This window comes from Mojavia sp. (assembly GCF_059505145.1).
Window position 1 is genome coordinate 228898 of the sequence record NZ_JCACKA010000135.1, and the last position, 57671, is coordinate 286568.

At 41.2% G+C, this 57671-nt stretch carries 41 protein-coding genes and 3 pseudogenes (2 of these 44 only partly in view); 25 read left to right on the forward strand and 19 right to left on the reverse strand.

The genetic code is table 11. From position 1 onward, the window contains the following. Nucleotides 1-1080 carry the 5' end (the start) of a valine--tRNA ligase gene (locus tag AC5JL8_RS36665; RefSeq protein WP_495884597.1) on the reverse strand. Its footprint begins 1929 nt before the window's first position, so only the first 1080 of its 3009 coding nucleotides appear in the window; the start codon lies at nucleotides 1078-1080; its stop codon lies off the left edge, out of view. A 117-nt stretch (nucleotides 1081-1197) separates the two neighbouring features. Between AC5JL8_RS36665 and AC5JL8_RS36670 the strand changes: the two genes are divergently transcribed. The 4 genes from AC5JL8_RS36670 to srmL all read left to right on the forward strand — a co-directional run bounded on the left by AC5JL8_RS36670 (nucleotide 1198) and on the right by srmL (nucleotide 5302). Next, nucleotides 1198-1587: a GxxExxY protein gene (locus AC5JL8_RS36670; RefSeq protein ID WP_495884598.1), complete on the forward strand. Its 390-nt coding sequence runs from the start codon at nucleotides 1198-1200 to the stop codon at nucleotides 1585-1587. A gap of 39 nt (nucleotides 1588-1626) precedes the next feature. Continuing rightward, nucleotides 1627-2892 carry an MFS transporter gene (locus tag AC5JL8_RS36675; RefSeq protein WP_495884599.1) on the forward strand — a complete coding sequence of 422 codons (1266 nt, stop codon included), beginning with the start codon at nucleotides 1627-1629 and terminating at the stop codon, nucleotides 2890-2892. A 52-nt stretch (nucleotides 2893-2944) separates the two neighbouring features. Next, nucleotides 2945-3916, forward strand: coding sequence for an N-acetylglucosamine kinase (locus AC5JL8_RS36680; protein WP_495884600.1), 972 nt, complete (start codon nucleotides 2945-2947; stop codon nucleotides 3914-3916). 372 nt (nucleotides 3917-4288) lie between these two features. Beyond that, nucleotides 4289-5302, forward strand: coding sequence for a PheS-related mystery ligase SrmL (gene srmL / locus AC5JL8_RS36685; RefSeq protein ID WP_495884601.1), 1014 nt, complete (start codon nucleotides 4289-4291; stop codon nucleotides 5300-5302). A gap of 53 nt (nucleotides 5303-5355) precedes the next feature. Here srmL and AC5JL8_RS36690 read toward each other — a convergent pair whose 3' ends face one another. Further along, a complete protein-coding gene (locus AC5JL8_RS36690; protein ID WP_495884602.1) occupies nucleotides 5356-6621 on the reverse strand; it encodes an FGGY-family carbohydrate kinase in 1266 nt (421 codons plus the stop codon). 196 nt (nucleotides 6622-6817) lie between these two features. On the opposite strand from AC5JL8_RS36690, the gene psaM reads away from it, so the two are divergent. After that, nucleotides 6818-6907, forward strand: a complete 90-nt coding sequence (psaM, locus tag AC5JL8_RS36695) for a photosystem I reaction center subunit XII (protein WP_495884661.1) — start codon at nucleotides 6818-6820, stop codon at nucleotides 6905-6907. A gap of 252 nt (nucleotides 6908-7159) precedes the next feature. Beyond that, nucleotides 7160-7573 carry a slr1601 family putative cell division protein gene (locus AC5JL8_RS36700; protein ID WP_495884603.1) on the forward strand — a complete coding sequence of 138 codons (414 nt, stop codon included), beginning with the start codon at nucleotides 7160-7162 and terminating at the stop codon, nucleotides 7571-7573. 215 nt (nucleotides 7574-7788) lie between these two features. Here AC5JL8_RS36700 and AC5JL8_RS36705 read toward each other — a convergent pair whose 3' ends face one another. Beyond that, nucleotides 7789-8505 (reverse strand): tetratricopeptide repeat protein, encoded by a 717-nt coding sequence (locus AC5JL8_RS36705; RefSeq protein ID WP_495884604.1) that lies wholly within the window; start codon nucleotides 8503-8505, stop codon nucleotides 7789-7791. Nucleotides 8506-9001: 496 nt separating this feature from the next. On the opposite strand from AC5JL8_RS36705, the gene AC5JL8_RS36710 reads away from it, so the two are divergent. Both AC5JL8_RS36710 and AC5JL8_RS36715 read left to right on the forward strand, forming a co-directional pair. Further along, the gene (locus tag AC5JL8_RS36710) at nucleotides 9002-9466 is read left to right on the forward strand and encodes a hypothetical protein (protein ID WP_495884605.1); all 465 of its coding nucleotides are present in this window, start codon (nucleotides 9002-9004) and stop codon (nucleotides 9464-9466) included. A 163-nt stretch (nucleotides 9467-9629) separates the two neighbouring features. Next, complete coding sequence (locus tag AC5JL8_RS36715) at nucleotides 9630-10859, forward strand: FAD-dependent oxidoreductase (RefSeq protein ID WP_495884606.1); 1230 nt, start codon at nucleotides 9630-9632, stop codon at nucleotides 10857-10859. A gap of 48 nt (nucleotides 10860-10907) precedes the next feature. Here AC5JL8_RS36715 and AC5JL8_RS36720 read toward each other — a convergent pair whose 3' ends face one another. The 6 genes from AC5JL8_RS36720 to ebsA form a co-directional block, all read right to left on the reverse strand. After that, complete coding sequence (locus tag AC5JL8_RS36720) at nucleotides 10908-11399, reverse strand: YajQ family cyclic di-GMP-binding protein (protein ID WP_495884607.1); 492 nt, start codon at nucleotides 11397-11399, stop codon at nucleotides 10908-10910. A gap of 86 nt (nucleotides 11400-11485) precedes the next feature. Further along, nucleotides 11486-11905 (reverse strand): MAPEG family protein, encoded by a 420-nt coding sequence (locus tag AC5JL8_RS36725; RefSeq protein WP_495884608.1) that lies wholly within the window; start codon nucleotides 11903-11905, stop codon nucleotides 11486-11488. Between the two features lie 122 nt (nucleotides 11906-12027). Next, nucleotides 12028-12531 (reverse strand): DNA recombination-mediator protein A, encoded by a 504-nt coding sequence (locus tag AC5JL8_RS36730; protein WP_495884609.1) that lies wholly within the window; start codon nucleotides 12529-12531, stop codon nucleotides 12028-12030. 129 nt (nucleotides 12532-12660) lie between these two features. Further along, nucleotides 12661-12801 (reverse strand): hypothetical protein, encoded by a 141-nt coding sequence (locus tag AC5JL8_RS36735; RefSeq protein ID WP_495884610.1) that lies wholly within the window; start codon nucleotides 12799-12801, stop codon nucleotides 12661-12663. Nucleotides 12802-12857: 56 nt separating this feature from the next. Beyond that, nucleotides 12858-13952, reverse strand: a complete 1095-nt coding sequence (locus tag AC5JL8_RS36740) for a phosphotransacetylase family protein (protein ID WP_495884611.1) — start codon at nucleotides 13950-13952, stop codon at nucleotides 12858-12860. A 208-nt stretch (nucleotides 13953-14160) separates the two neighbouring features. Further along, nucleotides 14161-14535 carry a type IV pilus biogenesis protein EbsA gene (ebsA, locus tag AC5JL8_RS36745; RefSeq protein WP_495884612.1) on the reverse strand — a complete coding sequence of 125 codons (375 nt, stop codon included), beginning with the start codon at nucleotides 14533-14535 and terminating at the stop codon, nucleotides 14161-14163. Nucleotides 14536-14892: 357 nt separating this feature from the next. Here ebsA and AC5JL8_RS36750 point away from each other — a divergent pair, with 357 nt between their 5' ends. Beyond that, nucleotides 14893-16302 (forward strand): glycosyltransferase family 2 protein, encoded by a 1410-nt coding sequence (locus AC5JL8_RS36750; RefSeq protein WP_495884613.1) that lies wholly within the window; start codon nucleotides 14893-14895, stop codon nucleotides 16300-16302. Nucleotides 16303-16355: 53 nt separating this feature from the next. Here AC5JL8_RS36750 and AC5JL8_RS36755 read toward each other — a convergent pair whose 3' ends face one another. Continuing rightward, the gene (locus AC5JL8_RS36755; protein WP_495884614.1) at nucleotides 16356-18326 is read right to left on the reverse strand and encodes a DNA polymerase III subunit gamma/tau; all 1971 of its coding nucleotides are present in this window, start codon (nucleotides 18324-18326) and stop codon (nucleotides 16356-16358) included. Between the two features lie 227 nt (nucleotides 18327-18553). On the opposite strand from AC5JL8_RS36755, the gene AC5JL8_RS36760 reads away from it, so the two are divergent. After that, entirely contained in the window at nucleotides 18554-19240 is a 687-nt protein-coding gene (locus AC5JL8_RS36760) for a hypothetical protein (RefSeq protein WP_495884662.1), read from the forward strand. A gap of 212 nt (nucleotides 19241-19452) precedes the next feature. Then, nucleotides 19453-23328 (forward strand): CHAT domain-containing protein, encoded by a 3876-nt coding sequence (locus AC5JL8_RS36765; protein WP_495884615.1) that lies wholly within the window; start codon nucleotides 19453-19455, stop codon nucleotides 23326-23328. 208 nt (nucleotides 23329-23536) lie between these two features. Here the strand turns inward: AC5JL8_RS36765 and AC5JL8_RS36770 are convergent, their stop codons facing one another. Next, complete coding sequence (locus AC5JL8_RS36770) at nucleotides 23537-26653, reverse strand: CHAT domain-containing protein (protein WP_495884616.1); 3117 nt, start codon at nucleotides 26651-26653, stop codon at nucleotides 23537-23539. A gap of 373 nt (nucleotides 26654-27026) precedes the next feature. Here AC5JL8_RS36770 and gatB point away from each other — a divergent pair, with 373 nt between their 5' ends. Further along, a complete protein-coding gene (gatB, locus tag AC5JL8_RS36775; protein ID WP_495884617.1) occupies nucleotides 27027-28502 on the forward strand; it encodes an Asp-tRNA(Asn)/Glu-tRNA(Gln) amidotransferase subunit GatB in 1476 nt (491 codons plus the stop codon). 856 nt (nucleotides 28503-29358) lie between these two features. Then, nucleotides 29359-30672 (forward strand): bifunctional ornithine acetyltransferase/N-acetylglutamate synthase, encoded by a 1314-nt coding sequence (gene argJ, locus AC5JL8_RS36780; protein WP_495884618.1) that lies wholly within the window; start codon nucleotides 29359-29361, stop codon nucleotides 30670-30672. 64 nt (nucleotides 30673-30736) lie between these two features. Here argJ and AC5JL8_RS36785 read toward each other — a convergent pair whose 3' ends face one another. Together AC5JL8_RS36785 and trmB are read right to left on the reverse strand one after the other, a co-directional pair. Next, nucleotides 30737-32596 carry a WD40 domain-containing protein gene (locus AC5JL8_RS36785; protein WP_495884619.1) on the reverse strand — a complete coding sequence of 620 codons (1860 nt, stop codon included), beginning with the start codon at nucleotides 32594-32596 and terminating at the stop codon, nucleotides 30737-30739. 275 nt (nucleotides 32597-32871) lie between these two features. Continuing rightward, complete coding sequence (gene trmB, locus AC5JL8_RS36790) at nucleotides 32872-33507, reverse strand: tRNA (guanosine(46)-N7)-methyltransferase TrmB (protein ID WP_495884663.1); 636 nt, start codon at nucleotides 33505-33507, stop codon at nucleotides 32872-32874. 552 nt (nucleotides 33508-34059) lie between these two features. Between trmB and AC5JL8_RS36795 the strand changes: the two genes are divergently transcribed. Further along, entirely contained in the window at nucleotides 34060-35175 is a 1116-nt protein-coding gene (locus AC5JL8_RS36795) for a metallophosphoesterase family protein (RefSeq protein WP_495884620.1), read from the forward strand. A gap of 34 nt (nucleotides 35176-35209) precedes the next feature. On the opposite strand, the gene AC5JL8_RS36800 is transcribed toward AC5JL8_RS36795, so the two are convergent. Next, complete coding sequence (locus AC5JL8_RS36800) at nucleotides 35210-36445, reverse strand: FIST signal transduction protein (protein WP_495884621.1); 1236 nt, start codon at nucleotides 36443-36445, stop codon at nucleotides 35210-35212. 384 nt (nucleotides 36446-36829) lie between these two features. On the opposite strand from AC5JL8_RS36800, the gene AC5JL8_RS36805 reads away from it, so the two are divergent. The 6 genes from AC5JL8_RS36805 to AC5JL8_RS36830 all read left to right on the forward strand — a co-directional run bounded on the left by AC5JL8_RS36805 (nucleotide 36830) and on the right by AC5JL8_RS36830 (nucleotide 42212). After that, nucleotides 36830-37051 carry a Calvin cycle protein CP12 gene (locus tag AC5JL8_RS36805; RefSeq protein ID WP_495884622.1) on the forward strand — a complete coding sequence of 74 codons (222 nt, stop codon included), beginning with the start codon at nucleotides 36830-36832 and terminating at the stop codon, nucleotides 37049-37051. A gap of 502 nt (nucleotides 37052-37553) precedes the next feature. Further along, the gene (locus AC5JL8_RS36810; protein ID WP_495884623.1) at nucleotides 37554-38150 is read left to right on the forward strand and encodes a DUF3177 family protein; all 597 of its coding nucleotides are present in this window, start codon (nucleotides 37554-37556) and stop codon (nucleotides 38148-38150) included. 94 nt (nucleotides 38151-38244) lie between these two features. After that, entirely contained in the window at nucleotides 38245-38541 is a 297-nt protein-coding gene (locus tag AC5JL8_RS36815; protein WP_495884664.1) for a DUF7734 family protein, read from the forward strand. A 43-nt stretch (nucleotides 38542-38584) separates the two neighbouring features. Further along, a complete protein-coding gene (gene cbiD, locus AC5JL8_RS36820) occupies nucleotides 38585-39697 on the forward strand; it encodes a cobalt-precorrin-5B (C(1))-methyltransferase CbiD (protein WP_495884665.1) in 1113 nt (370 codons plus the stop codon). A gap of 227 nt (nucleotides 39698-39924) precedes the next feature. After that, entirely contained in the window at nucleotides 39925-41547 is a 1623-nt protein-coding gene (guaA, locus tag AC5JL8_RS36825; RefSeq protein WP_495884624.1) for a glutamine-hydrolyzing GMP synthase, read from the forward strand. Between the two features lie 92 nt (nucleotides 41548-41639). Next, nucleotides 41640-42212, forward strand: a complete 573-nt coding sequence (locus tag AC5JL8_RS36830; protein ID WP_495884625.1) for a GNAT family N-acetyltransferase — start codon at nucleotides 41640-41642, stop codon at nucleotides 42210-42212. A 91-nt stretch (nucleotides 42213-42303) separates the two neighbouring features. Here AC5JL8_RS36830 and AC5JL8_RS36835 read toward each other — a convergent pair. Together AC5JL8_RS36835 and mrdA are read right to left on the reverse strand one after the other, a co-directional pair. Then, a pseudogene (locus AC5JL8_RS36835) lies at nucleotides 42304-42612 on the reverse strand (cation transporter dimerization domain-containing protein); the annotation flags it as partial. A 361-nt stretch (nucleotides 42613-42973) separates the two neighbouring features. Continuing rightward, a complete protein-coding gene (mrdA, locus tag AC5JL8_RS36840; RefSeq protein ID WP_495884626.1) occupies nucleotides 42974-44800 on the reverse strand; it encodes a penicillin-binding protein 2 in 1827 nt (608 codons plus the stop codon). Between the two features lie 417 nt (nucleotides 44801-45217). On the opposite strand from mrdA, the gene AC5JL8_RS36845 reads away from it, so the two are divergent. The 3 genes from AC5JL8_RS36845 (at nucleotide 45218) to AC5JL8_RS36855 (ending at nucleotide 48452) form a co-directional block, all read left to right on the forward strand. Beyond that, the gene (locus AC5JL8_RS36845; RefSeq protein WP_495884627.1) at nucleotides 45218-46345 is read left to right on the forward strand and encodes an ABC transporter ATP-binding protein; all 1128 of its coding nucleotides are present in this window, start codon (nucleotides 45218-45220) and stop codon (nucleotides 46343-46345) included. A gap of 60 nt (nucleotides 46346-46405) precedes the next feature. Beyond that, nucleotides 46406-47491: an ABC transporter substrate-binding protein gene (locus AC5JL8_RS36850; RefSeq protein WP_495884628.1), complete on the forward strand. Its 1086-nt coding sequence runs from the start codon at nucleotides 46406-46408 to the stop codon at nucleotides 47489-47491. A gap of 97 nt (nucleotides 47492-47588) precedes the next feature. Beyond that, nucleotides 47589-48452: an ABC transporter permease gene (locus tag AC5JL8_RS36855; protein ID WP_495884629.1), complete on the forward strand. Its 864-nt coding sequence runs from the start codon at nucleotides 47589-47591 to the stop codon at nucleotides 48450-48452. Nucleotides 48453-48625: 173 nt separating this feature from the next. Here AC5JL8_RS36855 and AC5JL8_RS36860 read toward each other — a convergent pair. Beyond that, nucleotides 48626-49357, reverse strand: a pseudogene (locus tag AC5JL8_RS36860) (response regulator); the annotation flags it as partial. A gap of 88 nt (nucleotides 49358-49445) precedes the next feature. Between AC5JL8_RS36860 and AC5JL8_RS36865 the strand changes: the two are divergent. Next, nucleotides 49446-50327: pseudogene (locus tag AC5JL8_RS36865) on the forward strand (IS4 family transposase); the annotation flags it as partial. A gap of 357 nt (nucleotides 50328-50684) precedes the next feature. Here AC5JL8_RS36865 and murQ read toward each other — a convergent pair. Both murQ and AC5JL8_RS36875 read right to left on the reverse strand, forming a co-directional pair. After that, entirely contained in the window at nucleotides 50685-51611 is a 927-nt protein-coding gene (murQ, locus tag AC5JL8_RS36870) for an N-acetylmuramic acid 6-phosphate etherase (RefSeq protein ID WP_495884666.1), read from the reverse strand. 121 nt (nucleotides 51612-51732) lie between these two features. Beyond that, nucleotides 51733-52161 (reverse strand): DUF3110 domain-containing protein, encoded by a 429-nt coding sequence (locus AC5JL8_RS36875; protein ID WP_495884667.1) that lies wholly within the window; start codon nucleotides 52159-52161, stop codon nucleotides 51733-51735. 279 nt (nucleotides 52162-52440) lie between these two features. On the opposite strand from AC5JL8_RS36875, the gene AC5JL8_RS36880 reads away from it, so the two are divergent. Further along, nucleotides 52441-57671, forward strand: the 5' portion of a protein-coding gene (locus AC5JL8_RS36880) for a translocation/assembly module TamB domain-containing protein (protein WP_495884630.1). It continues 490 nt past the right edge of the window; the window shows 5231 of its 5721 coding nt (coding positions 1-5231); its start codon is at nucleotides 52441-52443; its stop codon lies beyond the right edge, outside the window.

Here is a 57671-nt window from a genome sequence, read left to right on the forward strand (position 1 = left end):
AAGCAGAGGTTCAATGGGGACTTTGCCGCGATCGCTATAAGGAACGGTATGCTTATAATCTTCTATCTTCACCAAAAAGCCATCTGCTTCGAGGCGAGAAACGACATTTTTTCTCGCAACAAAGCGGTCTTGTCCTTGAAACTCCCCAGTATTGGCGTTGAGAGTACCGTCCTTATTGAGGATGTTGATAAACGGCAAATTGTGACGCTGACCCATTTCAAAGTCATTCGGGTCATGGGCTGGAGTTACCTTAACGCAGCCCGTCCCAAATGTTGGATCAACGAACTCATCACCAATGATTGGAATTTCTCGATTCAGAATTGGTAGAGTTAGTGTCTTCCCAATTAAGTGCTTATATCTGTCATCATCGGGATTAACCGCCACTCCAGTATCACCCAGCATGGTTTCTGGTCGAGTCGTCGCCACCTCCACATAACCAGAACCATCCGTAAGAGGATAGCGGAAGTGCCAGAGATTACCGTTTACCTCTTGATTTTCCACCTCTACATCAGACACCGCCGACTGGGTAGCTGGACACCAGTTAACTAAATACTCACCGCGATAAATTAAGCCTTCCTCATACATGCGAGTAAATGCTTCGACCACAGCTTTAGATAAACCCTCATCCAGGGTAAACCTTTCCCGCGACCAGTCTACCGAAACGCCTAAGCGTCGTAGTTGATTCACAATCGCCCCGCCAGATTCTGCCTTCCACTGCTTGGCGCGTTCTAAGAATTGATCACGCCCCAACTCATAGCGAGTTTTACCCTCAGTTTTGAGTTGCTTTTCCAGCATCGTATGGACAGCGATGCTAGCGTGGTCAGTTCCAGGTAGCCACAAAGTATTACGCCCCTGCATCCGGTGGTAGCGCACCAGAACATCAATCAACGCACTTTCAAAAGCGTGACCCATGTGCAAACTGCCGGTGACATTCGGCGGCGGGATTACAACACAGTAGGGTTCGCCACCTTTGTTGGGGTGGGCTTTGTAAACTTGGTTCTGTTCCCAGAATTTTTGCCACTTGGCTTCTGTGGAGAAGGGATCGTAAAGACTAGGGAGATTAAGTATGGTTGCGGTCATGCTGGGAAAACTAAGTTTGGAAGGACTCTAATAAATTTTGCCACAGGGTTGGAGAGGGTTTGATGGAAACGAACCGCAAAGAACGCAAAGTACACAAAGGAAGAGGAGGAAGGTAAGATGAGACAACTAAGCGATAGGGTAGAAAACTTAGCTTACGAAGTGATTGGGGCGGCTATTGAAGTGCATAGGGTATTAGGATCTGGGTTTTTGGAGGAGGTATATCACAAGGCGTTAAGAGAAGAATTTCTGATGCGGGGGATACCTTATAAGTTTGAGCATCCAGTAAAAGTACACTACAAAGGTCGTCCAGTAGGTGAAGGCAAATTAGATTTTTTGGTTGGAGACTCTCTAATTGTGGAGTTAAAAGCTGTTCAAAATTTAACTCCCATTCATGAGGCTCAAGTTATCTCCTACCTTAAAATGACTAACTACCCTTTAGGCCTTCTCATTAACTTTAACGTCCCCCTCCTCAAAGACGGCATAAAACGTATTATCCTCTCTTCTTAATCTTCCTTCGCGTACTTCGCGCCCTTCGCGGTTCGTATTATGAAACCTCAAACCTCCCCTTGGACATACATCCCCACCCTCTACTTCGCCGAAGGTGTCCCCAACGTCATCATCAGCACCGTTTCCGTAATTTTTTACAAAAAACTAGGCATAGATAACGACCAAATAACAGCTTGGACGAGTTTTCTCTATCTCCCTTGGGTCATCAAAATGTTTTGGGGGCCACTTGTGGATATTTACTCAACTAAAAGAACATGGATACTTGTAACTCAATTTGGCATGTTTTGTTGTTTGAGTTTAGTAGCCTTGTCTTTACAACTGCCTAATTTCTTTTTCTTATCTTTGGCAGCATTGACGGTTGGTGCATTTATTTCAGCTACTTACGATATTGCCACTGATGGCTTTTATATGTTGGCTTTAAATCCAGCACAACAAGCTTTTTTTGTTGGCATTCGCTCACTATTTTATCGGCTTGCTGTGTTATTTGGTAGCGGGTTATTAGTAGTTGTAGCTGGCCGGTTGGAAAATAGCCTCAATAATATCCCTTTAAGTTGGACTATATCTATAGGATTCTCTGCTGTAATATTTGCAATTCTTTTTATTTTCCATCGCTTCATTTTACCTGTACCTGAGTCAGATACCCCACGCCAAACACAGAAAGAAGCCAACAATATACCTTTTTGGGATGTTATCAATACATATTTTCGGCAAGAGAAAATAGTGGCAATTCTAGCGTTCATTTTACTCTACAGATTAGGTGAAGCAATGCTGCTTAAGATAGCTTCCTTATTCTTGCTAGACAAAATAGAACAAGGAGGCTTAGGTATATCAACTGAAGAATTTGGCTGGATATATGGAACTTTTGGTGTACTGTCTTTGATTTTTGGAGGTATTTTAGGAGGAGTATTAATTTCCAAATATGGATTAAAAAAATGCCTGTTGCCAATGGCTTTAGCCTTGAATTTACCTGACTTGTTTTATGTATATATGGCTTATGCTAAACCATCACTGATATTAGTTTATCCCCTAGTATCTTTAGAACAATTTGGCTATGGTCTTGGCTTTACAGCTTTTAGTGTTTATTTAATGTATATTTGCAAAGGCGAATATAAAACTTCTCACTATGCTATATCTACTGGACTCATGGCATTAGGTCTGATGTTGCCAGGAGCAATTAGTGGGTCAATTCAAAAAGCAGTAGGCTATCCATTATTTTTTGTCTTGGTTTGTTTACTTACCATTCCTGGAATGATTGCTATATTCTTCATTCCTTTAAAAGAAGAAGCCAATCGTTCTACAAATTAAAATAAATGGCTGAATATGTTACTCTCTAAAATAAATATTTTTTAATTGATCCATGAGTTATGTTTTGGGAATTGATGGCGGTGGTAGCAAAACTGTTTGTGTTTTAATGGATGAAACACGCCAAGTTATAAGCCGTGGTGAAGCAGGCGCATCCAACTATCAAAGTATAGGTATTGAAGCAGCTTACAAATCAATTCAATCTGCAATTCAGGCTACAACCGAGCAAGTCCCGAATCTCACAAAACCTATAGAAGTTTCTGCAATTTGCTTAGGTTTAGCAGGTGTCGGACGGGCAGAAGATATTGAAGTTGTAAAAGGTTTAGTAAAAGAATTACAAGATAATAAATCGCTACCTATAAGCTGGGCATTAACAACATCAAATATTGTAATTTGCAACGATGCTTTTATTGCTTTAGTTGGTGGAATTGGTCATGATGTAGGAATTGTAGTAGCAGCAGGTACAGGTTCAATAGTTTACGGGCGAAATCATCAGGGAATTACCAAGCGAGTTGGTGGTTGGGGATACATTTTAGGAGATGAAGGTAGTGCCTATAAAATTGCGATCGCTGGTATGCAAGCTGCATTAAAAGCTTATGACGGAAGTGGAATACCAACAAGTCTGTTAGAGATTTTTAAAGTTTATCTTGAATTGCCAAGTATAGATGGTTTAATTGAATTAATCTATCGCCGAAACTGGGGAGTTACAGAAATAGCTGCTTTAGCACAAATTGTAGACTTAGCAGCAGCTTTAGGCGATGAAGTAGCGAATAAAATTATTGATGATGCTGTGCAATATCTAGTGACAGCTACTTCTACAGTTATTGATGAAATTTTTAGCGATCGCCCAGTTTTAGAAGTAGTCACTACCGGAAGTGTGTGGCAAGGTAAATCCAAGATGCATGAGAGGTTTACAGCATCTCTGGGTAAGCAGTTTTCTGAAGTAAAAGTGATATCTCCCAAGCATGAACCTGCTTGTGGTGCTGGTTTTTTGGCCTTGCAGAAGTTAGCAGGAAAGAATCTTTAACGAACCGCAGAGGCACAGAGGAGCCAGTGCGTTGCGCGGGTTCCCAAGGCACTCCGTTGGGCGGCTTTGCCGACTTGTAGACGCGAAGCGGCTTCCCGCAGGGTAGGAAGTGCCGCCGCGTTGTAGCAACTGGCGTGACACAGAGAAGGAGGCTAAACCTTCTTAAACAAACTTCTCTCTTTTTCCTAGTCTTATCTTCGCGCTCTTTGCGTCCTTTGTGGTTCGTTCCTCAATCTTCCGCCATAAAACCACAGTCTATCTAAAACTCACCCAATTGAGTGATGCGGCCATTCGCCGTGCCATATTACATTCATATTACAAAAAATATCAAAAGAGGCAAAAAATGAACCACCTGGACTTCTTAAGCCGGACTTGACGAACCCGGCAAATGGTATTCACGCCATTAATCTCATCGTCTACAAAATAGCCGAAGTTCTGCAAGCATCCGGTTATCCTGAACCAACAATTTGGCGTTCCTCTCCCATCACCACGATCGCCAACAACTACGATAAGCTTTATATCCCCAGTGAAAGTTTATCGCGTTCCTCCAAATACACCCGTTACCTCAGCGACGGTAGGCTACTAAGAACTCATACTACTGTCATCATGCCAGAGTTACTTCCTCACCTACAGGGGGAACAACTCATTCTCCACCCCGGTATTTGTTACCGTCGTGATGTGGTGGATAAGCGCCATGTCGGGGAACCACACCAAATGGATGTGTGGTTGATTAGCCAACGTCAAAAATTGGGTAGAGAAGCTTTAATTAAATTAATTGCTGTTATTCTCAACGCAATTCTTCCAGGCGTTTCCTATCGCCTAAATGAAACCTCACACCCATATACCTGCAACGGTTTAGAAATTGAAGTGTTAGTTGATGGTAATTGGATTGAGGTAGGAGAATGTGGGGAAATTCATCCTGGTTTACTACAACCTGGCTATACAGGATTAGCATCAGGTTGGGGATTAGATCGTCTGGCGATGTTAGTAAAGGGGATAGATGATATTCGCTTGCTACGAAGCACCCATCCCCAAATAGCTGCCCAGATGATGAACCTGGAAACCTATAATCAGGTATCTAATCAACCCAGTATCAGCCGAGATATGTCGATTGTCACCGGGATAGATACGGATTTAGAGGATATTTGCGAACAGATAGTAGAGGCGTTGGTTAATGATGCTGAACTATTAGAGTCTGTGGCAATATTAAGCGAAACTTTCTACCAGGAACTTTCAGAAAAAGCGATTCAACGTCTGGGTATCCAACCCCATCAGAAAAACTTGCTGGTGCGGATGACTCTCAGGAGTCTACACGCGTCTATTACTAATCAAAAAGCCAATATTCTGCGGGATTTGGTTTATCAAAAAATTCACCAAGGTGAATAAGAGGAAGGGGGACAAAGGGAGTAACTAATACTTATTAACTCATAGCTCAGAACTCAGCACTCAGCACTCCCTATCCCCCGCATTGCTAAAAGCGCTGTCCCATAAGCTGCTTCCGTATGTTTTGAGGAGACTACAGGCACTTTTAAATACCGCCTACGAATAATAGTCCAAGTATTATTCCCTGCACCACCGCCAGCAGTGTAAATATGGGTTAACCGATCAGCCCCTAGTTGCTGTAACAATTCGTACCCTCGTGCCTCTATGCGGGTAATACTTTCTAACAACCCATGCAGAAACTCCACTTGATTATCTGGACGTGGTTCCAATCGTGGGGGTAGATTGGGATCATTAATTGGAAAGCGATCGCCTGCTTTTAACAATGGATAATAATTCAACTGGCTGGCTACGGCAGGATCAATTTCACGGCTAAGGCTTGCTAAATCAGCGTCTGTGAAGAATTGTCGTAGAACTGCACCCCCCGTATTAGAAGCACCCCCAGTCAACCACAAATCGCCTAGACGATGGCTATAAATTCCGTAGCGTGAATCTTCAACACGGTTACGACTTAGTAGCTTAAGTACCAATGTTGAACCCAAAGATGTCACGGCTTCACCAGGTAATTTTGCACCACTGGCGAGAAAAGCGGCAATGCTATCAGTCGTGCCAGCACAAACTAGACAATCAGGACGAAAACTGAAACGAGTCGTAATTTCCGGGCGTAATTCTGCAATTGGAGTACCTGGAGCTAAAACTTCAGGTAACGGAATTGGAATTTCCAGCTTTCCTAACCATTCTGGGTATTTTAACTGTTCAACGTCATAACCCAGCTTTAAGGCGTTGTGGTAGTCGCTAATACCTAAGCGTCCATGCAAAAGAAATGCTAGCCAGTCTGCTTGGTGTAGGAAATATCGCGCTTTGGTAAAACTTGGTAACTGCAACATCCATAGAATTTTAGCTAGGCTAGATGTAGCACTTAATACTGTATGATTTGGCGGTGCAACGCTCCTCAACTGTTCTAGCATTACCGATCCCCGCCCATCGTTATACAACAAAGGTTCATCTACAGGATTACCAGCGGCGTCTACCAGCAAGATAGTGGAAGAAGTCCCGTTAATGGCGATCGCTCTAATTCCTCGCCGTAAGCCCTCAGGAATCGATTCTAGAAGCGTAAATAAAGCCGTTTGCCAGACACTTAACAAATCAGAGTTAGCTGAAACTTTCCAAGGATACCTCGCCTCTGCCTGGATGCAAGCTTCATCGTTGATTACTATAGCTCTCGCGCCAGAAGTACCGAAGTCGATCCCTAGAAACAAATCCATAGATTTATATATTTTTCTAAAAAAGAATATCTAATAGCTACTGATTAATTTCTGCTTTTGTTGCATCTTGTAACAATATATTCCACAAATTTGGCAAAACAAGGAAAAGTAGTAAACGAACTGTTCAAAATGCATTGAGTTTAGGAGGTTTCCAACCATGCCTATATCAAATACCCTGTACCTGGCTGTGACATCCATATCAGATACCCAAGTCTACATCGCTCTGGTTGTAGCGCTGATTCCAGGAATTCTGGCTTGGCGGTTATCTACCGAACTTTACAAATAAAGTCACAGTGTGACACAGTTATTAGACTGATAATCCTGGCATTACGGGGTGCAAGTTCTAGATACTTGCGGCTTTATGCCGTCAATTATCTACGAAAGCTACTTACGTATGCCAGGTTTATTTTTTGGCTTTGAACACACGTGTAGCAATTTCCTAAAAATGAAGTAATATGGCAGCTAAATCAAGCTGTAATCTGTGGAAGTAGGCTTTTTACGCTGTTCTCCTTCAATTTACGAGGTCGTTTTTATTATCATGAACGCGTTTCAACCGTCCAGTCCCCCGCAAGAACCCATACAAAAACCTCGGGTCGCTCCTCGTCCAAAGCGACATCTTCGCCAGAGGTCTCATAAAGTAATGGCTCTGGAAGTGTCAGTCAAGACAGTAGTGAATCTTGCGATCGCAGCGGCAGCAGTTTCTGCCTTGATGCAACTTTTACCTCATCACAGGTTACAGCAAGAAAAATTGCGAGAAATTCGTACTGAAGTCAAGCAGATGGAAGGACGTGTCAATCTTTTGCAGGCGCAATTTAGCCGCAACTTCGATCCCCATCAAGCTAAAAGCATTATGCAACAACAAGGATACCGATTTGATCCTAACCAACGTCAAATCGTGCTGATGAATCAGGATAAAACAGAAGAAGTTGCTCAACCAGAGTCATCACCTTAAGGAAAATAGCGTACTTAAAATTATTAAAGTTATTTACTTTGTAGCTTTGTATCAACGCTTTTTTAGGTAAATTAGCTAACTGTTTATAGTTAATAGCTAATTGTTAAAGAACTGCTTAGTTATCATCTATTAGCCATTAGTGATTAAGGGTTGCTAGGCTCTACGGAAAAATTCAAATAATAACTTTGAATTTTTAATTACCTCAACAACTTAATCTACTCAGGATGCTGAGGAGATAGCAGCTCGTTTAACCAATTTTCTAGTTGTAAACGCAAGCGGCAACCAGGAACATACCTTTTGCCGCTGGGTAGTAGAGTAAGGGCACGACGATAATCAGCGATCGCGCAATTCCAATCCCCCCACAAATGATAGGTTCTGCCTCTCTCTGCCCAAATGTGCCCTTCTAGTTGCCCGAAAAGTAGTGCGACCTCAAAATTCTCTATTGCCTCTTCGTATTGCCCCAAATCGCGCAGGGTAATACCTCGGTTAATCCAGGCCCGAACATGGCTAGGTTTCAAATCAATCGCTCGATCATAATCGGCGATCGCTGCTACTAATTCTCCACAAGCAGCGTAGTAATTCGCCCGGTTATTATAAGCACTAGCCAAACTAGGATTAATCTGCAATGCTGTGTTATAATCAACAATTGCTTTTTGTGTTTCACCACTTTGAAAATAAATCAGCCCTCGGTTGTTGTAATCAACGGCATTTTGAGGATGGCGGTGAATCAGTTGATTTAACAGTGCGATCGCCTCAGCGTAATCTCCTTTTTGAGCCAACTTCAAAGCACAAGAGCGTAAATAACTATCCTCTAAGGCTAATTTCTCACGACCGTTAGCTCGATGCTCTTGATTACCTAACGTATCATTTATAACTAATTTATAAACGTTATTTTGCTGATCTCCAGAAGCCAAAGACGAGATATTACTCATATTATCCTGCACAATACAATTAACTTTTTGAAAGCAAAATATAAATTGTGTTCTGCGGCTAGTTTTGCTAATAGCTCAGTTGTGAGAGTGTCAAGGGATACTCAAAATTCAAAACCCACCGCGGCAAGTGAAAAACTTCGCCCCACACCAATAATTAATCCCCAAACCTGATAATAGATACCTCATCCCCAAGTTAAATTCCAGAAAAAGCAAATATCAATCTTAATGACTAGTCAAGTCGTGAGAGCGACAACTTGGTAGAATGCCAACAAGCCGTTCATTAGAGACTAAAAAGAGAACACAGGAACACGGCAATGCCAAGAATGCAAAAGCAACCTCCTAGCGTTGCTGTGTTTCCCCCTAGTTTTTAGTGCAACGTGGCAACAACTATTTAGGTGAAAAAGCTTGAAAAGCATGTGGAATCAGCAATATCTCTTCAGCTTTCACCATTCCCTAATCTTTTGCTCTGATTTTTAAGGTTTGAAAAAATTTTCTTATGACAACTGCAATTTCTTATCCTAATGCTCCAGATTTAAATGCTGATGATTACATTGTTGTCGGCTTGGCAACCTGCTTTGTCAAGGAAGATGGAGAAGTTCATCAAATCGAAGTTATTGAACCTATACCCTCTGCTGCTTTGGAAGCGCTGTTGAAGGGTATTCCAACCTCCTATAAACTGGCTTGCGCGACAACTTTAGGAACTGTGTTAGACAATGATACGCCGTTGTTGCCAGCAGGCTTTCCAGAGTCGGCTCAAATTGGAGATGAATTTGTGCCACGAGTATTTGCTGCTGCTCGTACCTACAAGCGTCGTGAAAGTGCTAAATCTCTAATTCCCTTGGGTACAAGTTATACAGACTTCAAGTATTCTACTGAACGCAAGCGAGTGCTTAACGCCACCAGAGTAGTTACCAAAGAAGACAACGTTAAACAGCATTCCCACACTCATAAAGTTCTCTGAACTTAGTCATCTGAAAGAATTCTCTGATTAGCTACTATTTACCGCGTAGCTTTAAGAGAATTCAAAAATTTATTCTAAAGGAAATGTCAATTTTCAAAAGTAATGCCAAGCCGTATTAATCGGTTTTATCATATTATTTCATAATATTTTATATATAAACTTTATGAAGAGTTTTGATGTAGTAGTTGTAGGAGCAGGCCCTGCTGGGGGACACTGTGCGAGATTACTAGCTAAAGCTGGCCGCAAAGTTTTGTTAGTAGAACGATATGAAAATTTTTCTGTAAATAGCTTCTCCAGTGCAGGGACTCCTATAGAAACATTGGCAAAGTTTGATTTACCTAATGAAGTAATAGGTAGCTTTTGGAAAGGAATTAAAATTGTAACTACAAATCTTAATGAAACTTGGAAGTCTTCAAAACTTCTTGGTGTAGTTTTAGATTTTTCTAAATTAAAAGAATATTTAGCAAATCAAGTTATAGCCCATGGCGGCGAAGTTTGGATGGGATGTTTTTATCTTAAAAAAGTAGAAGAAGACCAAACTATCATAGTTTTAAAATCAAAAAAAGAAGGAGAGATTAGAGTTACAGCCAAGGTCTTAGTCGATGCAACTGGACCATCCAGGGCTGTAATGTATAACAAAAAAGAGGAGCAGCCATTCTTCTACAGCGGTACAGGAATTGAATACCTGATAGAAGTAGAAGAGGAAGATTATGAAAAACAATGTGACCAGCTAACTTTTTTCCTCGGTCATAAATGGATGCCCAAAGGATATTCTTGGGTATTTCCTATGGAAAAATTTAAATTAAAAGTAGGGGCTGGATCGCTAAATTCTCAACATGAATTAATTCCAAACCCAGAACCTATTAAATATTATATTGAACTAATCATAAAAGAATATATTAAACCTAAAAGCTACAAAATACTTGAGATTCATGGGGGAACCTTAAAGTATAGTAAAGGGCTTAAAGACAATTATTATAAAAATAATATCATAGCTATTGGAGATGCTGTATCAACAGTAAATTTTTTGGGTGGTGAGGGGATTCGACATGGTATGCATAGTGCCGAAATTGCTTTTAAATATATAAATCAATATTTAGATGGGGAATTAGTAGACTTCAAAAATTATCAACAAGAAATGTATAAAGTTTTTTATAAAAAGTGGATAATTTCCGAAAAGCTAGGAATGAAGAAGTATCTGCTTGATAGTGATAGTTTAGTAGACAGATCAATCACTTACCTTAAATTTCTAAATATTGATGAAATTGTAGATTTACTTTTTAACTATAAATTTGAAAGTTTTTCTAAAATATTCTTAATTAGGCTGGCAGTTAAAAGCCTATCATTTTTACGAAAAAGTTTGAGTTTAAGTTTTTTTTCATCTAAATATTAGCAATATCATCACTAGTAAGGCAGGGCATAGCCCTACCTCTACATGGTTTTAACGATAATTTGTGAATTGCAAAGCTACAGGAAAATCTTCTTGCTTCAGACGCTGGATGACAGTTTGTAACTCATCTTTAGATTTGGCAGTCACCCGCACTGCATCACCTTGAATTGAGGCTTGTACTTTTTTAAATTCGTCTCGAATCAGTTTAGAAATTTGTTTGGCAACTTCTTGATTAATACCTTTTTTGAGTTTGATTTCCTGACGTACACGGTTACCGCTGGCTGATTCAACTTTGCCAAAATCAAATATTTTTTGGGAAAGATTACGTTTAGCGGCTTTTTCTCGGAGAATGTTATGAACAGAATCTAAAGTAAACTCACTGTCGGTACTAACATCAATGCTTTGTTCACCTAACTCGACAGTTGTAGCAGTATCTTTGAGGTCGTAACGGCCTTTGATTTCTCGCACAACTTGATCGACAGTGTTGACCAATTCTTGTCTGTCAAATTCGCTCACGATGTCAAAGGAATAATTAGAAGCCATAGCACATTTTGGATTTGAGATGTTAGATGTGAATAGCGATGAGAGCTAGTATTCTTTCACTTTGAAATTTGAATTGCTTACTCCCTCTAGCTATTAACTTGGATGATACTTAAGGCCATGAGAGTGCCAGAGCTAAGGGAGCTAATGGCAAACATCAGCGATCGCAAAGGGGGTATATTCAATATATAAAAAATCGAGTATAGCAACCGAGCTACAACGAAGGCGATTGCTGCCACTGCTGCTGTTGAAGAATTAACGCCTGTAACGTATGCCATCAATGCTGCCGCAGTAAACACTATAAACGTTTCAAAAGAATTCTGGTGTGCCCAGCTAGCTCTTTGAGCGTATGGCGGTAATTTATCAAACATGGCGCGAGGAGCGGACATATCGTAACCGACACGAACACGCGCATAACCTACCAGCAAAAACGGTAGATAAATTAGTACCGCAGCGGCAGCAATACTATATAAAAAAACAGCAGAAACAGGCGGTTGTAGTAGCGTCATCAACCTAATAGATAATTGTCCGTGAATTTTATTTGGTAATGATTAATTAGAAAAACTGATTACTCATTACCATACGGAGTTGCCCATTGCCATAATTACACTTACACGAACTCAGGCTCTCTTTAGTCAAAGTAGAAAAGCGTTACCACTTTTCTTTGTTCTTCTGCATCTCTACAAGTTTGTAGGAGAGTGCGACTATCGTGAAACGCAAAGCAGATCAGTTGCTGGCAGCGGGAAACTATCTCCTTATTGCAAATGTAACTCGCTTCAGCGAGGGAGAGATTATCGTTACTGGGATTTTCTACTAGATGCATTACCTGTTCTAGTTGCTGACGCGATTCATGGGGCTGGCGTTCTAAGCTTTGGGGTAGAATCACCGTCAACAAATTGGGGTCGGCCCGCATTGCTCCCCGGATGGCAGCGGAATTGCTACCTGTCGCGCCAGAGGTGATGACTCGATTGCCTGATAAAACTAAGGCATAGGTCATCATTTCAATCAGATTCTGATGCGTAATTGGGACATGACGCGAACCCAGCAAGGCAATTCGTTTAGAACCTGTTTGCTGGATTGTCGCCAGTTCTTGCGCTAATGTATCGAGGTTGATGAGGTCTGTTGACTGGCTCAAAGATGGACGTAATCAGATTAAACAACCCAGCTATTTTACCAAACAGAGTGTAAGTGCGAAGCCTACTTGAGTTAGACATTGTTACATTTTCTCAAATGTTTGGCTCAGTAGTTGGATGGCTCGGTGTGATCAAGCCATCCAATGCGTTTCGTAACTAATAGCATTCAGGAGAGTTAGATACTGAAACTTGGCTGGTTCTGTTAGTTTTTGTGGATTCTGGAAGTACCGCTTAGATGGTGATAGCGAACCAACTGTACCCTCAGCATTCATAAAACCCTCTAACTGATAACTGAGCATTTATGCTCTGAATTTTTTAGTAGATAAGGCTACGGTAGCGCTGCTGCCGGACTTAACCCTAATTTAGATAGCAAGCGCTCAAGGTCAAAATGCTCGCTCATCAGCTGACGAATGCACTGTACCTTAATCGGTTCGTGAACGCGGACTTGTCCGAAAGTACGATCAACAATTTCTACAGTCGTGAGAGTATCTAAATCAACAGACAAAATGGGGATTTCTAGTTCTTCAGCGCGACTGAGGATGAATGGTGGAGGTGGTAGCTGTCCAGTGAGGATCAGGCATTGGGTAGAAGTTTCCAAAGCAGCTTGCTGAATTTCCACGCGATCGCCTCCTGTCACAACTGCCATATTTCGGCGTTTACGAAAATATTTGACAGCGGCGTTCACATTCATCGCGCCAATTGCTAAACTTTCCACCATCAAATCTAAGCGATCGCTGCGGCAAAGAACTTCAGCATTTAACTGCTTTACTAGTTCGCCAACGCTGACACTGCGTAACAAATCACTTTTTGGTAGCATTGCCAGCACAGGAATGCCCTGCTGTTCTAAAAACGGCCGCAAGACATCTGCTACAGTTTCTAATTGTTCGGTAGGGATATCATTGATTACAGCACCAATCAAGCGATCGCCTACACGTTCTTTAGCAGATAACAGTGCCTCAACCGAAAGCAGCGATTTATAACGTGCTACCAACAATACAGTAGCATCTAATACTTCAGCCACTTGCAGCAAAGATAAGTCAAACAACTTACCTTCTTCCAAATCACCAGCCCCTTCTAGCAACACCAAATCTCCTTGAGGCATTTGCAAATATTGCTGCAATAAAGACTGTTGATAATTGGTTTTATCTTCGCCGCATAAGCGTTTTTGCACACTTACTTCATCCAAAGCCAGCATTGTGGGTACAATACGGCTTTCTGGTAGATTCAGGCTGTGAGTAATCAACTGGACATCTTCTTCAACCACGCTGCCGCCAGATACATTCAAACACGTACCTAGGGGTTTGCCATAGTTAATATCCAACCCTTTTTGCTGTAGCTGATAAGATAAACCTAGGACTGTAGCAGATTTACCGCTATAAGTCTCAGTTGATCCAATCAGCAAACATTTTGCGGATTTTGGCACACATGCACTCCTAATTTCAAAAGGAAGTAGAACCTAGCTTGGTGTTTCCTAATTTTAGGTCGAACTTCGCGATCGCTGTTGCTACAAACCTGACTTCCAGGAGTTATTGCCCAACTATCGAGGGAGTGTAGGGCTGATAATAGGGGCTTTTTCGGGCGATAGGATTACCAATATCCATAATTATTAGTTTTTGGCGCTTAAGGTGGCTTTATTCATCTACACGCAGCAGCTTGCGATAAAAAGCTTGCGAAAAATCGGTTACGCGATGGCGCTTATAGTTGTCCATCAATTCAATTAAATAACTAATAAACTCGAAACTTGCCATCATCAGTTCATAACTTAGTTCAGCATCGCCATCAAACTGTATTCGACAACGCGTTAAGTCTGAAGGTAGGCTGGCAACATTCCAGGTGGCGACAAAGGGAATATTGTCGCTGGCTTCTATTTTGCGCTGTCCTTCCAAAACACCTTTTTGATAGAGACTGATAGCATAGGGTAAAAAATTGCGCTTGCTGCCTTGAATGTAGGGTAAGTAAACACTTGCTTGTTGCTGGCTGGCTGGCTGGAGTTGCTCAATAGACATCGTTGAATATTCCTCAAGTTAGTCGACAACTGGAGATGTCAGTGGGTGTCAATAGTAAGTATTCCCAAAAAGTTTCTGTTTACACATACTAAGGAGATGAAGCGATGGGGAAATTTGGATTTGACTGCATTCCACTAGCACCATGTGATGAAGACTAAACCCCGGTAATCGGATGAGCAATAAAAGCTACTGTGAAGAAATATAAGAATGTCAGTTACAATAGGGTCGCATTGGCTTTTATTGAAGCTGGGGGCAATAACACTTAAACATCCCCTTTAATCAAGGGTGAATGTTGTTACCTGATTTCCAGCTTCTTTATGGGCGTAGACAAATACTGGTTTTTGAAACAAGTAACCTATGCCAGCGAATTTCTGGCCCGAAAACGATTCTAGCAACGAGCTTGATCCGCTCAACTCTCTGTTGTCTGACCTCTCAGCAACCGAGGAGTCAGAGGTAGAGGCAGAACCTTTGTTTCTACCATTCCGGTTTCAAGGACGCAGACGCAAAGCAGCTCTAGTTTTGACTGTTGTCTGGAGTAGCACGATCGCCCTGCATTTAATTTCCTGGGGGTATATATTTGTACTGGGATTGACTACTATCTTAGGTATTCATGCCTTAGAGGTGGTATTTGCCAGACCTCGCCGTCATCTAAAACAAGTAGAGGGAGATTTCCCTTCTGTATCTGTGTTAGTGGCAGCGAAAAATGAGGAAGCAGTAATTGGCAGATTAGTCAAAAGTCTTTGCAGTCTGGAATATCCAGATGGAAAGTACGAAGTCTGGATAATTGACGATCACAGCAGTGATAGCACACCGCAGTTACTAACAGAACTGGCAAAGCAATACAAGCAACTCAAAATTCTCAGGCGATCAGCACAAGCTACTGGTGGTAAGTCGGGGGCATTGAATCAGGTGCTACCGCTGACTCAAGGCGAAATTGTAGCAGTGTTTGATGCCGATGCCCAAGTATCATCAGATCTGTTGCTACAGGTAGTACCTTTATTTCAAAGAGAACAGGTAGGGGCGGTGCAGGTGCGAAAATCAATCGCCAACGCCAAGGAAAATTTTTGGACTAAGGGTCAAATGGCAGAAATGGCCGTTGATACCTATTTTCAGCAACAGCGGACTGCCCTTGGCGGTATAGGCGAATTGCGAGGCAACGGCCAATTTGTCCGGCGCACAGCCTTGGAAAGCTGCGGCGGATGGAATGAAGAAACTATCACTGATGATTTGGATCTGACGCTGCGTTTACATTTAGATAACTGGGATATTGAATGTGTGTTTTATCCAGCGGTAGAAGAAGAGGGCGTGACAAATGCGATCGCACTCTGGCATCAGCGTAACCGTTGGGCAGAAGGCGGATATCAGCGCTATTTAGATTATTGGGATTTAATCCTCAAAAACCGTATGGGGACGAGGAAAAGCTGGGATCTGCTAGTCTTTATGATCATTATGTATATCTTACCGACAGCAGCGATACCAGATTTATTAATGGCGATCGCCCGGCATCGTCCGCCAATGTTAGCTCCAATCACTAGCTTGTCAGTTACTATGTCAGTGCTAGGGATGTTTAGGGGTCTAACGCGGATTAGTAAAGAGCCAAAATCCCAGGTTTCTACATATTTTCTCCTGCTGCTTCAGACGCTACGCGGAACTTTATATATGTTCCACTGGCTTGTGGTGATCAGCAGTACCACTGCCCGAATGTCAGTACAACCAAAACGCCTAAAATGGGTGAAAACCGTCCATACAGGCGCTGAGAAAGTCTAAAGTAAAAAGGATGAAGGAGAAATTTTTCATCCTTCATTTTTTTCTATCTCTAATTAATCATCATCATCATCTGATTCATATACCGACTCAGGCAAAGTAACATTTTCGGACAAGTCTATTGCATTATCCAAGAAGCGGATGATTTGACCGTCGAAAAATTTTGCCAGACATTGGGCTGCGTCTGCAACTTCATCAGTTTGGGAATCAGGTACGGGTGTTTGGGGTTGTTGCGGCGGAGGCAAAGTCTGTACCATCCCCGTATTTGTCGCCACTGGCTCGATTTTACCTGGTGCTGGTGTTGGTTGTGGCGCTGGAGACGGAATTTGCCTCTCATACTTGGATGTAGCTGGCTGCTGAACGCGAGCAGAGTCTTGCGGCGAAGGGTTTCTTCTAGCTGAGGTAGGAGTTGCAGAGGTTACTTGTTCCAGATTTACCTGAACTTCACGCTGAAAAGTCTGTTGGAAAGCTGCCTTCATCATCGGCAGATCAGATTTAAGTTTTTCATACCATTTTGCACCTCTAACAGCAACACGCGCTACTGCCCCGTTAAACTCTATTAGCTGGCACATTTGCCCTAGTAAAGCTTGCCTGGAAGGTGGAAAATTAGCACACACCTGTTGCCAAACCTGAGTTAAGTCATAGTGTGCTTCTTCAACAGCTTCTGAGGTTACTGGTTCAATTATTGCAGGTGGGGCAGGAATAGATACAGGCTCTGGGGTGGGTGGTGAAACTGAGTTAGCCGCTAAATTGTGATTTGTTGGCGGATAAGAAACTTGGTGATTTTGGGTAACTGCCGGAGGACTCTGATTTGTTTGTGAATCAACTGGAGGCGGTGCAGAAACTTGGTGATTTTGAGCAACTGCTGGAGAATAGCTGGGAGATACAGCAGCTGTGTTAACTCGCGGTGAGATAGTTGAGGCTTGTGGTTGAACATTCGCACTCGGTAACAATCCGAGGAATGTTACCTCCAACCACAAACGCGGTTGAGTGGTGTTTTTAATTTGCAGTTCTGCTTCTCGTAGGTGTTTCTGTCCCACCAAAATTGTACTTATTTCTAACTGTTGGGCACACTCAACTAGTGCTTTCCAGGTTTGCTGAGTACAAGCAACTAAATCCTGACGATTAGGGGCAGTTTTGGCAATGAGTAAATCACGGTAGAAAGCAGCAAGATTTTGGAGAATAGTTAGCGGTTCTCGACCACGATCTAAGATTGCTCTAGTAGAGTCTAAAACAGCCTCTGGGTGATTTTGAGCGATCGCACCTAAAAGCGCCAATAAATCTCGTTCACTGACCGAACCGACTAAATCCCAAACTTTCTCCGGCGTTACCTCACCAGCCAACAGTGCTAATTGATCAAGTAGGCTTTCTGCATCGCGCAATCCTCCTTGAGCAATTTGGCCTACCAAGGTTACAGCTTCTGGCGAAATATTAATATTTTCTTTGCTGGCGATCACACTCAAATGCTTCACCATCGCCTCTAATTGAATGCGTCTAAAATCAAACCGCTGACAGCGAGAAATAATTGTTGGCAATACTCGCTGGGGATCGGTTGTCGCTAAGACAAAAACTACGTGTTTTGGTGGTTCCTCAAGTGTCTTCAGTAACGCATTAAATGCTTGGTTACTGAGCATATGACACTCATCGATCACATAAACCTTGTAGCGACATTGCACAGGGGCAAACTGTGCCTTTTCGATAATTTCGCGGATATTATCGACACCAGTGTTACTAGCTGCATCGATTTCAATTACATCTAAAGAGTAGCCCTTAGTGATTCCCTGACAAACATCGCACACGCCACAGGGTTCAGCAGTGGGTTGATTGCTTTGTAGACAATTGAGAGATTTGGCTAGAATCCGGGCGCTAGAGGTTTTTCCTGTACCTCTGGGGCCGGTAAACAAATAAGCAGGAGCGATTTTGGATGAGCGGATCGCGTTAGTGAGGGTGGTAGCGATCGCCTCTTGACCCACTAGTTCCGCAAAACTCTTTGGGCGATACTTGTGGTGCAGGGGTTCGTAAGACATGGATTGCAGCACCCAGGCGAGTTCGAGATTTAACTATTCTAAACTACCCAGAACTAAACGCTTTGCGTCATTGTAGTGGCCTTCTATTCTAACAAATGAGCATTCTTGGCTGTGAGTAGCCTGACCAATTGGGGCAGCATTTCTACATTAATTATTGACTTGATTGACGCTATAGTACAGTGCGATCGCTACAATCTTAGGGTAACTAATACTCAATGGTGCAGCAGATGCTCAGGCGGCTTGTTCAGTGGCTTAAAAGATTTTTTCAGCGCTTGTTTGGTGGGAAACAAACTCCCTCCCAAGCTAGGAGAGATGTCCCAAAAGAACCAGCGCCACCGCTAAGTGATACAGATCTGGAATTTCTCTTCAACGAACTTCTCGAAGGAGTGCATCAAGCACGAGGACAAGCGTGGGCGCAGAAGTGGCTGCATAATATTGAACATCGCATTACAACTGAACGCTGGGTGGAATGGTTACGGCTGTTAGGTGAAAGATTGCTAGCATCTCCTACACCTAATAACGAATTGGCGGCGCGACTGGTACAACTGGGTGAGTTGGGTGTAGGTGAAGTCGGAGACGTTGCCTATGATATTGGTATGCAAGTTTTGACACGCAATCAAGGCGAACCAATCTGGGAATATGCAGGGCCGGATGCTGTCAGCAACCCATCGCTACCTGAAGAAAGCTATCCGATAGCAGGTGAAGCAGATACAGGAGAAAACCTTTTACAAGGAGACTACCAAACCATTACCTTGGAAGAGTTGTTTATTATGTTGCAGCAGGATGAACAATTATGTCAGCAGGTCGCCCAACAGTTGGGGCTGGAGACAGATGATCCGCAAGTTATTGTCCAAGCACTGGTCAATCAATTTTATGCTGCTAATGAATCAGCTACAGATCAAACAGAATCTTAACTTGACTGGGTTTAAGACAAAAAAGCTCAAAGTCCCGTCTGCACTATCTCAAGGTAATTAACTTAGGTGTAGCGGAAGATACTAACTACAACAATTGTGTGTACTTTTTTAAAGATTTACAGAAACAGGCGTTGGGTTTTTACGTAATTCATGATCTTTTTATGACAACGCTGGCTACAATCTAGGTTAAACAAAATCCAAGAGTGTGGCAGATGCTCAGGCGTCTAATTCAGCGGCTTCAAAAACTTGTACAGCGTCCCGATGAAAACCAGCAGAATGGTTCTCTAAATGCTGCAAACGGATACAGGGTGGTAGGGTCACCACCCGAATTGACTAATGGGGATCTAGAACTTTTATTTACCCAACTGTTGGAAGGAGTGCATCAGGCACGAGGAAAGCAGTGGGCGCTAAAGTATCTGCAACGGATGGAAAATCGCATTAATGAGGATCGCTGGATAGATTGGCTGTTGAGCTTTGGCGAAAAATTATTCAATTCACCTGCACCAAACCAACATTTAGCATCCCAGATGATACAACTGGGCGAACTTGGTATTGGCAGAATCGGAGAACTTGCTTATGACATTGGCATCAGGCTGTTAACGCGAAACTCAGCAACATATTATGAAGAGATTGAGGAGCAAGATCATCCAGTCGAGTTTGATGAATTTGAAACCACAACGCCCGAAGAAAGCCTTTTAAACACTCCTGGGCAGGAGTTGATGCGTAAGCTAGGCGAACGGTTATGGGAGTACGAGGAGGAAGAGACTCAAACCACAATCCCATTACCCGAAATGGCCTCTGTTGAGGAAGCATGGACGGGCAATATAGAGGAAGTGTTATGGGAATATCAAGGCGAAGATGCCGAAAATACAACGTCACCGACTCTCCCCATTACTTCACAAGAAGATGCGATCGCCAAGTTATTAGATCTGTTTTCTGAATCGGTAGCAGAACAAGCTGAGGAAACAACAATCCCAGATGATACTCTCGCTTCTATTACAGAAGAAACGGAAGCTGAAGAAGATGAAATCGACAAGTTATTTGAGATTTTCTCAGAGCCAGAAGAGGAAACCGAAACCACAGCCTTAGATAATATTCTTACTCCCTCTCCAGAAGACGCGCTCCTCACTTCTTTTATAGAAGAGAATATTCAGATTCCACCCACACAAGAAGAAGAAAGACCATTAGAAGAACAGAAGTGGGATAAATCTTTGGCGAAATTAGAGCCAAAAGTTGCAGACGCTTTTGATGAGTTGTTGGTGAGGTTAGATCAGAGTACCAACCTAGTCCAAGAACTTGCTTCCGAACTGGCAATTCGTAAGAAGAATTCGCAATTAGTTACTGAGCCAAAAATTGATCGGGCGCAAGCATGGTTTTACCAAGGTCTTCAGCAAGCCAAAACTGGAGATTTATTAGGAGCGATCGCATCCTACGACCAAGCCATAGAACTAAAACCTAATTTTTATGAATACTGGTTTAATCGAGGCTTGACATTATTTCATTTAGAACATTTTGTAGAAGCTGTCGCCTCATACGACAAAGCCATAGAATTGAAACCCGATTTCTACAAAGCTTGGTACAACAAAGGTGGAACTTTAGGTGAATTAGGAGAATTTGATCAAGCGATCGCTTCTTTTGAACACGTCATTGAAATCAAACCCGATTTCGCAGATGCTTGGTCTAGCCGAGGTTTAGCACTGCTGAAGTTAGGGCGATTATGGGAAGCAATTTCCAGTTACGACCAAGCCCTACTTCTGCAACCAGAAGATCAGGAAAACTGGTATTACCGAGGTATAGCTTTGGCTGTGGGCGAGCAACATGAAGATGCGATCGCATCTTACGATCAAGCTCTTGAAATTCAACCCGACTATCATGAAGTCTGGATTGATCGGGGTGTAGTGCTATTTAATTTAAAACGTTGGTCAGAAGCAATCACCTCTTGGGATAAAGCACTCTCAATTCAAGCCGACTTTTACTTAGCTTGGTATAACCGCGGTGTGGCGTTGGATAACTTAGGACGCCGTGAAGAAGCTATTACTTCTTACCGTAAAGCTATAGCAATTAAACCCGATTTCCACTTAGCTTGGTACAACCAGGCGATCGCGCTGTTTCATTTAGGGCGGTTTGCAGAAGCGATCGCCTCTTATGACAGTGCTTTGCAAATTAAACTTGACTATTGGGAAGCTTGGATTGGTCGCGGTACTGCTGCTGGCAGTTTAATTCATCCTGAGACTTTGTTAAGTTTGTTTACTGGCATTACATCTACAAATCAAGCATTAAAGCAAGGCGGCTATGAAGGAAAATTAGCTAGCTACGAGGAAGGCTTGAAATACGTTCGCCCGGACACTCACCCTGAAGGATGGGGCAGATTACATCTGGCGATCGCTAATACTTATTATGAACAAGGTAAGAATAATTCCACACCCCGCAGTCATTGGCAAAAAGCTGTAGATGAGTACAATCAGGCACTATTAACGCTCACCAGCGAAGATTTTCCTCAGTTACATCTAGAAGTATTGCAATCTCTAATCAAAACACTTGTAGGTTTGGGCGAAACAGAACAAGCACAAGAATTACAACAATACGGTAGCGATTTACTTCAACAATTGCTGAGTGAATCAACTCGCCCTGATGATAGTAAAAGACAGCTAGCCCTGAAATTTGCAGGATTTGGGCAATTAGCTGTTGATTTAGCTGTAAACTACGGTGACTTGGTGGAAGCTTGGGAAATTGCCGAACAAGGTAAAAATGCTTGTTTAAACTGGCTACTTTTGGGTTGGGAGGAGCAAACTTACGCACCAAACTATTCTGCAATTCAGCAGTTGCTCAATCCTAAAACAGCAATTATTTATTGGCACATTAGCCCAACTTCCCTACAAACCTTTATTCTTAAAGACGAAGCTCCTTCGCCCATCCTCTTGTTTACACCTATACAAGATGAGGGGGCGATTCACTTAGGAGAAGCTCCTATAGGTTCGCATGAATTGCGCCTACCTGAAGCAGTCAGACGTTTGATGGCCTTTGAAGATTGGCTACAAGAATGGAATCAACAATACCAGGAATATAGCAGCCAATCTCAAGACAAACAGCATCAAAGCAACCATTCCTGGTACATGGATATGGAAGCAAGGCTGTTACAGCTAAAAAATATCCTCAACATTTCCACAATCGTTCAGGAACTCGAAGGCATTACTCAATTGATTTTAATGCCCCACCGCGACTTGCACAGATTGCCTCTCCATGCGCTTTTTCATCTCTGTTCCCCTATTCCAGAAGATTGGCCAACTGTCGAGGCTAATTGCACCATTACTTATCTGCCAAGTATCCAAATAGGATTAACAGCAAAAGCTGAACCAGCATGGCATAAACAAAATCAATTCTTACTTAGTGTGGAGCATCCCAACACCACAGGTTATCCTCCACTGAAATTTGCCAAACTGCAATCTGAAATTGTTAGCCAAATGTTTGCTAATTGCCAACGTATTCAGGGAGAACAAGCTAATAAGAATAATGTCCTAAATGCCTTAACTGATGATTACAATGTATTTCACTTTACGGGGCATATCATTAACAATTTCAGCGAGCCGAAGAAATCAGAATTGGCTTTAACCGATAACGACAAACTTACTTTAGAAGAAATCTGCCAACAAACTTTAGTCAGTTACAACCTGGTTACATTATCGGCTTGTGAAACTACAACTATTAGCAATCCCATTATCACCAACGAATATGTAAATTTAGCTTATGCTTTTCTAAGTGGTGGAGTTCCTCTGGTTATAAATACTCTTTGGACTGTAGAATCGTTTGCCAATGACTTAGTAATCATAGAATTTTATCGACGGTTACAGCCAGATAAATCGGCAGCAACTACATTAACTGAAGTCACAACATGGTTGAAGGAAATAACTGCAATTGAACTGACTAAATGGTATGAGAATTTATTAAATAATTTACATTATGATGATTTAAAAGTTAGGACGCATATAGCAACGCAAATGTATAGAACTAGTAAAATTACGCCTGAACAAAAACTTTTCTCCCACCCTTACTACTGGGCAGCATTTACAATTACAGGTAAATCAAGTTAGATTGCAATAAATTTTGTAGGTTGGGTCGAAGCATGAGGCGTAAAATCCTCATTAATAGTTTTCTTGCATAAGTTTATGTTTTTTATATAAAACCACAGATAAACACAGATAAGCACCGATATTTATCTGTGTTTATCTATGTGCAACTGTTCTTTTACTAATATTCGGATTTTTGCAATAAGTCTATTAATGAACAAAAATTTAATGATTACAACCCATTACCAATCAATATAAAGGGTGCCCAATAGTAGGGATGACGAAACTCATTTGCAGCCTCAGTAGTTGAAGCATTAGCTTGCTTCTTACCATTTTCTAAATAATCACCTGTGAGTAAGGCAAGTTGTGCTTTTTGCAAAGCTTCAGCTTTTGTAGTATTACCTGCTTGTAATACTTTATAAAATACATTCATTAAAGCTTGGGTTCCGCCATCAGATACAGACCACAATGAAGCAATAGATGCTTTGGCTCCTGTTAATTGAATCTGGTATCCTAAACCAATAATTTCTTGCCCATTACCTAATTTATCGCCTAAACCAGTTTGGCAAGCACTCAAAACTACTAATTCTACATTTGGTAAAGACCAATTTTCTATATCTCGTAAAGTCGCACGTTCTCCATTGCCAAATAAAATAAATGAATCTTCTGGACTACCTTTAACAAGTAACCCATGAGTCGCCAAATGAACGATTTTGTAATCATTCATCTGAGGAATTGTGGCTGGAGGGTTGAAATTATTATCTAATAATATTTTAGTCCCTGGGATTGTTTTAGCTAAAGTTTCTACTTCCTGTTTAGCAAACTCTAAACCACTAAATATCTCTTCACGACTGCCAAATTTTACTGTGTAATCACCTTTTGTAAAAGCACCAGCTAAAATTTTGATATTTTTCTCTGGTTTGTTATCGAATTTAGTTAAGCTAGCAGATGTAATATTGTTAATAATAAAACGTTGTATCAACCAATCTTTGCCGTCATATAATGCTGCCAAGGGAACATATCTTAATTGCCCATCCGGTGCATAAATAATTGATTTAATATCTGCTTGTTTTAGGTCATTTTCTATTGGTTTAATTAACCAATTGTATAACTTATTTGCTGGATTTTTAACATTTTTATGTGTAACTTGAATTGTTTGGCGAAACTCATGAATTACCTTATTTAACTCTTCTTGCTTAACTGGTACTGTGCGATGAATTGGCGGTGCATCTGCCGTAACAATGACTAACTCTAATCTATCTTCTAAAACTAACGGATAAAGTAAGACTGCTTTTTGATTTAACTGGCGCAAATTCTCCCGAATAGAGTTTAGCTGTCTTAAACTAAGATTTTCTTGTCCAGAAGCCACTGATAATTGCTGAACTAACGCTACTACAGAAGGACTTTTAATAAACTTGTTAAACTCAGCAGTAATTTGTTGCTCTAGTTTCACTAATTCGGCAATACGCTTTTCTTGCGTTGATGAGCGTTCTTTGGGATTCATTTGTCGCAAACTTGTAAGTTCTTTACCTAAAAGAATTGCTTTGTCTTGTAGGACGCTGTATTTTTGAGAAATCTCTTGCTCTTGAGGTCGTAAAGGCAGCTTTTGTTGCGTTTCTGTATTAACTCCTCTTTGAGGATTCCCTACTTTGGGAGTATTTACTATTTTTTCGGAACTTCCACGCCAATTACCAATAAAATCATTTACTTCTTGGATTTTCAATAAATCTAAAACTTGTTGAGCTTCTGCGGAACGATTTTGCTTGAGTAATAAGTCAGCTAATCGGCGATATCTTTCAGCAACAGTTTCTGTGTAAGATTGTTGAATATCACTGGGTACAACGCGTAAATTTTGACGAATTGTTTCGGTAAGGTTGACTGATTGTTTGTAGAATCCGATCGCTAGTTGCGGTTGATTTTGGCTAGATAGTACATCTCCCAGATATTTCAGAGTTGCAGTCTCACTAATTTTGTCGCTAACTTCGCGGTGTATTGCTAAAGCTTGCTGATAAAGTCCTAAAACTTTTTCATATTGATTTTGTTTTTGGTATATCTGTCCAAGATTACTAATTGTTACACCTTCGCCAGTGCGATCGCCTACTGCTTGATAATTAGTCAAAGCCTGCTGATTGGACTCGATTGCTTGGCTATATTTACCTGTATTACTATAAACACGCCCAATATTATTGAGAGTTACAGCAATACCTGCTGGATATTTGTTAGCTTTATAAATATCTAAAGCTTGTTGATATAGCTTAAGTGCTTGTTCATATTTACCTTGGCTAAAGTAAATTTGTCCAATATTGTTGAGGTTAAGTGCTTCGCCTTGAAATTGAAAGGAGTCTTTACCAAAAGCATCACCAACATTAGCGCGATTAGTAACTTGTTGCAAAGCTTGGGGGTTTTGTCCCAAAGCATCATAAAGTAACTTTATATCTTGTTTAGTTGCTCCCTTATATTCACCAGTGCGAAATTTTCTATAAATAGTTGAGGATTTTTCCGCCAAATCTAAGGATTTTTGGTATTGACCTAAGCTAAAGTATGCACCTGCAAGGTTATTTAAAATTGCTGCTTCTGTGCCATAAAAGCAAGTTAATTTCTCTTTATAGCAGAAGTCTTGGACAGTGCTTAAAGCTTTTTGATAAGAGTCTAGTGCTTGAGTGTAGTTACCTAAATTGATGTAAACGACTCCAATATTATTTAGAGTATCGGCGCTACCAATATGATCGCTATTTGCTTTTTGTATCGCCAAAGCTTGTTGATAAAAATCCAGAGCCTTTTGATACTGACCCATTCTGAAGTACAATGCCCCCGTATCAGTGAGCATAATTTTTTGGCTGGTAGAGTAGCTAGAGTCTTTTGGATTAGCTGCTTGCAGTTCTCTAAGAATGCCTAAGGCTGGTTGATAAGCATCTAACGCTTTTTGATACTGACCCAAATTGGTATAAGCTTCGGCTATGTAGAAGAGAGATATCCATTGATCGCGTGTTTGTTTGCGAATCGCTAAAGACTGCTGCAAGAACTCCAGCGCCTTGGTATATTCACCTTTACGCAGATACACATATCCAATATTGTCAAGGCTGTTGGCTTCCCCGGCTTTAGCGCCGTATTTTTTGAAAATAGCTAACGCCTGTTGGAACATTTCTAACCCTGCTTGCAAGTCCTCTAAACCAACTAAATCTTTGTAAACCAGACCTGCACCGTTATTATTGAGAGTAATTGCCTCTGTAATCTTTTCTTCTTGTGTTGACGTTGGTGCTTGGGCTATAACTTGTTGTGAAGTATGAAATATGAACGTTGGAGAAGTTAAGCTGAGTAGAAGGGTTGCAGCAATTAGACGTAGTTGCATAAACAAAGTTTTTATGTCTAATGGTTAAAATAACTACAGTTATAACCCATACTTCAACGTTTATATTTAACAATCAGCCTACTAGTTTTCGCGTATGGATTTTGATAATCAGTTAGCTGGTTTTTAACAATTTCTTCAGATAAAAAGCTGAACTCTTCGTATAGATTACAGAGAATTTATCAGCGATTGCGCGGAGCGTAGCGCCAAAGGCGATCGCAAACTCCAACTCTTGAGTTCTGAGGACTGAGTTGAGTAAAGTCGGAAATCCCTATGCTTTTAACTCAGCAATCACTACTGTTTAAAAATTCAGCGCAGCTAACGACGCAGCTACAATAGTACCCTAAAGAAAGATTATGCCCAGTTTTTGATTTTTATGACTTCTGCTACAACCGTAAAAACTGAGTACGAAGCGATTATTGGTTTAGAAACCCATTGTCAGCTGAGTACCAACACCAAGATTTTCTCTACCAGTTCTACAGCATTCGGTGGTGACCCCAATACTAACATCGACCCAGTTTGTATGGGTTTACCTGGCGTCTTACCTGTACTCAACGAAAAAGTCTTAGAATACGCTGTCAAAGCAGGTTTGGCATTGAATTGCCAAATTGCAAAATATAGCAAATTTGACCGTAAACAGTATTTTTATCCTGATTTACCGAAAAATTACCAAATTTCTCAATACGATCTGCCAATTGCAGAACATGGCTGGTTAGAAATTGAGTTGGTAGATGCTGATGGTAATCCTACCCGCAAACGCATCGGCATTACACGTCTGCACATGGAGGAAGACGCAGGTAAATTGGTACACGCTGGAAGCGAACGTCTTTCTGGTTCTACCTATTCTTTAGTAGATTACAACCGCGCAGGTGTGCCATTGGTAGAAATTGTCTCAGAACCCGATCTGCGTTCTGGACAAGAAGCTGCTGAATATGCCCAAGAACTACGCCGAATTCTACGATATCTCGGTGTGAGTGATGGCAATATGCAAGAAGGTTCTCTACGCTGTGATGTCAACATCTCCATCCGTCCTGTAGGACAAGAAGAGTTTGGCACGAAAGTAGAAATTAAAAACATGAATTCATTCAACGCCATTCAACGGGCGATTGAATACGAAATTGAACGCCAAATTGCCGCAGTAGAAGGAGGCGATCGCATTATCCAAGAAACACGTCTGTGGGAAGAAGGTTCGCAACGCACAATTAGTATGCGGACTAAGGAAGGTTCTAGCGATTACCGCTATTTCCCTGAACCAGATTTAGCACCAATAGAAGTTTCCCCAGAACAATTAGAACATTGGCGCAGTGAATTACCAGAACTACCTGCACAAAAACGCCATCGTTATGAAACTGAGTTGGGGCTTTCGGCTTACGATACGCGAGTGTTGACAGAAGATCGTCCAGTAGCTGATTATTTTGAAGCCGCGATCGCCGCAGGTGCAAATCCCAAAGCGGCTGCTAACTGGATTACTCAAGATATTGCCGCATATCTCAATAAACAAAAACTCACTATTAGCGAAATTGCCTTGACTCCCAACAATCTAGCTGATGTGATTACTAGGATTGAACAAGGTAAAATCAGCAACGCACAAGCTAAACAAAAGTTACCAGATTTGCTTGCAGGAATTTCTCCTGAAAAAGCTTTTGCGGGACAAGAACTAATCGCCGATCCTAGCGTGTTAGAACCCATCGTTGATGAAGTGATAGCCGCAAACCCCAAAGAATTAGAAAAGTATCGCAACGGTAACACTAACCTCAAAGGCTTCTTTGTTGGGCAGGTTTTGAAAAAGACTGCCAAACGTGCCGATCCTAAGCTGACTAATGAATTAGTAGAAAAGAAACTAAATTCTTAGCTTTCCTTTCAACCAGATCGCACAAACAGAAAAGCTTGTTCTGTGGTGCTGAGTAACGAGTAATGACTCCTGAACAAAAGGAACTACTAAATTTATTTACTCTTTTTACTCAGCACTCAGCACTCAGCACTCATTTAGCGCCTTTCTTCACACAAGCATTATAAAAAGAGTTTATAAAGATGGGTCATACCCCTTGGGCTTAAATTGCTAAAGTCTGTTATCAGTTGGCAGTCTATGTGCTAAATAGCTATTGAAGAAGCTATCTTTATACTTATTTAAACATTTTGAGTCAAAATTTGATAGCAAATTATACAAAAGAACTATTTATGGGGTATTGCCCCACATTCCAAAAATGTTACATTGTGATATTTAAATGCACCCTGATGATTTGGAGAGTTCCTAAGTGACTCTCTTTTTTGTTATAGTTCTAGAATTATCTTCATTATAAATTTGAAAAAAGAACCTAAAAGTTGGGTGTTGACACTCATGCAAAAAATGATATACTGTGCTATGTAGATGCACCCTGATGATCTGGAGAGCTGCTTAAGTAGCTCTCTTCTTTATTTTTATGTAGACTCGTGTTAACCTCAAGACCAACTTCATCAGTTTTTCATGAAGAATCTATTAAGAGGGTCTTGCCCTTAGAATAAGAAGTGGGTATAATATGTTATGTAGATGCACCCTGATGATCTGGAGAGCTGCTTAGATAGCTCTCCTTTTTCAATTTTTATGAAGTCAGCTTCAAGCATCTGGCATCAACTGAGTAGTATTAATAACTAACAACTGCTTACTAACTGATGAGTAAGACTTGATATAATCGCCAGTCAAGCCACTATAGAGTTGTGGGGTAAGAATCATGGCAGACTGGCAAGAAATTACTGGTGGTATCACAGCACCAAGGGGATATCGGGCAGCAGGAATTACCGCAGGTCTCAAACCTTCGGGATTGCCCGATTTAGCTTTGATATTGTCAGACGTGGAAGCGATCGCGGCTGGTGTGTTCACCACTAGCCAAGTTAAAGCTGCCTGCGTAGATTATTGTCGCCAACGTTTGCAAGCCAAGCATAGTGCTAGGGCGATTCTTTGCAATGCTGGACAAGCAAACGCCGCCACAGGTAGCCAAGGCTGGTTAGATGCCCTAGAGTCAGCTATGGCATTAGCCCAAGCTCTAAACATTCCTAGTGAATCTGTATTATTGGCTTCGACTGGGGTGATTGGGCAGCGAATACCAATGGATAAACTCAAAGCAGGAATTCCTCAACTGATAGCCGCACTATCAGAAACAGGTTCCGATGCAGCTGCCAAGTCGATTATCACCACAGACTTAGTGCCCAAATCTATTGCCCTAGAAACAATTATCGGCGATCGCCCAGTGCGGATTGGTGGCATTGCCAAAGGTTCTGGCATGATTCATCCCAACATGGCAACCATGCTGGCATTTGTCACTTGTGATGCAGCTGTTTCACCAGCCCTTTGGCAACAAATGTTGAGTCGGGCGGCTGATAGAAGTTTCAATTCGATCACCGTTGATGGTGATACCAGCACCAACGACAGCTTAATCGCTCTAGCAAATGGGCAATCTCGCACCCCAGCCATCATGGAAATGGGACACGAAGCGGAAAAATTAGAAGCGATGTTAACAGCAGTATGTCAGCATTTAGCCAAAGCGATCGCCCGTGATGGCGAAGGCGCAACTTGTCTCATCGAAGTGCAAGTGACTGGGGCCCATGACGAACTCTCCGCCCGCCAAATCGCCAAAACCATTGCTGGGTCATCCTTAGTTAAATCTGCAATCTTTGGCCGTGACCCCAACTGGGGACGCATCGCCGCCGCCGCCGGACGTGCAGGTGTACCCTTTGAGCAAGATAATCTGCAAATTAAGCTTGGAGATTTTTTACTTTTAGAAAATGGCCAACCTCTGCCATTTGACCGTGCAGCAGCGAGTGCATATTTAAAACAAACCGCTGCCGATTCTTCCCTACCCCAAGACTTCGTTGCTACAAATAATAGTAATGATTTGTCAGTGGATAGAAGCAATATTAAAGCGCAAAGGGTAGACAATCCCGTAATTATTGCACTTAGCGTGGGTAATGGTCATGGTTCAAGTAAAGCTTGGGGTTGTGACTTGAGTTATGACTACGTAAAAATTAATGCCGAATATACAACTTAAATATTAATTACAATATTAACCATCAACGAAACCCCCAAACGCATATTTAGTTGGGGGTAACTTCTTACTGCCAAATTTTAATTCCTTCTCTTCCTCCTGTTACTAAAGTATTGCTATCTTTGGTGTAAAACACCCAGTCTTCATTTTTGCCAAAGTTAACAATAGTTTTGTCTGTCATTAAATCTCTAACTTGTAACGGCAAATACGAACCCTCTCCGGTCACAGCATAAGTTTCTCCATCAGGGCTAATGTCAATTCCCACATAAGTGTTTTTAGAAGCGCCAATTGCAGAACCACGATGAATCAACTTACCATTTTTCGCATTCCAGACCTCAACTTGCATACTATCAAAAGGTCTATTAGATATAATTAGTAATTGATTACCATCCTTGCTAAAACGTATAGAATTAGCAAAACCATTTATTGCGATTTTGCGGACAATTTTACCAGTTTTTAAATCCCACATTCTTATGGCGTTTTCTTCTGTTCCAGCAGTAACAAGCACTTGATTGTTAGGATTAACAGCCATCTGAGTAATACCATAAGCATTATTACCCTTGATAGTATTAAGTAACTTGCCCGTCTTCAAGTTCCATAGCTTAATTGTTTTATCAGCGCTGGCGCTTGCTAAAATTTGCCCATTAGGGCTAAAAGCAAAACTGGTAATTTCGTCTGTATGTCCTGTGAGATTAAATTTAAAGGAACCTTGATTAAGTAATTTGCTAATCAATAATTTAATTTGGGTTACGTCTTGAAAAGATGGGTTAGTATTCAAATCATAACTGCCATCTTTTATTTGCATAATTATTATGTTGCTATTACTATCAGCTACCAAATAATTATTATTGCTGCTTTCAATTAAATAACCTTGTCCTTTAAATTCCTGCTTACCTTCGCTGGTATTTGTACCAAACTCATCTAAAATAAGGCGAGTACGCAAATGTATATAACTGATAGTTTGCAATTTAGTAATTAAATTAACATAGTAATTTGTCTTTGCTTGATAAATATTTTTGGCTTCAGTCTTTCGCCACCGTTGTACCATCTTACTTTGCTGTATCAACAGTTGCTGAATCTCAAAAAAATTCTTACCTGCATCAAGTGCATCTGTGACAATATCGTAATCCAGCACTTCATCATCTGGATAGCGTTGACGGTCTTTTGCTACGGATTCTTGTATTTGCTTATTGATAGGCTGGGTTGGGGAATTTTCTTGCTGTGTCACCAATAAAGGAGTTAGTTTAGCTAAATTACTGCTTTCTTTCACTGCTATTGGTTTAGCAGTAGCATTCCAAACCTGAATTGTAGGATTCCCACCAGAAAAGCTAATTAAAGAATTACCATCAGGGTTAAAAGCAATTACAGAATTTTCTGAAGGATCGGAACCTGTACCACGGATTCTTTTAGGTTTGACGATACGTCTTAAGGTTTGGATTTCTTCCCCAGTGGCTACATTCCAGAGTTTAATTGTTAAAACACCTTGATGATAATTTTGGGTTGCCAAAATGCGCCCGTCTGGACTAAAAACTAGAGATTTAATTTCGGAGGGTGATCTGTAAGTAAGATTATGAATTATTTTACCTGTATTAATATTTGTTAAAGTAATGATATTTTCATTAGTCTGACTGACGCTATTGTCAGCATTTTTTTGTTCACCTCTGCGGTATGCTGCCAAAATTTGGCTGTCAGGACTCAAAATTGGATAACCAGAAACTGAAGGTAGAGTGTGAACTAGTCGGGCATTTTGCCAAGATTTATTTTTAGCTACCGTTGTGGGATTAGCCGCCTGCACATTTTCGATGGCTGTCAAGTTAGAACTAGATGGAACTTGCGCGATTGCGCGGAGCGCAGCGCCAGAGGCGATCGCACTACAATAAATTGTCAGTAACAGTGACAAGGCAAATGTTTGAGTACCTACTTTCATAGAAAATGCGATTTTTGGAAATTGTATAACAACTACTAAATCTAAGAATTTTTTTGGTTCAAATCAGTTCCTGTTTATGAAAAAAATTACAAATATGTAGCACATTTCTGAAGTTGAGGCTATACCACAAGTATCAGAATGTGATAATCTAATTATCGAATTATTTGAATTTCTAAAAAAGTTAGTACAAACCAATAATTAATCGGTGCAAAAAATAGGAAACATAATTTTTTCAGAAACAGTAGTTAGTTCAATTACGAGTTTCCTTTTATAGCTTATCCTTTAATAAATAAAACCCGATAAACTGCTTCACCCTTATTTTGAGTACCTATTTCCCGTTCTGTAGAGACAGGTAGCGGGTTTTCTTTTAGCCATTCTTCTGTACCAACTTTCTGAAAAGCGGGGTTTTCGGCAAAGCGATCGCGCATTTCCATTGCCACAAATTCTATGTCGGATTGCAAAAACACAATTCCACCCCGCGCCAGATAGTGTGCTAAATCTGCGACTAATTCTGGTTGTACTATTCGTCGTTTAGCATGGCGAGTTTTAAACCAAGGATCGGGAAATTGAATTGTAACGCGCTGTAAAGTTCCTATAGGAAGAGAAGATAACAGCGATCGCAATGAGCGATTCACATTACAAAATAAGTAATGGAGATTAGTTAAACCCAAATCAGAACGCACCTGATTGGCCTCCACCACCAGTGGTTCTCGAATTTCCAAACCGAGAAAATTCCAGTTCGGTTCTAACTTGGCCATATTCAACAAAAATCGTCCCCTTGCACAACCAATATCCAGATGTAACGGTTGATTTGGTTGCACATACACTTCTTCCCAGTCGAGGGAACTCACTGGCGTTTGATACTTTTGGGCAAGCGGATTAACATGTTGACGTACTCGCACAGCTGCCAAAATAGATTCTCCTTTGCGTGACAATATCAAATGGCGAGGTGGGTATCGCCATGTATAGCTTTGGGGGTAATCAATATGTTATCTCAAATAATCAGGCAAATAACAATATCAAACTTGTGGATAACTTGCTAGCTGGTTATTACATTTATATAAATTAAGACTGCCCAGTTTTTAATGATATTTACTCACAAATTCCATCTTAAACTAGAAGATATAACTGAATTTCACTATTTATAAATTAATAGTTATAGTTAAATGTGAAATTAAAGGATTTTGTTTTATAGCTACTATTTTTTTGATACCAGCATTATAGAATCATAAGCAATAATCAATAGTTTAACTTAATTATTTGTGTCTTCTGCCTTAAGTTAGTAAATATCTATATCTATAGTTTTACGTTCATGGAATTAACTACAATTTGATATTTTTTCATCCAGTATAAATGTATATAAATGTTAAGTATAAGGGCTGCTACACAGGGTGACAAAGCAAAAGTTATACTCTTTGAAAAAGGCTTGTTTTAACTCTGCTTTTAAAAGTATCCTGAAATCAATGACTCTAAATTTTCGTTTTGCCATAGTTAGCGATTTACATATCGCACTTCCTCATACAATCTGGGATCATCCCAGCCGATTTCATTTAGTGGAAGTCAGTATTCCGGCTTTTGAAAGTGCATTAGAACATTTAACACAACTCGATTTAGATTTCCTCTTACTTCCAGGAGACTTAACCCAGCATGGTGAACCAGCTAACCACACTTGGTTACAAAAACGTTTAGCTCAACTACCTTTTCCCGTGTATGTTGTTCCTGGTAATCATGATGTTCCCGTGCTAATGGCAAACGAACAATCAATTGCTTTTGCTGATTTTCCTCACTATTATCGCAAGTTTGGTTATAACAACCCTGAACAACTTTACTACACTACTCAATTAATGCCTGGAGTTCGACTAATTGGTTTAAATTCTAACTCTTTTAATGACCAAGGTCAGCAGATAGGGCGTTTAGATAGTAAACAGCTAAGGTGGTTAGAAGAAGTGTTGGCGGCGGCCAATGATGAATTGGTGCTAGTAATGGTGCATCACAATGTTGTTGAGCATTTACCCAATCAATCATGCCATCCAATGGCAAATCGTTATATGTTGGAGAATGCACGGGAACTATTGCAGTTGCTAAGGCGCTACGGAGTCAGTCTAGTGTTTACAGGGCATTTACATGTTCAAGATGTCGCCTGCTCGCAAGGGATATACGATATCACTACTGGTTCGTTAGTCAGCTATCCTCATCCTTATCGAGTGTTAGAGTATCACAGCGATCATTATGGTAGGCAATGGTTGCAAATTTTATCCCATCGTGTGGAATCAGTGCCTAATTTTCCTAACTTGCAACAGTCATCACGGCAGTGGATGAACGATCGCTCTTTTCCTTTCTTGATGAAGCTGCTAACTCTACCTCCCTTAAACTTACCAAAAGCCCAAGCAGAAGAACTAGCTCCAAGTTTGCGTGACTTTTGGGCAACTATTGCCGATGGGGATGCTTTGTTAGACTACCCCCAGTTTCCACACAAAGTTCGTCGCTACATTCAAAAATATGGTGCGATCGCGACCGGTGGCACTCCCACTCTAATTGACAATAATAGTACAATTTTACTGGAGAAGATTGAGGCATAAGCAAGTTGGAGATATGAGGGAGTAAGCGAACAATTTATGATTCCACCTCATTCTCCTTATTGCTTAAAGCGCGGCAAATCCCAAATACTGAGGTGTAACCGTGTAAGAAAGTGCTACCACCGACAGGGCCAATTTCACCACCACAGAAAAAACCACCTACAGGGATATCTTTGAGGTAGCGCCCAAATAGCTCAGAATCAAAATTAGGTTTACCGTAGAGTCCTTCGCCACGACCTACACAGGAAAACATTAAAGCAGCAACAGCAGATGCTTCTGGAGTTCGTTGGTTTTGATACTGCTGTAGGAGGAATTCTAAATCTTCAGCAGAAGCTTCGGCATCACGCAGGTGGAATTGTAACCGTTGACCAGGACGAACGCGATCGCCAATTGCGATCGCCCCTGCTGATGGGTCTACCCCTAGTATGCCGCGAATTAAAAAGTCTCCCTGATGTAAAGAAGGTTTAAATACATCCATTGCTAAACCGATAAACAGAGAGTGTTGTGCCAGCATCCGTTCTTTCTCGCTGAGATTGGCAATCACTTCTCGCAGTACTACTAACGGCACTTGCTCATCTAGTTCCAAGATAATATTGCGCTCGGCTTTCGTAACTTGCAATGGCTGACCAATCGGTCGGCATCCTTGGGCGACAATTGTGTCTAAGGCAATATTACCACTCAACGCCAGCCCCACTGTTCCTTCTCGATACAGGCGATCGTTACAAAATAAGGCCATGCGACCATTCATACCCCCAGCGCTAGCCTGTCCTCCCACTGTCACAGAACCAGGATAGGCAAAATCTAGCCCCTGCAATAAATCGTTAATTCCAGAGGAGAAAGAACCACATAGCAAGATGAACTGAGGCGTTGGCGATCGTGGTACACCGATCAAATCTATCCAAGCATCGGGTGAACTATCCAAGTCAGGCAATTCTTCACCAATAATATGAAAGACTTGCAGATCAACCCCTGGTAGGTGAGCCAAAGTCAGGCTGAGTGATGCTTCTGCTTCCAGTTCTTGGGTTTGCCCCTTAGCTGTTGTGCCAATCACACCACCACCACTACAGCCAATGAGTACAGGAACTGAAAGTTTCTCAGCTAATAAAGGTAAGAGGCGGGAATACTCGCTCCCAAAAGCCGAAGATATAAATACCAGCCCTAGATCAGCAGGTGCGGTTAATGAAGAGACAGCCCTTTCTACCACATCTGTAACAGCTGCTTCCAAAGAAGGACGGGTTGACAGGGCATTTGCCCACTGCATTTGGTCTGCCATGAGTTTTAGGCTTCTTTCTCTTATTAGGCTAGTAGTTTTTGATTTTTAATCTGAGGAAGAAATGCATCTGACAAGAGTTGACACCAGCTAAATTTATCTCCTCTCAGTGCCCTGTTCATCCCAGGAAGCAAGGGTTGTCATACCCTATTAGATGCATTAAATATATTGTATGATTATACTTTTGTAGTACTGACTCTACAAAATCTTAAAAGATAAATATAGATATAGTATATATGCCACCCATTATTGTATTAATTATGGATCACCATACTAAAACACTAAACTTAACAGCTAAGTGGGTAGAATGGTGAACGATAGAAGAAAAAATAGCCATTTTTGACTTTTTTCTATACTGGTATTAACACCACACAACGAGACTAAGTTATGAGCGACATCCAAGAAAAAATCCAAGAAGAAGTTGAACAAGCTCGTACTGTCTGTGACAGTACAGGTAGTAGCTCTGCTGAGTGTGCAGCGGCTTGGGATGCAGTTGAAGAATTGCAAGCTGAAGCCTCCCACCAGCGCCAAAACAAACCAAAAAACTCCTTAGAACAATACTGTGATGATAACCCAGATGCTGCTGAGTGTCGGGTTTATGACGACTAGAAATTAAATTAAAAAATTTTCTTTTCGTCTTACGCGCAAGCAACCAGAACCTATTAACTGATATCTTGTACCTTCAAGCAACCCTTACCTCCAATCTTACTTCAGCCCTGTTTGCTTATCTTCCTCTTCATTGAGGGTGTTAAGTAATGACTTGATGGCTGAAAACTTTGAGGAGGATACCTTTGAGGTTTTATTCTCCTAAGAATAAATCTCTAGCACCTATAAAATTGGGGATGGGTGAGGGTGTACCAAGCAGTTTCAAAACTCTTCCTGAGTCTACTGTTAATTGGCGCAAGATATAAGTTTAGGCTCTTCGAGTTGCTTGTTTTTTTGCCAAATAGATATCTGAAATATATATCACTTAGGCTAGTTCCTAAATTTTTATTTTGATTAAACTGTTTGGTATCAAGTACAGTTATTAGCTAGCTAATACATAAGGCATTCCGAATTTGGATGCTTGTTTTTGGTCATAGGTGCTTAATTTTATAGTCTGGTAAAAACTATGGAAAATGATGTTTGGTTTCGCCCGTTTGTTTGGATTGACTACCGATTAGCCCTATTATTTAGCCTTATTATTCCTTTGCTTCTATTGGTTTGGGCGTTTGTGCAAAAAGCAGAAGGCATACAACGCCTATTAATGATTTACTGGCGAGTATCCAGTTTGTTGGCAATCACGGTTTACTTGATGATCGGTGGGTTCGGGGTAAGTTTTATTTCTGGCTTGATGGCGCGGATTCTGATTCCTATTTCTTTGTGGTTTTGGGTGGATCTTAATGATGAAATTGAGTACCAAGCTAGTAGCCCCTTAAAATTAATTTTCACTTCTTGGCGCTGGGCTATGACTGTTTATTATATTTTAGGAACTATAGCCTTTATACCTTTTGTGGGTTGTGCTTTTTCCGGAACGGCGTTTAAAACTTCCTATTGCCGTGTCTGGTTAGAAGCCCCACTACTTTTTAAAGAATATTTTCACGCCAATAGCAAACCTGGTTTTCTGGGCTTTCTTGGCATCGTATGTTTAATAATTTACGTGCTTTACTTAAGTTATTTTGTCTTGATCAAGTTGGGTAAGCAGGGACGTTCAGCTACACAACATTAATCCTCACTTCACTCAAATTTAAAATACCCTTCAAGAAGTCGCTATTATAAGGCTTCCCGGAGGGTAAATGTCTACAAAATTTCAAGTTCAACAAATGAATTCCATTGGCAAACGACTAGAACAATACACTGCCAAACGTCCTCAAGAAATATTACTTGTAACCGTGGAAATTGCCAACGAACAAGACAATATTGCTATATTTAAAGGCTTTTCTAGTTCGTTAATGCGCCCAACTGCATTTGATCCCGATGTACCAGTTCTGCCAGATGGAGCTAACATTCTTAGCATTGATCGAGTAGCTACTCCTTACAATCCTGAAGCACCTCGTTATATTCAACAAGGTCTTTCGTGGCAAGATATGCAAGCTCTATTATCAGAAGTAGGAGTCTAATCAATTCAAAATTCAAAATTCAAAATTTATAACTTAGAGAATGATCCGTTCTGGATATACCCTCCCCGTTTTTGCCTGTGCTTCTGCTGTTGCTGCTTTACATTGGTTACGACATCGTCAACCTCTAGCAGCAGTGTCGGTAGATTTAATTGAACCGAATCAAATAGCCGAAATACCAATTGAACAGGTAGCAGGATTATCTGAGAATATGGCTTTGGCTATTACCCGCAGTGATCCGGGCGATAATCTTGACTTGACTAAAGATACACCGATTTGGGCATTGGTGGAATGGCGAGAGAGAGAAGAGGAAGCGGTTATTATTAGAGGGGGAGAAGGGATTGGCAAGCAGCTTAATAGTGAGGGCAAAGCGGCTATTTATGCTTATGCTCAAAGACTATTACAAGAGAACTTGCACCGGATGCTAGCACCTGGAGAAAAAATCACTGTAACGATTATCTTACCCTCTGGGCGATCGCTTGCTGTTCGTACTTCTAATGCTGCTTTTGGTGTTGTTGAAGGACTCTCTCTTCTAGGAACAACGGGTATTTCTCAACCCTTAAGCTCACCCGATCAGCTAACAGCTTTTCGCGCCGAATTGCAAGAGAAAGCCAATCGTTTTGAGAGTTTGGTATTTTGTATCGGCGAGAATGGCTTAGATTTAGCGCGAAAAATCGGTATTAACCCTGAACAATTAGTAAAAACTGCTAACTGGCTTGGGCCAATGTTAGTCGAAGCTGATGTTCTAAGTGTTAAAGAAATCTTATTGTTTGGGTATCATGGCAAACTCATGAAGTTAGCGGGGGGGATTTTTCATACCCATCACCATCTTGCTGATGGACGTAGAGAAATTTTAACTACTTACTGTACATTAGCGGGTTTAAAGTCACCTGATATACAAACAGTCTTTAATAGCTCCACCGCTGAAGCAGCACTAATATACCTGCGATCGCTAGATGCTTCTACTGGTAGTGATTGGGTAAATCAAGTTTATAGTGCGATCGCAGAAGCTATTGATTCCCGTTCCCAAGAATACATTCGCAGTCATAGCGACAGAGGCACATCCGCTACAATCTGTGGCTCAATTCTCTTTGACCGCGATCGCAAAATTATTATGAAGAGCAAAACTGCTTGTATGTTGTTTGAAAAATTATGTTAACTTAATATGAATAATCATAAATAATCCAAATAAATAACTTTTTCAGTAGCAACGCTAGGGTAATATCCTCGTTTTAATACCAAGCTAGATCATTGACTCAACAGACGCGCTTAACCGCAGCGTTTGTATAGCATTTATTTACCATTACGAACCTGAACAGGTAGAGGTAATGGTAACACCTAGACCACTGAGCGACGACTTATCCTTACTGACACTCTCTTGCCATCATGAATACAGCGGTGACTCTACCAACAGAACAAGCGCCTCAAACACGTGAAAATTGGGGTCAGCTTAATCGCCAAATAATTGTGATTCTGGACTTCGGTTCTCAGTATTCAGAACTGATTGCCCGTCGCATCCGCGAGACTCAAGTATACTCGGAAGTCTTGTCATATCGCACGACAGCTGAACAGTTACGACAACTAAATCCTCAAGGAATTATTCTCTCTGGTGGCCCAAGTTCAGTTTATGGGGAGACCGCTCCCCGTTGTGACCCAGAACTTTGGAATTTAGGAGTTCCTATTCTGGGTGTTTGCTACGGTATGCAGTTGATGGTAAACCAACTCGGTGGGGAAGTAGCAAAAGCTGATCGCGGTGAATATGGAAAAGCATCACTATATATTGATGACCCGACAGACTTGCTAACTAACGTCGAAGACGGTACTACAATGTGGATGAGTCATGGAGACTCAGTAACTCAAATGCCGTCGGGGTTTGAATTATTGGCACATACAGAAAATACCCCCTGCGCTGCCATTGCTGACCACGAGAGAAAACTTTATGGTGTACAGTTTCACCCAGAAGTAGTTCATTCTGTTGGCGGATTGGCATTAATCCGTAACTTTGTCTACCATATCTGCGAGTGCCAACCCACCTGGACAACAGCGGCTTTTGTTGAGGAAGCAATTCGGGAAATTCGCGCCAGGGTCGGTGATAAGCGGGTGCTGTTAGCACTTTCGGGAGGTGTTGATTCTTCAACTCTGGCCTTTTTACTGTATAAAGCGATCGGCGATCAACTCACTTGTGTGTTTATCGATCAAGGCTTTATGCGAAAGTATGAGCCAGAACGGTTGGTGAAACTATTTCAAGAGCAGTTCCACATTCCTGTAGAGTATGTGAATGCCCGCGATCGCTTCTTAGCTAAGATTGCTGGTGTTACCGATCCCGAAGAAAAACGCCGCCGCATCGGACACGAATTCATCAGCGTTTTTGAAGAAACATCCAAACGCCTTGGTCACTTTGATTATCTCGCTCAAGGTACTCTCTATCCAGATGTGATCGAATCCGCTGATACCAACGTTGATCCCCAAACTGGTGAACGGGTAGCGGTAAAAATCAAAAGCCATCACAATGTTGGCGGATTGCCCAAAGACCTACGATTTAAATTAGTGGAACCATTGCGGAAACTGTTTAAGGATGAAGTCCGCAAAGTTGGGCGTTCCATTGGATTACCAGAAGAAATCGTGCAACGCCAGCCTTTTCCAGGCCCTGGTTTAGCAATTCGCATCTTAGGTGAAGTCACCGCTGAACGGTTGAACATCTTACGCGATGCTGATTTGATTGTACGGCAAGAAATTAACCAACGCGGCTTGTACCACGAAGTTTGGCAAGCATTTGCTGTATTACTGCCAATTCGCAGTGTCGGTGTTATGGGCGATCAACGTACCTACGCTTATCCTATTGTTTTGCGGATTGTCACTAGCGAGGATGGTATGACTGCTGATTGGGCGCGTCTACCTTACGATGTCCTAGAAGTAATTTCCACTCGGATTGTGAATGAAGTGAAAGGTGTAAATCGAGTGGTTTATGATATCACCTCGAAGCCACCTGGAACCATCGAGTGGGAGTAATTAATTTTTGAGTGATGAGTTATGAGTTTTGAATTAATTATAAAACTCATAACTCTTTTTTATCAGGAGTTTGCACTCTATCTTGTATGGTGATGGCTATAAGTGCTGCTTTCAATAATTTTCCGCAACTGGTAACTGAGAATTTAATTTTGAGAGAAACAACACTAGCTGACACGCCAGCAGTTTTTCAGGTTTTTGCAAATGATGAAGTAACTAAGTATCATGACATAGAAACTCTCACAAGTTTAGAGCAAGCTCAGTTTCTCATCAAGCGTCGTGCGGAGCGCTTTCAGAACCAACAGGGTATTCGTTGGGGAATAGCGAGGAAAGAGGATAATCTAATTATTGGTTCCTGTGGCTATAGCATTAGAAACTGCTTTCAGGCAGAAATTGGATATGAACTTGCCAGAGAGCATTGGAGAAAGGGCTTGATGACGGAAGCCTTAAAAGCTATCATCCAGTGGGGTTTTTCTCAATTGGATTTAAATCGAATTGAAGCATTGGTAATGGTAGAAAATAATGCCTCTATAAAATTGTTAGCAAATTTGAAATTTGTAGAGGAAGGACTTTTGAGAGAATATGGATTTTGGAAAGGGCAATTCCATGATTTGAAGATATTTTCTCTATTAAGAAAGGATTATATAGCAATCCTAAATAAGTTATGAAAATATGTTGCTATTTCTGCACTTAGAGTTCCCTTAAGCTGATGATAGCGTTCAAAAACGTAGGCCACAGACACTACTTCTTACGAGAATTCTATCGAGACTCAAAGCTAATTTTTTCAGACTTGTATGCTGGTGGTTCTACATGAATGAGAATCCTTACAGGCTGAAAACGTTCTTCTAATCGACGTTCTACTTCTTCAGTAATGCCGTGTGCAGTCTCTACATCTGGTGCATTTACTATTAAATGCATTTCAATGAAGACTTGACGGCCAAGAACACCACGAGAAGCAATGTCATGGCAATTAACTACACCAGAGACAGAAATAGCGATCGCATGAATTGCTTCTGGTGCGATCGCCATTGCATCCACAAGCGAAGGTAAATTTTCTTTTAAAACTGAAAGTTATATAACTTATAGTTAAAGCTCAAAATCCAGATAATACGTATCAAACTCCTACATTGTAAGAATTACATCTCTCTATAGTCTCAAATTTTACTGCAAATTTACCGGAGTAATTTATAACTTACAGTTGCTAAAAGCTTGATATATTTCGCTTTTCCTTTATTAATAGCAGTGAGATTCTTATAATAGGACTTACGCAAAAACTCTAAACAGTTTTGTATTTTTGTGTCTTTTGCAACAGCAGTCGCTACAACGGGGGGAACCTTTCGGCAGTTCCTTCTGAGGGAAACCCCCAAGACCGGACTGCCTGACCAACGCACTGGTTTCCCCACGTATATTTCAAAAATAAAATATAGTCCTATGGTTTTGATACCTTAGGCTCTGGTTTTTGATATTTGCCTGGATACTTTCGTTGAAAATATTCCTCCATAATTTCCAAAATCATTGGGGCAGCAATACTACCGCCACCGCCACCAGAATGTTCAGCAAATGCTACAATCACTACTTCTGGTTTATTAACTGGGGCATAAGCACCAAACCAAGCGTGATTTTGTTTCACACCACGCTTCCATGCTTCGGCTGTGCCACTCTTACCAGCTACCGAGGGAACTGTTGGTTGATTTAAAGCTTTACCTGTACCTTCAGCCACCACCTTTCGTAGTCCTTCCTGAAGAACTTTGATAGTTTGCGGCTTCATATTTAACGGCGATCGCCAATTTTTTGCTTCTGCATTGTCTTTGAGCAAATGTGGCTGAACTCGGTAGCCACCATTAGCAGGTACGGCAAACATGATAGCAACTTGCAAAGGTGTGGTTTGTAAAGCACCTTGACCAATCGACATATTGATACTGTCGCCTACAGTCCAAGGCATTTTCCACACCTTCTGCTTCCATGTCTCATCTGGAACTAAACCTTTTGTTTCTTCTGAGGCGAACTCAAAACCGGTTTTTTCACCAAATCCGTACTTACGAGTCCACTCAATCAAAGTTGGGCCCCCAACTGCCCTTCCAATTTGATAAAAGAAAGTATCGCTACTCCACTGTAATGCGCCTGCAAAACCCAAAGGCCCAAATCCTTTATGGTTCCACTCCCCAAAACGAGTGCCGCCAATAGTTAAAGAACCGTAGGTTTGAAGTACCGTCTTAGGAGAAAATTTACCCGATTCTAACCCTGCTGTGGTGGTAACAATTTTGAAAGTACTAGCAGGAGGAAAGGCGCTGAGGGCACGGTTGACCAATGGATGCTCTACACCTTGTACTGTGTCCCAATCTTTTTTGCTAAGTTTCTGCTTAGAGAAAATATTGGGGTCAAAAGTAGGGTGAGATACCATTGCTAAAACTGCACCATCCTTTGGATCAATTGCCACGATCGCACCATTGCGATCGCCCAAAGCTTTTTCTGCTGTCTTTTGCATCTCTAAATCTAAAGTCAAGTGTAAATCATTACCAGCCTTTGCTTGTTTTTCTCCTAACACACGAAGTGGTCTACCAGCACCATCCACCTCTACTTGTTGACCACCCCACTCACCCCGCAGTGTTTGTTCATAAGCCTTTTCGATCCCCATTTGACCGATCACATCACCCAATCGATAGCCTTCCTGCTTCTTTTGTTTTAACTGTTCAGCAGTCAATTCACGGGTATAACCTAACACGTGGGCTAATTTATTGCCATGCGGATAATATCGCACCGCTTCCGTATGTATTTCTACATCTTTAAGTTCGTTCTCATACTCCTTCAATGCAGTGATATCTGCTTCGTTAAGGTCACGAGCAACCCGGATAAGAGAAGAAGAGTTAGCACCTGCCTCGTCTAATTTTTTTTCTATTTCTGCTTGGGGAATTTCCAGAATTTGAGATAGACGCGGGCCCACAACCGACCACGAAGGCTTGGTATGAGCCATTGGCCATAAATACACAGAACGAGGATAGCGAGTGCTAGCTAATAGTTTGCCATTGCGGTCAAAAATGTTACCCCTTTCTGGCTGTTTAGGAATCATTCTTACTCGGTTGGACTCGGCTCGCTTCCGGTGACTTGCGCCTTCAACAATTTGTAAGTATGCCAAACGTATACTTATGCCGCTTATAGCCGATAATGTAAATATAATTACAAATATTGGTTGTAAACTCCGTCCAACTGTACGTTTATTATTTTGTCCACCAAGTGGAATTGGGTGCAATAAGGACATAAGGTAAATTAATGAAAATTTAGAAATTAGTATTATATGTATACGATGATGCTAAAGCCTTACCCAGAAATTATTACTATTTCACAACAGTTTTTTCTATAACTGGCTAGCAAGCAGCAAAGCAGAGGTGAATAGTTTCTAGCTGTGGCAGCAATCGAGAAAAGTATAAAGGATAAATCATTAAATATAAACCTTAAACCTTTAGTCTCTAGTTCTATTTCCTGAGTTATGAGTACTGGATGCTGCATTCTGAGGCTTGCCTTCTGACTCTTCAGTTTGAGTAGCAAAAAATTGAGAGGTATATTCCTGATCAATTGTTTTTGACGGATACAATAAACCAAAGTGCTATTTTAGTTTGTTTAATAGACTATATGAATTGGCACAATTACGTAAAATTACGGTATTTTACTGAAAATTATGGCTCAAACTGTGAGGCAGAATCAGAGGGAGATAATGGCTTTGCAGCCGCTTGATGTTGAGCTACGTAACGTGTTCAAGTTTTTTAACCAGGAACCAGCAGTCAATGGAGTAGATTTGGATGTTAGACAAGGGGAATTCTTTAGTATCCTGGGCCCTTCTGGTTGTGGCAAGACAACTATACTACGCTTAATCGCTGGTTTTGAAAAAGCTGATGCTGGCAAGGTATTGATTCAAGGTCAATCCATGGCTAATGTCCCCCCTTACCGCCGACCTGTCAATACAGTATTTCAAAGCTATGCATTGTTTAACCACTTGAATGTATGGGATAACATTGCCTTTGGATTGCGGCTCAAAAGATTCCGCAAATCAGAAATCGATAATAGAGTCAAAGAAGCTTTAAAGCTAGTCAAAATGGAAAGTTTGCGATCGCGCTTTCCTAATCAGCTCTCTGGTGGTCAACAGCAAAGGGTCGCATTAGCTAGGGCTTTAGTCAACCGTCCATCTGTTGTGTTGTTAGATGAACCCTTGGGAGCATTAGATTTAAAGCTGCGTAAGGAAATGCAAGTCGAGCTATTAAATTTACACAAAAATTTAGGATTAACTTTTATTATGGTGACCCACGACCAGGAGGAGGCCCTATCCTTATCTGATCGCATTGCTGTAATCAATCAAGGCAAAATTGAGCAAATTGGTACTCCTAGCCAAATTTACGAATTTCCTCGTACATCCTTTGTCGCTGATTTTATAGGTGATACTAATTTATTTAGCGGTGAAATCGCGGCTGTGAACTCCACTAACATCCAAATCGAGACGAAAACAGGATTTACAATTATCGTTACCCGTGCTGAGGATACACCCACTGAATTATCGCAAACAGTGGTAGTGAGCGTCCGCCCTGAAAAAATTCAGCTCTCCCTTTATCCCCCCAATTTACTGACAAACTGCTTTGAAGGACGGCTTGTCAACGTCATGTATTTGGGGACTCATGTTAATTATGTTGTGGAATTGACAAACGGCATCAGTATTAACGTTTTGCAGCCTAATACCTTTGGTGGCTTCCCAGATCGTGATACACCTATTTACGCTTGGTGGGCAGAAAGCGACTGTTTAGCTATTCGTCAATAATCATTAGTCGATGATTAAACACGTACCTTAAATCAGTAACTTTCCACATATCAATGATTAATGACTAACAGACGAAAATTTTTACAAACAGTAGCAGCACTTCCTAGCTTATCTTTAGCTGGGTGCGGTTGGAGGCTTGCTGAGGTGCGAGCGAATGCTCAAACTTCTGTTCCACGAGACCAACTATATATCTATACTTGGACACAATATACCGATAAACAATTACTGCAAACTTTTAGCACCCAAACTGGGATGAAAGCGCTTGCAGATGTGTATGATTCCAACGATGTCATGCTAGCTAGATTACAAGCTGGAGGTGGCGGTGCTTACAGCATTATCTACCCATCTGATTATATGGTACAGAAGATGGTAGATAAGGCTTTATTAATAGAAATAGATCATGAGCGTTTAATTGGTTTAGATAATTTATTGCCACGGTTTCAAAATCCTACTTATGACCTCAACAACCGCTACAGTGTACCCTTCAATTGGGGAACAACTGGTTTAGTTTATAATTCTGAAATCCTTAAAGATGCACCGGAAGATTGGGATTACCTTTGGCAAAATCAGCAGCAACTTAAAAACCGAATGACTTTGCTCAATGATGTGCGAGAAGTGATAGGCGCAGTATTACGGATGCTAGGTTACTCGTACAATTCACAAGACGAAAATCAAATTAAACAAGCCTATGAAAAGTTGAAAGCACTTAAACCTTTGATCACTGATTTTGACACAGAAACTTGGCCAAATCAAATGCTGGCAGGAGATTTAGTATTAGCAATGTGTTACTCAGCAGACGCTATCCGAGTTAGTAAAGAAAATCCTAAGTTAAAGTATGTAATACCTCGCAGTGGCTCTTCATTATGGACAGACACTATCGTAATTCCTAAAACTTGCCCAAATTTGGATGGAGCTTATGCCTGGATTAACTTTATTTTACAACCAGAAATATCAGCACAAATTAGCCAACGCCTTAATATTGCTACTCCCAACCGTTATGCGTTTGAACAACTGCCAATAGATATACAGAGCAATGCCGATTTATTTCCTTCAGAGTCAATTCTAGAAAAATGTGAACGTATTACTCCTTTAGGAAAAATTGAAGAGATCTACGAACGCTACTGGACAGAGTTAACCAGCGATTAATAAGTTAGAATTTACTAAATTTAAACTTTAGATTTATCTCTAAAATTTGTGTTTCACCAACTATCTCATCATGAAATAAATACCCCGGATTGATAAAATGCAAAAATTGCATCCTTCAAATTTTCCCAGGCTCCAACCTCTGGTATTGTTGGCACCCTCTGCAATTTGGTTAATCTTGTTGTTAGTCTTGCCAACATTGATCATTTTTGAGTTGAGTTTAGTACCAAATATTCGTCCGGGGGATGTAGTCAATCCTAGTGGAATCCAAAACTATATTCGCATACTTGATCCGCTTTATATTCAAGTAATCTTGCGCTCACTCGATTTAGCAATTAAAACTACAATTATTTGTTTATTTTTGAGCTTTCCTGTTGCTTATTGGATTGCTCAAATAGCACCAAAGCGCTGGCGAAATTTATTATTACTAAGCTTTATTTTACCTTTGTGGACTTCTTCTTTACTCCGTTCTTATGCTTGGATTACGATTCTTCGCCCTACTGGGGTATTAAATATTTTATTAAAAAATTTACACTTACCTACTTTAGAATTACTTAACCAAACTCCATCTGTATTAATTGGGATGAGTTATAGCTTATTACCTTACATGGTTTTAATTTTATATGCCTCTCTCGAAAAGTTAGATACACGTTTGCTAGAAGCAGCGGCTGATTTGGGAGCAACTCCTATACAAGCTTTTTGGAAAGTGACAGTACCGCAAATTCTGCCTGGAATCACTGCTGGTTCAATGCTGGTATTTATTACAGGATTAGGAGATTTTATCAACCCAGAACTACTAGGCGGTGCCTCTAGTATGACTGCGGCACGGTTAGTTTACAACCAATTTCTCGGAGCTACCCAAAATTGGGGATTTGGTTCAGCTTTGAGTATGACATTAATTTTGGTTGTTAGTATTGCGATCGCTCTTTTGATTAAATTCGGTGAAGCTACACCTAAGCGATAAACTGTGATTTTGGAAATCTCCTGTTTTCCCTCTGGCTGCATCACTACTATATAAATAAAATATACCTAGTATTGTGTGATGAAATACTAGGCAGACTTAATATCCATTCTCTCAATTAAAGCTCGCCAAAGACGTGCTTGTTAGGATTTACAACTTCATGAAATGATAAACTACTATCCATGACTTATCGCTAACTGAGCTATATCATTCACATCATTATTAATTAAACCCTCAACAATAGAAATTAACTGCTCCTCTAAATAAGGCTTAGTTAAATAAGCTGTTGCACCCAATGCTTGGGCTAGCTGACGATGTTTTTCTGCACTGCGAGAAGTCAGAACTACTACAGGTATTGTTGCTAAATTCTGATTGTGGCGAACACTAGATAAAAGCTCAGAACCATTCATACGTGGCATTTCTAAATCGGAAATTACAATCTGAATTTCGGGATGCATTTGTAATTGTTTTAGAGCTTCTATGCCGTTTTGTGCTTGTAATACTTGATAGCCATATTTTTGCAGAGCCATAGAGAGAGTTTAGCGCAGACTAATTGCATCATCTACTACCACAACTACTTTTGGAGATTTGTTATTTGGTACAACAGAATGACTTTGCTGGGTTTGTGTGGTATTTGTGTCAGTAGAAGGAGTTAGTAGGGGTGTAGAGTTGAAAGTTAAACCTGATAGGGGTAAAGCTTTTTTATTTGCTGCATATGCTGTTGGTAGCGCCGTACTCTCCAGCGTCGCTTGCATCTCATAAGACTCCAGCAGCAGAGTAGGATCAATCACTAAGATGAGAGTACCATTGGCTAAACTACTACAACCATAAGTATATTTTGGCGGAGCGTTCGCATTACCTAAAGGTCTGATTACTAGTTCTTGTTCACCAATTATTTGATCAACTTCAGAAATGTTGAATGTTAAGAAAAGTCTGATAAAAATAGCCCAAAATATGGTATTTTTGGGCGAAGGATTAAAAGATATTAGTTTGATTGTGATTATAAATTCATTCCCTAAAATTGTCAAAGATATTCTGAAACCCCTGCCAAAAAACGATTATCCAGTATTGAACAGTCGTCTGTTCTTTGAGTGCTGGCTATCCTATGCGCTGGATAACAGTCTGACAAGTATGCGAGATTTATTTAAAAGATTAAATAATAGGGATTTGAAGTAAATATTTCTACTTTTTCTAAGGCAAGCTCTCACCGTTCACAAAAACCATTCCAAGAAATTTATCAGAAATTAAATGACTTAGTTCATAATAAAACTCCGAAAAAATTACATAATAAATATGCAGTCCCATTGATTCAACAATTATTACTTTAACAAGTAAATTGTTGTGGGTTTTAGGACATCATCAAGTTAAACTTTTTAGTTCTTTGAATCTGGCTACAGGTAGCCCAGAAGATAATTTGATCAATTTTGGGCATGACCATGATTATAATTTTGGCTCAAAAATGATGTCCTAAAACCCACTAATGCTGTTGGTGTAAGGGACAGGGGATTTGCTGGCTTAAAATTTATTCAGGCATTAGTGCAAAAAAACAAATATTTTGTTCTGCGAATAAAAAATAATTGGAAACTAGAATTTTCTCAGCCAACTGGATTAATTAAAATTGGGACATCTGATGATACTCAAGCGTATAGAGTCATTAATTTTTGTGATTTAGACACCAAAACTGAGTTTCGCTTAGTGACTAATTTACCAGCATCAGGAGATGCAGCAGTTAGTGATGATGAAATTAGGGATATTTCTCGGTTACGTTGGGGAATTGAATTGTTGTGGAAGTTTTTAAAGATGCACTTAAAACTTGATAAATTAATTACCAAGAACGTCAATGGTATCACCATACAGATTTACATTAGTTTAATTGCATAAGCTTGATTTTGTTTTACAATTATTAATATAGATAAAGAAGAATAATATATTTTCATTTGCGGCTCTAGATAATAGCTGCTATTAGAAAAAGATTGACTGCAAATGATGAAACAAAGTAATTTCTTAAAATAATTATAAACAGACTTTTTATTGAAAATAAATTTGCAAGAATAGGAATGACGGGGTTATCGCCCCGCCATAATATTTATCTAGCTGCCAAAAAATTTAGTTCATACTTGGCTAATTACTTTCTTTGTTCTTAGCTTTCAAATTTTAGGCTACAGAAATTTTAGAGGATGTTTGCAATGGTTTCAATATGTATGGTTGGCTAATAAACTTCCTAGTGAATAATTCTCAAGGTTGTTTAATGTTGTTGTAGTTTGCAACAGCTGCCCTCAGATTACCTTGATGTTCTGATAAAAGTTGATCGCCTTCTTGTTTTTCTAAACCAGTCCAGTGCATCAATAATGCTAACTTAACCCAGTTACCGCTACGTTCTAGTAACGAACTAGCAGCTTGGCGATTAACACCTGTGAGATCTTGCAAAATTCGTAAAGCGCGATCACGTAACTTTTGATTTGTTACCGCCACATCCACCATGCGATTGCCATAAACTTTGCCTAGTTTGACCATAACACCAGTAGAAAGGGTATTTAAAGCTAGTTTTGTGGCTGTACCAGCTTTTAGGCGGGTTGAACCAGCTATTACCTCTGGCCCGGTTAGCAGCCGAATGTCAACATCAGCCTCAAAACTAACCTGTTCAGCAGGAACACAGGCAATAAAAATCGTCATAGCTCCTCGCTGACGGGCGGCGTTCAAGGCCCCGTGGACAAAAGGCGTAGTACCGCCAGCTGTGATACCAACCACAACATCTAGTTGTGTAATGTGTCGTTGAGCGATCGCTGCTTCGCCATCTTGGGCGCGGTCTTCTAAATCTTCAGAACTACGTACTAATGCACCAGCACCACCGGCAATGATTCCCTGTACCAATTCTGGGGGCGTACAAAATGTAGGCGGACACTCAGCAGCATCTAATACCCCTAATCTACCACTCGTTCCTGCACCGATATAAAATAAGCGTCCGCCATGACGCAGACGTTCTGCTGTAGAGTCAATTGCTTGAGCCAACTGAGCTTTAGCCGCAGCTACTGCTGCGACTGCTTTTTGGTCTTCGCTATTAAATAAATCCACCAATTCTAGGGAACTAATCTGGTCTAAGTTAAGACTATTAGAATTGACCTGCTCGGTCAAAAGATAGCCGCGTTCTTGTAAATTTGTCATTTGTTCTTTGTCCTGTGTCATTTTTTCTAGCCTGCGGACAGCCTCCGCGCCATACTTATGTCATTAGCCATTCATCAGTTGCCAGCGACTTAGTGACTAATGACCGATAACTCATGACTAATTACAATAAACCTTCTAGTTTGCGACGAATATTTTCTAGATCCGAATCAGACAATTCTGGTTCTTCTAGGGTTGCTTGGTTAGGACGGAAGGTCTCCTCCTCTTGATCATCTGGCTCCTGGTCATCTAGTTGCCAGTCTGTTTGTTCGACATTAATTTCTGGGGGAACGACCAAATCGCCATTTTCTGGAACTATTTCCCAATCGTAACCAGCACTTTCGCAAAATTCTTTAATATCTTCAGCATTAATCGCTTCTACTGTCGGTGTGGGGAAATCTTGAGCTTCTAGCATCAGGGCAAAGCGTAGGGCATCGTCTTCTGACTCAAACATCAGAATTTTATTGCGATCGCCTACCCGTACTGTATGAATTCCTTCATTCTCCGTTTGAGCATTAAAAATCAACACAAAGACACGCATTGGTGTAATCATCATCCTTGGTTTCTGAGGTCTATTCCTATTAAAGTTCCAGGCAGTACCTCAGGGAAAGTATTAGGAATAATTTCGCTCTATATCCGTTTTCACTCTATTCCGATTTTCCTGATCGTGCCAATATCATTGAACATAGAAATATTTTAGTAGAGCCATTTCCAAAACTCAGACGTAGGGGTCTTGACTTTTGTTGACTTATCCTAGAAATGGCAGCGCGATCTAGTGCCAGTTAATGCTAGCAGTGAGCCAGCTATATTCGCCAAAAAAAGGTGAAAGCCAATGACTAAGCTTCGTAATCAAGATAATTACTCCACTCTCCCCAACCGTAAGCGTTTATGGTTGCTGATATTGAGCCGCGGTGGTGTTACTTTGGGTGGACTTTTGCTGCTGGCAATTCTAGGCGGTATTTCGCGGTTATGGAATTTTGTCCATAAAGAATTAGCGCCGTTGACAGAAAAAAATCTCACTACTACGCTCAACCGTCCAGTAAAACTTGGAGAAATTACAGAATTTTCTCTTACGGGAGTCAGGTTTGGAGCTTCAGCTATACCAGAGACAGCTACAGATCCAGATCGGCTAGCAGCTGATGCTGTGGAAGTTGGTTTTGACCCATTGCAGTTAATCTTTAACCGCAGCCTCAAGCTAGACGTCACCTTAGTCAACCCCAATGTTTACATTGAAAAAGATGAACAAGGGCGCTGGTTGACTACTAGCATCGCCCTGCAAGGTAAAGGTGGCCCCATTAAAACCGATTTAGACAAAATTCGGTTGCGTAATGGCAAGTTAGTTTTGATGCCGTTTCCGAGGACAGCAGCACAACTTAATCAGGGCAAGAAATCACAACAGATTCCTTTAACCTCCCAACTCCCTAACTCCCCCACTGATGAGAACATACCTGTTGCATTTTCCCGGCTAGATGGAACCGCTCAACTTCTGGAAAACAACCAGGTGATGAGATTTGATGTAGCAGGGCAAGCAAACAGTGGTGGCAATATTACTGTTCAAGGAGATACACGTCTTAAGACACAAGCAGCGAATTTACAGCTGCGAGGGCAAGACTTACTAGCTGCTGATATCACTCGCCTGATTAAGTTACCAATCAACTTACAGACTGGTCGAGTCAATGGCGATTTGCAGATCCAACTGACACCAGAGCAGCAACCTTTGTTGTTTGGCAGTGCCTTGTTGCAAGGGGTAACAATTCAAGTGCCCCGTTTACCACAACTATTTAACAATTCCCAAGGAAACCTCGTTTTTCGGGGGCTGGAAATACAACTAGATAAGGTAACTACCAACTACGGCAAAATTCCTTTAGTAGCTACAGGCAGCATCGACCGAGATGCTGGCTTTAAGTTGGCAGGGCGGGTAAATCAGGTGAGTGTGGTCTCAGCCTTGGAGACTCTCAAGGTAAAACTGCCTATTCCGGTCACTGGAGAAGTAAAAGCAGACTTACAGATGGTTGGGCCAAGCAATCAACCACTGCTCACAGGCACAGTTGCCACGATTAAAACTGCCCGGATTGACAAAGTTGATTTTAAGAGCATTAGTAGCAAGTTTGAGTTTTCTACCAGCAAGTCTTTAGTCAGCCTCAAAGATATTCAAGGCACACCAACAGTCGGCGGTGAAGTTACGGGTGCTGGTACTGTTCAACTCGGTACACTTCCCCAACAGAATTTTAATTTTATTGCTAAGAATGTTCCAGGGGATGCGATCGCCAAAATTTATGACACCATACCCACATTTCAAATTGGCAATATCTCAGGTACAGGTCAACTGAGCGGAGTTGCAGGCAATATTCAGACTGTAGTGCAATGGCAAGCTCCAAGGGCAACCTACCCAGCAACAGGTACAGTCGCTATTGCCCCAGATCGCACAGTTTCCTTCCGCAACGTCAATTTCAATTTTGGCGGTGGTACAGTGCAAACATCTGGTAGTTACGCCAATCAACGTTGGCGAGCTGTTGCCCAAGCCTCTGGTGTCGAGGTAGAACGTTTTGTAGACAAAAATAAACTCCAAAATGTCTCTTTGGCAGGGGCAGAATTTAACGGCCGCCTAATTCTCTCCGGTACAACTTCACCGTTTAAAGTTGCCACAATTCGCACTGAAGGCGCAGGAGTGCAAGTGGCTGGTGGTACTGTTGCAGTTTCTCAGATTCAGTTACAAGACCAAAATTTTACTGCCCAACTAATAGCAAATGGTGTGCGGTTGGGGCGGCTTTTGAAAAACTCTCCCCCAGCTTTGGCTGGGCCTTTGGCAGGTACGTTTCAAATAGCGGGTAACAGAGATAACTTCAGCCTCAAAACTCTGCGTGCTAGCGGTGAGGCAAAGCTGGCGCTTGGTGGTGGTACAGTCACAGCCTCAAATATTCAACTCGCTGATGGTGTCTATCAGACGCAACTCCGAGCAAATAATGTTGCTGTGCAGCAATTAGCACCGACACTTAAGCAATTTCAAGGCAGGTTAAACGGTGATTTTACAGTAGCAGGTTCAGTTGAGCCCTTCCAACCGCAATCTATCCAAGCTAGCGGTCAAGCACGGGTGAAGGTTGGAAGTGGTACGATTACAGCCTCGAATATCCAACTTGCTAATGGTTTGTATCAGGCGCAACTGCGGTTAAATAAAGTGCCATTGCAGCAATTGGCAGCCGTACCACCGCAGTTTCAAGGAGCGCTAGCTGGTAATTTTGCAGTTGCGGGTTCAGTTGAATCTTTCCAACCGCAATCTATCCAAGCTAATGGCCAGGGACAGTTAGATGTTGCAGGTGGCACAATTTCAGCCTCGAATATCCAATTAGCTAATGGTCGGTATCAGGCTATAGTTAATGCGGCTGGTGTGGAATTGAATCAGCTAAATCAGCAGTTGCGGGGCCAGTTTGCTGGACAGTTGCAAGTGGCTGGTACTGTAGGAACTTCTAAATTATCTGATGTGCGTGCCGTTGGTCAGGTAGAGTTTTCTCAGGGTATTGCTGCAATACAGCAACCTCTTAGTGCGGCGATCGCCTGGAACGGTGAAAAGCTTACTATTGAAAAGGCAACTAGCACTAATTTAAATGCTAGTGGTTACATATTAGCCAATGCTCAACGAGCAGGCATACCAGAAATTACTCAGTTAAATCTCAATGTTCAAGCGCAAGATTACAACTTGCAACAGTTACCTTTCAAACTACCGAATGCCATCAATTTGGCAGGGAAAGCAGATTTTAGTGGACAAGTAACTGGCAAGCTACCTGTGCCAAATCTCCAAGGGCAATTAAGGTTACGAAATTTAGTGGTGAAAGACTTTGCCTTTGAACCAGTTTTAAGTGGAAATATACAAGCTGTTCAAGGACAAGGTGTAAATTTAGACTTATCTGGGAATAGCGATCGCATCGCCTTTAACTTAGATGCTAATAATCGCCCTAACTCATTTGCAGTCAAATGGCAGCAAGCATCAGCTATCGGTCAGGCTCAAGGAGATAATTTAGCACTGAAATTAGAAAACTTTCCTTTACAAGTATTGAATTTATCTCTGCCTGCTAACACCCGCCTGGGTACTGGCCCTTTAGCTGGCGCGTTAACAGGAAATTTACAGGTTAATCAACAAACATTTGCTACAAACGGAAATGTGGCGATCGCTAATCCGGCAATTGGGCGTATTAAGGGCGACCTCTTAAGTGCTAAATTCCGCTATGGCAACGGTACAGCAACAATTATAGATAGCGAATTCGCCAAAGGTAAAAGTCGTTACGCCTTTATAGGTAATGTCGGTACATCCCCCAAAGGGCCGCAAATACAAGGTAAACTGAACGTCAACGAAGGTCAAACCCAAGATGTTTTAACAGCACTACAAATATTTGAATTCCAAGATATTCGCAATGGTGTGGCAGCACCCACCTATGGAACTGCTACAGACCTTGTTACTACTCCGCAAGGCTTAACTAATCAGCCATTATTAACCCAAATCGAGCGTTTTTATCAAGTTGACGCACTAGTGGCAGAACAGGAACAACAGCGACTTGAGGCTACTCCAGTTCCAGATTTAGCAGATTTACAAGGCACTTTCAACGGTGAAATTGCCCTAGACACTGCGACAGCTCAAGGATTAGCAGTGCAGTTTAATTTGAATGGTCAAAATTGGATTTGGGGTAAAGAAGAAGAAAAAGATTCAGGTCGTTATTATAGTGCCGAGCGAGTAATTGCCGAAGGCAGCTTTGAAAACGGTGTTTTGAGGTTACGACCTTTACGGATTGAGTCTAGCAACAGGCTCGTCGCCTTCAACGGTAACATCGGCGGTAACGATCAATCCGGTAGTTTACAAGTCAGGAATTTCCCTTTACAGGTACTGAACAATTTTGTTAAGTTGCCAATTGGTGTCACAGGCAATCTCAACACTACAGTAGCTTTGGCAGGCAGTATAAATAACCCACAAGCTAAAGGGGAAATAGAAATTATAGAAGGGACACTTAACCAGAAGAAAATAGAATCAGCTACAGCTAGTTTTAGCTATGCCAATAGTCGCTTAAATTTTGGTAGTAACGTCATAGTTACCGGGCCAGAACCTGTGAATATTCAAGGCAGCATACCCTATCAGTTACCTTTTGCTACCGTTCCACCAGACAACAATCAAATTAGCCTGGATGTCAAGGTAAAAAATGAAGGGCTGGCACTATTAAATGTGTTAACTAACCAGGTAATGTTTGAGGAGGGCGAAGGAGAAGTAGACCTTACAGTGCGTGGAACGAGACAACAACCACAGGTAATTGGTATAGCTAGTGTCAAGGATGCCACTTTTTCAGCCCAAGCTTTGCCAGAAAAGCTCAGACGTGTAACAGGTAAGGTAACCTTTGATTTTGACCGCATCTTAGTACAAGATATTCAAGGTAGATTTAGCCGAGGTAAGGTAGAAGCATCTGGAGAAATTCCTATCTTTAACAATCAAGAAGCGAATATCGACAATCCTCTTACCGTTAACCTCGATCAGCTAACTTTGAACCTCAAGGGACTGTATCAGGGAGGTGCTAGTGGCAATTTACAGATTACTGGTTCTGCGCTTAATCCGGTGATTGGTGGCAAAGTACAGCTGTTTAATGGTCAAGTACTGCTAGCAGAATCTGCTAATAATACTAATCCTGCAAATAGTAGTCTGGACTCTTCACTTACCAAAGCTAATAAGCAAGACAAGACTGATGCCAAGAATACAACAGCAAGGCTAAATGATCTCGAATTAGTACTAGGCAAAAAAGTACAAATCACTCGTCCACCAATTATCAACTTCCAAGCAACGGGTACTCTCACAGTTAATGGCTCCTTAAATCAGCCAGTACCTGATGGCACTATCCGGTTAGAGGGCGGAGGAGTGAATTTGTTTACTACCCAGTTTAATCTTGCTCGTGGTTATAAACACACTGCAACGTTTAGAACTGATCAACCTCGCGATCCCAATTTGGATATTCGGTTATTTGCCAAAGTACTCGACGGAAATACAACCACTGATATCAGTAGGTTTTCCACAGGGTTATCAAGCTTGGAAAC

Coding starts and splice junctions, on each gene's coding strand:
- AC5JL8_RS36670 (WP_495884598.1), top strand. CDS start 1,198: ATGAGACAACTAAGCGATAGGGTAGAAAACTTAGCTTACGAAGTGATT.
- AC5JL8_RS36675 (WP_495884599.1), top strand. CDS start 1,627: ATGAAACCTCAAACCTCCCCTTGGACATACATCCCCACCCTCTACTTC.
- AC5JL8_RS36680 (WP_495884600.1), top strand. CDS start 2,945: ATGAGTTATGTTTTGGGAATTGATGGCGGTGGTAGCAAAACTGTTTGT.
- AC5JL8_RS36690 (WP_495884602.1), bottom strand. CDS start 6,621: ATGGATTTGTTTCTAGGGATCGACTTCGGTACTTCTGGCGCGAGAGCT.
- AC5JL8_RS36700 (WP_495884603.1), top strand. CDS start 7,160: ATGAACGCGTTTCAACCGTCCAGTCCCCCGCAAGAACCCATACAAAAA.
- AC5JL8_RS36705 (WP_495884604.1), bottom strand. CDS start 8,505: ATGAGTAATATCTCGTCTTTGGCTTCTGGAGATCAGCAAAATAACGTT.
- AC5JL8_RS36710 (WP_495884605.1), top strand. CDS start 9,002: ATGACAACTGCAATTTCTTATCCTAATGCTCCAGATTTAAATGCTGAT.
- AC5JL8_RS36715 (WP_495884606.1), top strand. CDS start 9,630: ATGAAGAGTTTTGATGTAGTAGTTGTAGGAGCAGGCCCTGCTGGGGGA.
- AC5JL8_RS36720 (WP_495884607.1), bottom strand. CDS start 11,399: ATGGCTTCTAATTATTCCTTTGACATCGTGAGCGAATTTGACAGACAA.
- AC5JL8_RS36725 (WP_495884608.1), bottom strand. CDS start 11,905: ATGACGCTACTACAACCGCCTGTTTCTGCTGTTTTTTTATATAGTATT.
- AC5JL8_RS36735 (WP_495884610.1), bottom strand. CDS start 12,801: ATGAATGCTGAGGGTACAGTTGGTTCGCTATCACCATCTAAGCGGTAC.
- ebsA (WP_495884612.1), bottom strand. CDS start 14,535: ATGTCTATTGAGCAACTCCAGCCAGCCAGCCAGCAACAAGCAAGTGTT.
- AC5JL8_RS36750 (WP_495884613.1), top strand. CDS start 14,893: ATGCCAGCGAATTTCTGGCCCGAAAACGATTCTAGCAACGAGCTTGAT.
- AC5JL8_RS36755 (WP_495884614.1), bottom strand. CDS start 18,326: ATGTCTTACGAACCCCTGCACCACAAGTATCGCCCAAAGAGTTTTGCG.
- AC5JL8_RS36760 (WP_495884662.1), top strand. CDS start 18,554: ATGCTCAGGCGGCTTGTTCAGTGGCTTAAAAGATTTTTTCAGCGCTTG.
- AC5JL8_RS36765 (WP_495884615.1), top strand. CDS start 19,453: ATGCTCAGGCGTCTAATTCAGCGGCTTCAAAAACTTGTACAGCGTCCC.
- AC5JL8_RS36770 (WP_495884616.1), bottom strand. CDS start 26,653: ATGCAACTACGTCTAATTGCTGCAACCCTTCTACTCAGCTTAACTTCT.
- gatB (WP_495884617.1), top strand. CDS start 27,027: ATGACTTCTGCTACAACCGTAAAAACTGAGTACGAAGCGATTATTGGT.
- argJ (WP_495884618.1), top strand. CDS start 29,359: ATGGCAGACTGGCAAGAAATTACTGGTGGTATCACAGCACCAAGGGGA.
- AC5JL8_RS36785 (WP_495884619.1), bottom strand. CDS start 32,596: ATGAAAGTAGGTACTCAAACATTTGCCTTGTCACTGTTACTGACAATT.
- AC5JL8_RS36795 (WP_495884620.1), top strand. CDS start 34,060: ATGACTCTAAATTTTCGTTTTGCCATAGTTAGCGATTTACATATCGCA.
- AC5JL8_RS36800 (WP_495884621.1), bottom strand. CDS start 36,445: ATGGCAGACCAAATGCAGTGGGCAAATGCCCTGTCAACCCGTCCTTCT.
- AC5JL8_RS36805 (WP_495884622.1), top strand. CDS start 36,830: ATGAGCGACATCCAAGAAAAAATCCAAGAAGAAGTTGAACAAGCTCGT.
- AC5JL8_RS36810 (WP_495884623.1), top strand. CDS start 37,554: ATGGAAAATGATGTTTGGTTTCGCCCGTTTGTTTGGATTGACTACCGA.
- AC5JL8_RS36815 (WP_495884664.1), top strand. CDS start 38,245: ATGAATTCCATTGGCAAACGACTAGAACAATACACTGCCAAACGTCCT.
- guaA (WP_495884624.1), top strand. CDS start 39,925: ATGAATACAGCGGTGACTCTACCAACAGAACAAGCGCCTCAAACACGT.
- AC5JL8_RS36830 (WP_495884625.1), top strand. CDS start 41,640: ATGGCTATAAGTGCTGCTTTCAATAATTTTCCGCAACTGGTAACTGAG.
- mrdA (WP_495884626.1), bottom strand. CDS start 44,800: ATGTCCTTATTGCACCCAATTCCACTTGGTGGACAAAATAATAAACGT.
- AC5JL8_RS36845 (WP_495884627.1), top strand. CDS start 45,218: ATGGCTCAAACTGTGAGGCAGAATCAGAGGGAGATAATGGCTTTGCAG.
- AC5JL8_RS36850 (WP_495884628.1), top strand. CDS start 46,406: ATGACTAACAGACGAAAATTTTTACAAACAGTAGCAGCACTTCCTAGC.
- AC5JL8_RS36855 (WP_495884629.1), top strand. CDS start 47,589: ATGCAAAAATTGCATCCTTCAAATTTTCCCAGGCTCCAACCTCTGGTA.
- murQ (WP_495884666.1), bottom strand. CDS start 51,611: ATGACAAATTTACAAGAACGCGGCTATCTTTTGACCGAGCAGGTCAAT.
- AC5JL8_RS36875 (WP_495884667.1), bottom strand. CDS start 52,161: ATGATTACACCAATGCGTGTCTTTGTGTTGATTTTTAATGCTCAAACG.